This is a genomic window from Halobacillus sp. HZG1 (assembly GCF_035818575.1).
Lineage (GTDB): Bacteria > Bacillota > Bacilli > Bacillales > Halobacillaceae > Halobacillus > Halobacillus litoralis.
In genome coordinates this window covers 57,672-115,342 of record NZ_JAYLVQ010000062.1, presented here as the reverse complement: position 1 = coordinate 115,342, position 57,671 = coordinate 57,672, and the positions used below count along the sequence as shown (strand labels likewise).

At 44.6% G+C, this 57,671-nt stretch carries 53 protein-coding genes and 2 tRNA genes (1 of these 55 only partly in view); 39 read left to right on the top strand and 16 right to left on the bottom strand.

All coding sequences use genetic code 11. From position 1 onward, the window contains the following. The first annotated feature begins 39 nt into the window (after positions 1-39). The 4 genes from ychF (at position 40) to rpsR (ending at position 2,325) form a co-directional block, all read left to right on the top strand. Positions 40-1,137, top strand: a complete 1,098-nt coding sequence (gene ychF, locus VKA52_RS11270) for a redox-regulated ATPase YchF (RefSeq protein WP_089650709.1) — start codon at positions 40-42, stop codon at positions 1,135-1,137. Between the two features lie 138 nt (positions 1,138-1,275). Then, positions 1,276-1,569: a 30S ribosomal protein S6 gene (gene rpsF / locus VKA52_RS11265; protein WP_089650708.1), complete on the top strand. Its 294-nt coding sequence runs from the start codon at positions 1,276-1,278 to the stop codon at positions 1,567-1,569. A gap of 12 nt (positions 1,570-1,581) precedes the next feature. Further along, positions 1,582-2,076, top strand: a complete 495-nt coding sequence (gene ssb, locus VKA52_RS11260; protein WP_160910510.1) for a single-stranded DNA-binding protein — start codon at positions 1,582-1,584, stop codon at positions 2,074-2,076. A gap of 21 nt (positions 2,077-2,097) precedes the next feature. Next, entirely contained in the window at positions 2,098-2,325 is a 228-nt protein-coding gene (gene rpsR, locus VKA52_RS11255) for a 30S ribosomal protein S18 (RefSeq protein WP_115822996.1), read from the top strand. A 163-nt stretch (positions 2,326-2,488) separates the two neighbouring features. On the opposite strand, the gene VKA52_RS11250 is transcribed toward rpsR, so the two are convergent. Then, on the bottom strand, positions 2,489-2,926 hold the full coding sequence (locus VKA52_RS11250) for an Rrf2 family transcriptional regulator (protein ID WP_160910511.1): 438 nt from the start codon (positions 2,924-2,926) through the stop codon (positions 2,489-2,491). Positions 2,927-3,108: 182 nt separating this feature from the next. Between VKA52_RS11250 and hmpA the strand changes: the two genes are divergently transcribed. Further along, positions 3,109-4,329 carry an NO-inducible flavohemoprotein gene (gene hmpA / locus VKA52_RS11245; protein ID WP_326315726.1) on the top strand — a complete coding sequence of 407 codons (1,221 nt, stop codon included), beginning with the start codon at positions 3,109-3,111 and terminating at the stop codon, positions 4,327-4,329. 153 nt (positions 4,330-4,482) lie between these two features. Here hmpA and VKA52_RS11240 read toward each other — a convergent pair whose 3' ends face one another. After that, on the bottom strand, positions 4,483-5,118 hold the full coding sequence (locus VKA52_RS11240) for a YczE/YyaS/YitT family protein (protein WP_326315725.1): 636 nt from the start codon (positions 5,116-5,118) through the stop codon (positions 4,483-4,485). 114 nt (positions 5,119-5,232) lie between these two features. Further along, a complete protein-coding gene (locus VKA52_RS11235; protein ID WP_442788848.1) occupies positions 5,233-6,894 on the bottom strand; it encodes a peptide ABC transporter substrate-binding protein in 1,662 nt (553 codons plus the stop codon). A gap of 271 nt (positions 6,895-7,165) precedes the next feature. Between VKA52_RS11235 and VKA52_RS11230 the strand changes: the two genes are divergently transcribed. The 3 genes from VKA52_RS11230 (at position 7,166) to VKA52_RS11220 (ending at position 11,636) form a co-directional block, all read left to right on the top strand. Beyond that, positions 7,166-8,326 carry a pyridoxal-phosphate-dependent aminotransferase family protein gene (locus VKA52_RS11230; RefSeq protein WP_326315723.1) on the top strand — a complete coding sequence of 387 codons (1,161 nt, stop codon included), beginning with the start codon at positions 7,166-7,168 and terminating at the stop codon, positions 8,324-8,326. A gap of 2 nt (positions 8,327-8,328) precedes the next feature. After that, a complete protein-coding gene (serA, locus tag VKA52_RS11225) occupies positions 8,329-9,912 on the top strand; it encodes a phosphoglycerate dehydrogenase (protein WP_160910515.1) in 1,584 nt (527 codons plus the stop codon). 206 nt (positions 9,913-10,118) lie between these two features. Continuing rightward, positions 10,119-11,636: an AbgT family transporter gene (locus tag VKA52_RS11220; RefSeq protein WP_326315722.1), complete on the top strand. Its 1,518-nt coding sequence runs from the start codon at positions 10,119-10,121 to the stop codon at positions 11,634-11,636. Positions 11,637-11,686: 50 nt separating this feature from the next. Here the strand turns inward: VKA52_RS11220 and VKA52_RS11215 are convergent, their stop codons facing one another. Continuing rightward, positions 11,687-12,205 carry an NUDIX domain-containing protein gene (locus tag VKA52_RS11215; protein WP_326315721.1) on the bottom strand — a complete coding sequence of 173 codons (519 nt, stop codon included), beginning with the start codon at positions 12,203-12,205 and terminating at the stop codon, positions 11,687-11,689. Then, a complete protein-coding gene (locus tag VKA52_RS11210) occupies positions 12,198-13,013 on the bottom strand; it encodes a histidinol-phosphatase HisJ family protein (RefSeq protein ID WP_326315720.1) in 816 nt (271 codons plus the stop codon). Before VKA52_RS11210 ends, VKA52_RS11215 begins: the two co-directional genes overlap by 8 nt. A gap of 163 nt (positions 13,014-13,176) precedes the next feature. On the opposite strand from VKA52_RS11210, the gene VKA52_RS11205 reads away from it, so the two are divergent. The 4 genes from VKA52_RS11205 to dnaB all read left to right on the top strand — a co-directional run bounded on the left by VKA52_RS11205 (position 13,177) and on the right by dnaB (position 18,106). Further along, the gene (locus tag VKA52_RS11205; RefSeq protein WP_326315719.1) at positions 13,177-14,121 is read left to right on the top strand and encodes a YybS family protein; all 945 of its coding nucleotides are present in this window, start codon (positions 13,177-13,179) and stop codon (positions 14,119-14,121) included. Positions 14,122-14,154: 33 nt separating this feature from the next. Further along, positions 14,155-16,128 carry a DHH family phosphoesterase gene (locus VKA52_RS11200; protein ID WP_326315718.1) on the top strand — a complete coding sequence of 658 codons (1,974 nt, stop codon included), beginning with the start codon at positions 14,155-14,157 and terminating at the stop codon, positions 16,126-16,128. Then, a complete protein-coding gene (gene rplI, locus VKA52_RS11195; RefSeq protein ID WP_160910521.1) occupies positions 16,125-16,571 on the top strand; it encodes a 50S ribosomal protein L9 in 447 nt (148 codons plus the stop codon). Before VKA52_RS11200 ends, rplI begins: the two co-directional genes overlap by 4 nt. Before the next feature lie 173 nt (positions 16,572-16,744). Beyond that, entirely contained in the window at positions 16,745-18,106 is a 1,362-nt protein-coding gene (gene dnaB / locus VKA52_RS11190; protein WP_089650694.1) for a replicative DNA helicase, read from the top strand. Positions 18,107-18,231: 125 nt separating this feature from the next. On the opposite strand, the gene VKA52_RS11185 is transcribed toward dnaB, so the two are convergent. Together VKA52_RS11185 and VKA52_RS11180 are read right to left on the bottom strand one after the other, a co-directional pair. Continuing rightward, on the bottom strand, positions 18,232-19,089 hold the full coding sequence (locus VKA52_RS11185) for a Cof-type HAD-IIB family hydrolase (RefSeq protein ID WP_326315717.1): 858 nt from the start codon (positions 19,087-19,089) through the stop codon (positions 18,232-18,234). Then, positions 19,080-19,862, bottom strand: a complete 783-nt coding sequence (locus tag VKA52_RS11180; RefSeq protein ID WP_160910523.1) for a DeoR/GlpR family DNA-binding transcription regulator — start codon at positions 19,860-19,862, stop codon at positions 19,080-19,082. The genes VKA52_RS11185 and VKA52_RS11180 overlap by 10 nt, the downstream gene beginning before the upstream one ends. Before the next feature lie 363 nt (positions 19,863-20,225). Here VKA52_RS11180 and VKA52_RS11175 point away from each other — a divergent pair, with 363 nt between their 5' ends. After that, on the top strand, positions 20,226-21,515 hold the full coding sequence (locus tag VKA52_RS11175) for an adenylosuccinate synthase (RefSeq protein WP_160910524.1): 1,290 nt from the start codon (positions 20,226-20,228) through the stop codon (positions 21,513-21,515). A 118-nt stretch (positions 21,516-21,633) separates the two neighbouring features. Beyond that, positions 21,634-22,176 (top strand): TIGR00730 family Rossman fold protein, encoded by a 543-nt coding sequence (locus VKA52_RS11170; protein ID WP_326315716.1) that lies wholly within the window; start codon positions 21,634-21,636, stop codon positions 22,174-22,176. A 24-nt stretch (positions 22,177-22,200) separates the two neighbouring features. On the opposite strand, the gene VKA52_RS11165 is transcribed toward VKA52_RS11170, so the two are convergent. After that, complete coding sequence (locus VKA52_RS11165; protein ID WP_160910526.1) at positions 22,201-22,683, bottom strand: hypothetical protein; 483 nt, start codon at positions 22,681-22,683, stop codon at positions 22,201-22,203. A gap of 125 nt (positions 22,684-22,808) precedes the next feature. Here VKA52_RS11165 and VKA52_RS11160 point away from each other — a divergent pair. The 9 genes from VKA52_RS11160 to VKA52_RS11120 all read left to right on the top strand — a co-directional run bounded on the left by VKA52_RS11160 (position 22,809) and on the right by VKA52_RS11120 (position 32,295). After that, a tRNA-Asp gene (locus tag VKA52_RS11160) sits at positions 22,809-22,885 on the top strand. A 93-nt stretch (positions 22,886-22,978) separates the two neighbouring features. Further along, positions 22,979-23,051: transfer RNA gene (locus VKA52_RS11155), tRNA-Phe, on the top strand. Positions 23,052-23,777: 726 nt separating this feature from the next. Continuing rightward, positions 23,778-25,061, top strand: a complete 1,284-nt coding sequence (locus VKA52_RS11150) for a peptidoglycan DD-metalloendopeptidase family protein (RefSeq protein WP_326315715.1) — start codon at positions 23,778-23,780, stop codon at positions 25,059-25,061. 271 nt (positions 25,062-25,332) lie between these two features. Continuing rightward, on the top strand, positions 25,333-26,037 hold the full coding sequence (yycF, locus tag VKA52_RS11145) for a response regulator YycF (RefSeq protein ID WP_160910528.1): 705 nt from the start codon (positions 25,333-25,335) through the stop codon (positions 26,035-26,037). A 7-nt stretch (positions 26,038-26,044) separates the two neighbouring features. Continuing rightward, positions 26,045-27,883 (top strand): cell wall metabolism sensor histidine kinase WalK, encoded by a 1,839-nt coding sequence (gene walK, locus VKA52_RS11140; protein WP_160910529.1) that lies wholly within the window; start codon positions 26,045-26,047, stop codon positions 27,881-27,883. Continuing rightward, complete coding sequence (locus VKA52_RS11135) at positions 27,880-29,253, top strand: YycH family regulatory protein (protein ID WP_326315714.1); 1,374 nt, start codon at positions 27,880-27,882, stop codon at positions 29,251-29,253. Before walK ends, VKA52_RS11135 begins: the two co-directional genes overlap by 4 nt. A gap of 14 nt (positions 29,254-29,267) precedes the next feature. Continuing rightward, positions 29,268-30,182 (top strand): two-component system regulatory protein YycI, encoded by a 915-nt coding sequence (gene yycI, locus VKA52_RS11130; protein WP_160910531.1) that lies wholly within the window; start codon positions 29,268-29,270, stop codon positions 30,180-30,182. 14 nt (positions 30,183-30,196) lie between these two features. Continuing rightward, positions 30,197-30,991, top strand: coding sequence for an MBL fold metallo-hydrolase (locus tag VKA52_RS11125; protein ID WP_326315713.1), 795 nt, complete (start codon positions 30,197-30,199; stop codon positions 30,989-30,991). A 77-nt stretch (positions 30,992-31,068) separates the two neighbouring features. After that, positions 31,069-32,295, top strand: a complete 1,227-nt coding sequence (locus tag VKA52_RS11120) for a S1C family serine protease (RefSeq protein WP_326315712.1) — start codon at positions 31,069-31,071, stop codon at positions 32,293-32,295. Between the two features lie 407 nt (positions 32,296-32,702). On the opposite strand, the gene VKA52_RS11115 is transcribed toward VKA52_RS11120, so the two are convergent. Continuing rightward, entirely contained in the window at positions 32,703-33,410 is a 708-nt protein-coding gene (locus VKA52_RS11115; protein ID WP_326315711.1) for a DUF2306 domain-containing protein, read from the bottom strand. Between the two features lie 102 nt (positions 33,411-33,512). Beyond that, positions 33,513-34,853, bottom strand: coding sequence for an alanine/glycine:cation symporter family protein (locus VKA52_RS11110; RefSeq protein ID WP_326315710.1), 1,341 nt, complete (start codon positions 34,851-34,853; stop codon positions 33,513-33,515). Positions 34,854-35,036: 183 nt separating this feature from the next. Between VKA52_RS11110 and ltaE the strand changes: the two genes are divergently transcribed. Further along, positions 35,037-36,059 carry a low-specificity L-threonine aldolase gene (ltaE, locus tag VKA52_RS11105; protein WP_326315709.1) on the top strand — a complete coding sequence of 341 codons (1,023 nt, stop codon included), beginning with the start codon at positions 35,037-35,039 and terminating at the stop codon, positions 36,057-36,059. 263 nt (positions 36,060-36,322) lie between these two features. Here ltaE and VKA52_RS11100 read toward each other — a convergent pair whose 3' ends face one another. Next, positions 36,323-37,684 carry an FAD-dependent oxidoreductase gene (locus VKA52_RS11100; RefSeq protein WP_326315708.1) on the bottom strand — a complete coding sequence of 454 codons (1,362 nt, stop codon included), beginning with the start codon at positions 37,682-37,684 and terminating at the stop codon, positions 36,323-36,325. 294 nt (positions 37,685-37,978) lie between these two features. Between VKA52_RS11100 and VKA52_RS11095 the strand changes: the two genes are divergently transcribed. From VKA52_RS11095 to VKA52_RS11050, 10 genes are all read left to right on the top strand, one after another. Continuing rightward, positions 37,979-39,100, top strand: a complete 1,122-nt coding sequence (locus VKA52_RS11095) for an endonuclease (RefSeq protein WP_326315707.1) — start codon at positions 37,979-37,981, stop codon at positions 39,098-39,100. A 173-nt stretch (positions 39,101-39,273) separates the two neighbouring features. Next, positions 39,274-39,741 (top strand): NUDIX hydrolase, encoded by a 468-nt coding sequence (locus VKA52_RS11090; RefSeq protein WP_326315706.1) that lies wholly within the window; start codon positions 39,274-39,276, stop codon positions 39,739-39,741. Between the two features lie 65 nt (positions 39,742-39,806). Then, positions 39,807-41,081, top strand: coding sequence for a M48 family metallopeptidase (locus VKA52_RS11085; protein WP_326315705.1), 1,275 nt, complete (start codon positions 39,807-39,809; stop codon positions 41,079-41,081). 163 nt (positions 41,082-41,244) lie between these two features. Further along, entirely contained in the window at positions 41,245-42,609 is a 1,365-nt protein-coding gene (locus VKA52_RS11080) for a sigma-54 interaction domain-containing protein (protein ID WP_326315704.1), read from the top strand. A 204-nt stretch (positions 42,610-42,813) separates the two neighbouring features. After that, on the top strand, positions 42,814-43,509 hold the full coding sequence (locus VKA52_RS11075; protein WP_115823022.1) for a CoA transferase subunit A: 696 nt from the start codon (positions 42,814-42,816) through the stop codon (positions 43,507-43,509). Between the two features lie 18 nt (positions 43,510-43,527). Continuing rightward, positions 43,528-44,208: a 3-oxoacid CoA-transferase subunit B gene (locus VKA52_RS11070; protein ID WP_160910539.1), complete on the top strand. Its 681-nt coding sequence runs from the start codon at positions 43,528-43,530 to the stop codon at positions 44,206-44,208. A gap of 12 nt (positions 44,209-44,220) precedes the next feature. Continuing rightward, positions 44,221-44,997: a 3-hydroxybutyrate dehydrogenase gene (locus tag VKA52_RS11065; protein WP_326315703.1), complete on the top strand. Its 777-nt coding sequence runs from the start codon at positions 44,221-44,223 to the stop codon at positions 44,995-44,997. An 18-nt stretch (positions 44,998-45,015) separates the two neighbouring features. Beyond that, the gene (locus VKA52_RS11060) at positions 45,016-46,194 is read left to right on the top strand and encodes a thiolase family protein (protein ID WP_326315702.1); all 1,179 of its coding nucleotides are present in this window, start codon (positions 45,016-45,018) and stop codon (positions 46,192-46,194) included. 18 nt (positions 46,195-46,212) lie between these two features. Beyond that, on the top strand, positions 46,213-47,496 hold the full coding sequence (locus VKA52_RS11055) for a GntP family permease (RefSeq protein WP_326315701.1): 1,284 nt from the start codon (positions 46,213-46,215) through the stop codon (positions 47,494-47,496). A gap of 125 nt (positions 47,497-47,621) precedes the next feature. Further along, positions 47,622-48,845 carry a M28 family metallopeptidase gene (locus VKA52_RS11050; RefSeq protein ID WP_326315700.1) on the top strand — a complete coding sequence of 408 codons (1,224 nt, stop codon included), beginning with the start codon at positions 47,622-47,624 and terminating at the stop codon, positions 48,843-48,845. A 126-nt stretch (positions 48,846-48,971) separates the two neighbouring features. Here VKA52_RS11050 and VKA52_RS11045 read toward each other — a convergent pair whose 3' ends face one another. After that, positions 48,972-49,277, bottom strand: a complete 306-nt coding sequence (locus VKA52_RS11045) for a hypothetical protein (protein WP_326315699.1) — start codon at positions 49,275-49,277, stop codon at positions 48,972-48,974. A gap of 164 nt (positions 49,278-49,441) precedes the next feature. Between VKA52_RS11045 and rlmH the strand changes: the two genes are divergently transcribed. Next, positions 49,442-49,921, top strand: a complete 480-nt coding sequence (rlmH, locus tag VKA52_RS11040; protein WP_326315698.1) for a 23S rRNA (pseudouridine(1915)-N(3))-methyltransferase RlmH — start codon at positions 49,442-49,444, stop codon at positions 49,919-49,921. Positions 49,922-50,131: 210 nt separating this feature from the next. Here rlmH and VKA52_RS11035 read toward each other — a convergent pair whose 3' ends face one another. Further along, entirely contained in the window at positions 50,132-51,037 is a 906-nt protein-coding gene (locus tag VKA52_RS11035; RefSeq protein WP_326315697.1) for a Gfo/Idh/MocA family protein, read from the bottom strand. Between the two features lie 268 nt (positions 51,038-51,305). Here VKA52_RS11035 and VKA52_RS11030 point away from each other — a divergent pair, with 268 nt between their 5' ends. Both VKA52_RS11030 and VKA52_RS11025 read left to right on the top strand, forming a co-directional pair. Then, on the top strand, positions 51,306-52,241 hold the full coding sequence (locus VKA52_RS11030) for an aldo/keto reductase (RefSeq protein WP_326315696.1): 936 nt from the start codon (positions 51,306-51,308) through the stop codon (positions 52,239-52,241). Between the two features lie 215 nt (positions 52,242-52,456). After that, complete coding sequence (locus tag VKA52_RS11025) at positions 52,457-53,725, top strand: hypothetical protein (RefSeq protein ID WP_326315695.1); 1,269 nt, start codon at positions 52,457-52,459, stop codon at positions 53,723-53,725. Between the two features lie 40 nt (positions 53,726-53,765). Here VKA52_RS11025 and VKA52_RS11020 read toward each other — a convergent pair whose 3' ends face one another. Next, positions 53,766-54,839: a hypothetical protein gene (locus VKA52_RS11020; protein ID WP_326315694.1), complete on the bottom strand. Its 1,074-nt coding sequence runs from the start codon at positions 54,837-54,839 to the stop codon at positions 53,766-53,768. 363 nt (positions 54,840-55,202) lie between these two features. Here VKA52_RS11020 and VKA52_RS11015 point away from each other — a divergent pair, with 363 nt between their 5' ends. Both VKA52_RS11015 and VKA52_RS11010 read left to right on the top strand, forming a co-directional pair. Further along, positions 55,203-55,574 carry a CidA/LrgA family protein gene (locus VKA52_RS11015; protein WP_160910550.1) on the top strand — a complete coding sequence of 124 codons (372 nt, stop codon included), beginning with the start codon at positions 55,203-55,205 and terminating at the stop codon, positions 55,572-55,574. After that, complete coding sequence (locus tag VKA52_RS11010) at positions 55,567-56,256, top strand: LrgB family protein (RefSeq protein WP_326315693.1); 690 nt, start codon at positions 55,567-55,569, stop codon at positions 56,254-56,256. Before VKA52_RS11015 ends, VKA52_RS11010 begins: the two co-directional genes overlap by 8 nt. A gap of 41 nt (positions 56,257-56,297) precedes the next feature. Here the strand turns inward: VKA52_RS11010 and VKA52_RS11005 are convergent, their stop codons facing one another. Beyond that, a complete protein-coding gene (locus tag VKA52_RS11005) occupies positions 56,298-56,828 on the bottom strand; it encodes a hypothetical protein (protein ID WP_326315692.1) in 531 nt (176 codons plus the stop codon). 34 nt (positions 56,829-56,862) lie between these two features. Beyond that, positions 56,863-57,671, bottom strand: partial view of a serine hydrolase gene (locus tag VKA52_RS11000; RefSeq protein WP_326315691.1) — the 3' portion only. Its footprint extends 265 nt past the window's final position; the window shows 809 of its 1,074 coding nt (coding positions 266-1,074); its start codon lies off the right edge, out of view; it ends in the stop codon at positions 56,863-56,865.

The window sequence follows — 57,671 nt, the reverse complement described above, 5'->3', positions numbered from 1 at the left end:
CATGCATGTATGTAAATCCTTAAGGAGTGAAAGTCTCATATGGCACTAACAGCAGGAATCGTAGGTTTACCGAACGTAGGGAAATCTACGTTATTTAACGCAATTACACAAGCAGGCGCTTTGTCTGCCAACTACCCGTTCGCCACAATTGATCCGAACGTCGGGATCGTGGAAGTTCCGGATAGTCGTCTGGAGAAGCTGACCGAGCTTGTGAACCCTAAGAAAACTGTACCGACAGCTTTTGAATTCACAGATATTGCAGGAATCGTCAAAGGTGCGAGTAAAGGGGAAGGACTAGGAAACCAGTTCTTGTCTCACATTCGTCAAGTGGATGCGATTTGTCACGTGGTACGAGCGTTTGAAGATGAAAATATCACTCACGTATCCGGTCAGGTCGATCCAATTACCGATATTGAAACCATTAACCTTGAGCTGATTTTGGCGGACCTTGAAACCGTGTCGAAGCGCATGGATCGTGTCGCTAAAATGGCACGCCAAAAAGATAAAGAAGCAGTGGCGGAGTATGCAGTGCTTGAAAAACTGAAAGATGCATTGGAGGAAGAAACTCCAGCCCGTGCTGTCGAATTCAGCAGCGATCAAGAAAAGATCGTCAAAGGCCTTCATCTATTGACTTCAAAGCCTATCCTCTATGTGGCGAATGTAAGTGAAGATGAAATCGGGGAAGCAGACAACGATCGAGTGAAACAAATTCGCGAATTTGCAGCTAAAGAAAATGCGGAAGTCATCGTGGTTTGTGCAAAAATCGAGTCTGAAATCGCTGAGCTTGATAACGAAGAAAAAGAAGAGTTTCTTGAAGATCTTGGTATTGAAGAATCCGGTCTTGACCAACTGATCAAAGCCACCTATAACTTGCTTGGGCTGGCCACGTACTTTACGGCTGGTGAGCAGGAAGTCCGTGCTTGGACATTTAAAGAAGGCATGACCGCTCCACAGGCAGCCGGTATCATTCACACAGACTTCGAAAGAGGGTTCATCCGTGCGGAGACGGTTTCTTATGATGATCTCGTAGATGCAGGATCCATGGCTGTTGCCCGCGATCGTGGTCGTGTACGTTTAGAAGGTAAAGAGTATTTGGTGAAAGACGGCGACGTTATTCATTTCCGTTTCAACGTATAAGCGAGGATCCTTCCGTTAAAAGGTTGTAAATCTTGGACAACTTTGGTACAATACTAAATTGTGAGTAATTAAATGAAGATTACTCCTTGCTCCTTTGATAGAAAAGGAGCCGTCAAGTCCATAAGGAGGTGAAAACGGATGAGTAGAAAATACGAAATCATGTATATCATCCGCCCAGACATCGAGGAGGAAGCGAAAACATCTGTCAAAGATCGTTTCAGCAAAATCCTAACAGATAACGGAGCGGAGATTGAAGAAGTTAAAGAAGTTGGCAAGCGTCGTCTTGCTTACGAAATTAACGACTACCGTGATGGGATCTATGTAACAGTTGATTTCACAGGTACACGTGATGCAATCAACGAATTCGACCGTCAAGCGAAGTTCACGGATGATATTATCCGCCACATCGCTGTACGCGAAGATGACAAATAAGGAGTGGTTCTGATGTTAAATCGTGTCGTATTAGCCGGCAGATTGACGAAGGATCCTGATTTACGCTATACGCCAAACGGAGTAGCTGTCGCCAACTTTACAATCGCCGTAAACCGTCCTTTTTCCAACAACTCAGGAGATCGCGATGCCGATTTCATCAACTGTGTCGTTTGGAGACGAGCGGCTGAGAACCTGGCTAACTTTATGAGTAAAGGTAGTCTTGTCGGTGTTGACGGACGTCTACAGTCCCGCAGCTTCGATAACCAAGAAGGTAAGCGTGTATTTGTAACAGAAGTTGTTGCAGATAGCGTGCAGTTCCTAGAATCCAAAGGTGCTTCCCAAGGTGGCGGTAACCGTGGAGGTTCAGGATTCCAACCAAATCAGAATCAACAACCATCAGGAAACAACTTCGGTTCTAATAATAACAATAACCAACAACGAAATGACGACCCATTCGCAGATAATGGGGAGCCAATCGATATATCAGATGATGATTTACCATTCTAAATAAAAAGGAGTGAATGCTACATGGCACGTCGTGGACGCGGAAAACGTAAAAAGGTGTGTTTCTTCACAGCTAACGGAATCACACACATCGACTTTAAAGATGTAGATTTGCTAAAACGTTTCGTTTCTGACCGTGGGAAGATCCTTCCTCGCCGAGTAACAGGAACGTCTGCAAAATATCAGCGTAAATTGACGAAAGCGATCAAACGCGCTCGTACAATGGCCCTACTTCCTTACACTACAGAGTAAGAGTAGCGCAGCAAACCCCTTGATAACTCTAACGAGCTATCAAGGGGTTTTTTTGTTATTTTTATTTATGTATATGGCAGTCTTCCACAATCGGGAGCTATTTTTCCCTACTAAAAAACCCGGCTGCTTTTCCGAGATTGGAAAAGCAGCCGGGTTTATAGTTTTATTTGAGTCCCATTAAGGCTCTCAGCTCTTGTTTGTTCGTCAGCAGGTCTTCCAGTGTATATTTATCTAATACGTTTAGAAAGGCTCGTAAGGCTTCGTGGAGAACGCCTTTCAGCTTACAAGCCGGGGTGATGACGCAATAGTTAGTGGCACAGTCAAAGCATTCGAGTAGGTGGAAGTCATCTTCCATAGCACGGACAACGTTTCCTATGTTGATCTCTGCCGGTTCTTTTGCCAGACGGATGCCGCCCGACCGTCCCCGGAGGGTTTCGATCAGCTCTAATTTATTCAATTCGTGGATGATCTTCCCTAAATGGTTTTCGGAGATGTTGAAAACCTCTGAAATCTCTTTTTTATTTGCGAGCTCACCATTGCGTTTCGATGCGGTGAAAATCAGGACTCTCAAAGCGTAATCGGTGTATTTCTTGAGACGCATTTATATAAACCCTCATTCTTGTTTTTTTATTATCTTATCATAAACCGCTATGACTGTCTTACTTAGAGGAATGTTTTGTTTTCTGTCACAAAAGATGTATTTTGAATATTGCTTTTATAAGGGTGAGCTCTTTATAATAAAGGTGTATATAAAATACACCAATTAAAAAGGGGTTTTAAAGTATGTCTACAAAGGCGACTGAAATTCTCGACCAACAAACCATAAAGACGATTAAATCAACCGTGCCTGTATTAGCAGAACATGGGGAAGCGATTACGACTCACTTTTACAAACGGATGTTTGAAAATCATCCAGAGCTGAAGAACATATTCAATCAGACACACCAGCGGGCGGGAGATCAGCCAAAAGCACTTGCGAATACCGTCTACGCCGCAGCACAATACATTGATCAACTGGAAGTTATTTTGCCGCGTGTTAAACAAATTGCAGAAAAGCATCGTAGCTTAAATGTGAAACCTGAACATTACCCAATTGTAGGAGAATACTTATTAAAAGCCATCAAAGAGGTTCTTGGGGACGCGGCAACTGATGATATTATGGAAGCATGGGGGAAAGCTTACGGAGTCATCGCGGATGCTTTTATAGGAGTAGAGAAAGAATTGTACGAGGAAGCAGAACTGAAAAAAGGCGGCTGGACAGGATACCGCTTATTTGATGTAGTAGATAAGGTTAAAGAGAGTGATGAGATTACTTCTTTCTACCTGGAACCGAAGGATGGTAAGGCTCTAGCTGATTACAAACCTGGACAGTATTTAACCATCAGGGCAGAAATTACAGGGGAAACCTATACGCACCTAAGGCAGTACAGCCTTTCTGATGCCCCGGGAAAATCATATTACAGAATTAGTGTTAAAAAAGAGCAAGGACTCTTGGACCATCCTGATGGCAAGGTTTCTTCCTGGCTGCATGATGAAGTGAACCCTGGGGATTCAATCCCTGTCAGTGCCCCTGCAGGCGACTTTTGCTTGGATAACCATACGGAACGTCCGCTCGTTTTAATTAGTGGCGGTGTCGGTCTCACTCCTTTGATGAGCATGTGGAAATATGCAGAGAAGGTTCAGCCGGATCGTGAGGTTCGTTTTATCCACGCGGCTAGAAATGGACGCGTCCATGCATTTAAAGAGGAAATGGAAGAGTCAAAACCAGGGATGGCTCATCTCATATATGAAAAGCCCGAAGATCAAGATCGATTGAAAGGACTGCACACTTCAGAAGGCTATATCACACTTGATTGGCTGAAGACGGTTGCTCCTGAAGACGCAGAATTTTATTTCTGCGGACCGGAAGGATTCATGAAGGCTGTTTATGCCATGTTGAACCGCTGGGGCATTTCTCAAGATCGCATTCATTATGAATTTTTTGGACCTCAAGGCAAGTTATAAAAAAGAAGCGGAATCACCTCGTGATTCCGCTTCTTTTTACTATTGGACAGATGCTCTGCAGGGCAGTATCTATGAGGTGAGCAAATCACTCTGGAATTTGGATGGTTCCTCTTCAACCAGACGATTTATTTCTAGCCCCCTACCCTTTTTTGTTTATGAACAGGAAGGGGCTATGGGTTGCAGGTGCCGATCGAATCTGTTGATTTGCGCCATGAACCCTTGGATGATTGGACCACTAAACAGGGTAATTAATACCGTCCCTATGCCGATCGCTCCACTGAAGAAGAAGGCGAGAATCACAAGAAGAATGCTGATGAGCGCTCGCGAGATGGAAACGTTCCAGCCGGTGAGTTTACTGACTACGAGCATCATACGGTCGAATGGATTCGGGGCGAAATCAGCCTGAAGATTAAGCGCAATACCGAAACCTGCAATGCCCATTCCAAGTACAAGACAGAGCAATTGCGTCCAGAATACGTCTGGATGGATGGTATCACGTACGGTAAAGACCCAAAAATCAATGCCGATTCCTGTTAAAAGAGACGTCGCCAGGGCAAGAAGCTCGGGGCGTCTTTTCTCAGCGATGGCATTAAATACGATCATGCTGAAACCGACAACGATCTCCCAGCTTCCGATCGTCAAACCGAAAGTCCGGTGCAGACCGACAAGAAGAGCATCAAATGGAGACGTCCCCAGAGCAGACTGGATTGTTAAGGCGATGCCAAGCGTCATGATGAGAATGCCTACTGTATAATACATCGTCCTCAAATAGATGCGCTTCATGTCCATCCACCCCTTTCTTTTTTCATATCTTAAGAGACTATATCGTGAATAGAGGGTGGATTTCAAGACTATGAATGTAAAAAAACGGCAGGGATATTCCCTGCCGTTTTGTATAATCGTTTATTCTTCTACATAAGCCCATTTGAATTCGAATTCTGGACCTGTTGCTGTTGTGAAGACACCTTTGATGGATGGACGGAAAAGCTGGGCTTTTGCATCCTGATAGATTGGTGCTACTGCTTGATCTTCTTCGAGTAGTAGCTTTTCAGCTTCTAAGAATGTTTCAAAACGTTTTTCAGGCTCTTGAGCATACTCGCCGTTTGCCTTCTCAATCAACGCATCATATTCTTCACTGGAGTAGCCCATATTGTTGTTCTGACCATCTGTAAGGTACATGTTCAGGTATGTGTTCGGATCCACATAGTCTGGTCCCCATGTAGCAGCTTCCATCTCGAATTCGCCTTCGTTGTCACGACGAACACGTTCTTTAAATGGTACTTCCATCAATTTGATGGTTACACCTTCAAGGTTTTCTTCCAGTTGGTTCTTGTAGTAAGCAAGGACGTCCTTGGAAGTTCCTGTATCATCACCCAGCAGTTCGATTTCAACAGTATCGGTACCCAGTGCTTCCAGGCCTTTCTGCCAGTGTTCTTTTGCTTTCTCTACATTATATTCAACCAATGGACCTTGAGCTTCACGGAAGTCCTGGTCACTGTTAGGCATTGAAACGAAGTTGGATGGAACATAGCCTTCCGCCGGTACAGATCCATCGTTCAAAATGACGTCAACGAGGGACTGACGGTCGATTGCATAGGAAATGGCTTTACGAACGTCTACATTTGCAAGAGCTTCATTATTTTCCTGGTTGAACTTGAAGAAGTATAAGTATGGTTTTTCCGCCACGTTGAAAGCATCGCTCGTGCGGTACTGGTCAACGAATTCAGCGTTCAGTTCAGTCTGATCGATTTCACCAGTGTCATAAAGGTTGACCCCTGTAGAAACTTCTTTAATGACTTTTGCATTGATCGTTTCTAATTGTACGGTGTCTGCATCCCAATACGTATCACTTTTCTCAACGGTCCAGCCTTCGCCGTGGTTCCACTCTGTCATTTGGAATGGCCCGTTAGAAATTGTATATTCAGCTTCTGTAGCAAATTTGTCGCCCTGTTCTTCTACATATTTCTGATTCAAAGGCATGAAGGTAATGAATACCGTCATGGACTTGAAGTATGGAACAGGTTTTTCAAGTTCAACGACAAGAGTTTTATCATCTTCTGCAGTGGCACCCAAATCTTCGAGTTCTGCTTCACCATCACTGATGGCTTGGGCATTTTTGATGATGCCTCCAAGGAAGTAAGGGCCGTATTCAGAGCCAACCTCTGGATCTACCGCTCTTCTCCATGCATATACGAAGTCGTCTGCTGTGACAGGGTCACCGTTGGACCATTCCGCATCACGCAATTTAAAAGTCCATGTAAGTCCATCTTCACTTACTTCGGAGCTTTCTGCCATTCCATCTACAAGCTGACTGTTCTCATCCAGGCGGTAGAGCCCTTCATAAGTTTCTCCAGCCCACTGGAAACCGACCGAATCGGTGATTAAAGATGGATCCATGCTAGGGATCTCACTTTTCGCTGTTACGGTAATCTCTTGATCTCCGGAAGCTTCTCCTTCTTCTGACTGTTCCGTTGTTTCGTCTGAGTTTTCTTCACCTGTGTCTGTTGATGTTTCGCTGTCTCCCCCGCTGCAAGCTGCAAGGAAAAGTGCGAACATCAGTGCCATTAACACTAATAGATGCTTTCTCAAAGTGTATTCCCCCTATTTTTAATTTTCTAAAAATAATTACTTTTTGAATTATACAGATAAAAAAGAAAAAAATCAAAGTCCTTTATTCGATAAAAATAAGAAAAAAACGTCGATAAACGGAATATTCTAATTTAATTGACAATGGTTCTTTCTTTGATAGGATTAGAGAATATCATTGCTTTTCTAAAGCATAAAAGGATCTAAGGAGAAAAGTGAATCGCGGAATATAGAGGAGGTTGAAGGAAGTATGAAACGTGAATGGGATTTGCTGCACACCCCGGGTCCAACGCCGATTCCACCGAGTGTAGAACGAAGCATGAATCAGCCGATGATCGGACACCGTGGTGGGAAAGCCAAGGATTTGATTCATCATATTGCTCCAAGACTCAAGCCGGTGTTCGGTACTTCGGGTGAGGTATTGATCGTTACAGGAAGTGGTACGTCCTCTTTGGAAGCTTCTGTTGTAAATACAACAAAGCCCGGCGATAAAGTAATCGTCGTCGTAGCCGGAGCATTCGGAGATCGATTTGCACAGATTTGTGAGACGTATGAATTAAATGTGGTACGCATAGAGGTGCCATGGGGAAAAGCTGTAGAAGTTTCCCAAGTGGAAGAAACGCTTCAGAACCACCCGGATACGAAAGATGTGTTCCTGACACACTGTGAAACATCGACCGGAGTCATGCATCCGGTGGAAAAGGTCGCTGAGCGTGTAAAAAACATCAGTTCAGCTCTCGTCATCGTCGATGGGGTTTCTTCTATTGGAGGTTCCGAAGTGAAGATGGATCAGTCTGGAATCGATATCTTAGTTTCAGGTTCACAAAAAGCGATGATGCTTCCTGCGGGGCTCGCTTTTATAGCCGTTGGTCATGAGGCTTGGTCTGTCATTGAAGAAAATCCGCGCCCTCGTTTTTACTTAGATTTACGGAAATACCGTCAACAGCTTGAAGGAGGACAAACGCCTTTCACCCCTGCTCTTTCTCTTCTTTTCGGACTCCAGCAGGTCCTTGAATTGTTGGAAGAGGAAGGCTTAGATCGGGTTTTTGAACGGCACCAAACGATGAAGGAAATGACCCGGAACGCATGTCGTGCCTTGAACCTTCCTTTGTTGGTCTCTGATGAGGATGCTTCATCGACCGTAACATCCATCCGACCAGAATCCTTTGAGGCGGAACAACTTCGAAAAGTGGCGAATGAAGAGTTCGGACTTATTTTAGCTGGCGGTCAAAAGCATATGAAGGGTGAAATTTTCAGGATTGGACACATGGGATACTCCCGTCCTGCCAATGTTCTTCAATATATAGGTATTCTGGAAATTGTCTTGAAACGTTTAGGTCATGAATTCGAACCGGGAGCGGGTGTCGCAGCTGCGCAAGCCGCCTACCTGGATCGTACAAGGGAGGAATAAAGATGCATCGTGTATTGATTAGTGATCCATTGAGTGAAGATGGAATCAGACCTCTATTAGAGGCGGAAGATATCGAAACTGTTATGAATCCGAACTTATCCCATGAGCAACTGTTGGAGGAAATAGGATCGGCAGAAGCGCTTATCGTAAGAAGTCAGACACAAGTGACGAGAGAAGTGATTGAACACGCTCCTCACTTGAAGATCATCGGCCGTGCAGGTGTAGGGGTCGATAACATCGATCTCGATGCAGCAACGGAAAACGGCGTCATTGTCGTAAATGCTCCAGATGGGAATACGATTTCGACAGCCGAACACACGATGGCGATGCTCATGTCGTTAGCGCGGAACATTCCACAAGCCTATCATCAACTGCAACAAAAGCGGTGGGAACGTAAAAAATTCGTTGGAGTGGAGTTGAAAGATAAAGTACTCGGCATTGTCGGGTTCGGCCGGATCGGTCGCGAAGTTGCCCAGCGTGCGAAAGGTCACCGCATGAAAGTGGTTGCCTTCGATCCATTCTTGAATGAAGAAAAAGCAGAAAAAGCAGGAGTTACGCACGGGACTTTAGAGGAAGTGCTCAAACAGGCAGACTTCCTGACTGTTCACACCCCTTTGATTGAAAAGACGAAGCATCTAATCAACGAAGAGGCTATTTCCATGATGAAGACAGGCGCGCGTATTTTAAATTGCGCCCGTGGAGGAATTGTAGAAGAAAATGCACTATTTGAAGCGGTCCAATCAGGAAAAATTGCGGGGGCCGCGCTTGATGTCTTTGAAGAGGAGCCTGCGACAGAGCATCCGTTGTTATCCTTGCCGGAAGTAATTGCCACCCCGCACCTCGGGGCAAGTACGATTGAAGCTCAGGAAAATGTCGCAACAGATGTCAGTTTTGATGTACTGGAACTATTACGAGGGGGAACGGTGAAAAATCCGGTTAATCTCCCTTCTGTTTCCTCAGAAATGATGGAGAAGCTCTCCCCTTACTTCAAGCTTTCGGAACGTTTGGGCGTCTTTTTATCAAAAGTGGCAGAAGGTACGCTTGAACGTGTGAATGTCTATTATAGTGGCGAGTTGCTCGAGGTTGATACAATGCCTCTGACACGGATTGCTGTCAAAGGGATCTTGAAACGCCATATTGGTGAGCGTGTAAATGATGTCAATGCGTTCAAGACAGCTTCAGATAAAGGGATTACGGTGAATGAGCAGAAGTCGACCCAAACGAAAGGCTTCACGAACTTAATTACCGTAGAGATCGAAACCGATCAGGAAAAGCGCAGCCTCGCGGGTACGCTGTTGAACGGTTTAGGTGCACGGATTGTGCAGTTCGATCAGTATTCCATCGACGTAGTTCCGGAGGGGCATCTTGTTGTCATTCGCCACACCGACCAGCCAGGCGCGATTGGCCGCGTGGGAAGTCTACTTGCTGAACATGCGATCAACATCGCAACGATGCAGGTGGGGCGTACGAACGAAGGTGGAGAAGCTGTAATGGTGCTTACGGTAGATCGACCGGTAGATGGAGACTGTAATGAAAAGCTTGCTCAAATTGCAGATATTAAGCAAGTGCAGTGTTTGACGATTTAATAGAATTCAAATAGGCTCCGCTCATATAGAGATATGCCGCAATCAATAAAAAGACAAACTTCGACAAGTTTGTCTTTTTATTATGAAAGGAAAGCGGTTACATTTTATACTTTTGTAAAACCTGGAACAAAAGCTTTGACTTTGAGACTTTCTCTTGTTAAATTTAATTCCGACTTAATTCATCGACTTTGTAGGGAGGGGATATAATGAAGGAAAACAGAACAGAGATTTCATCTGGTCGCAGGTTTTTATTTCGTATTTTAGATGGCATCGAATGGCTGGGGAACAAGCTTCCATCACCATTGTTGCTGTTTGCTATATTAGCATTTATTGTTGTTATTATTTCTGGGGTATTTGCGGGTGTATCTGTTACGAACCCAACGACAGGGGAAGCTGTAGAGGTGAAGAACCTGTTCAGTCTGAGCGGGCTGGATTATATATTTAACAGTGCCGTCCAAAACTTTATTGGGTTTCCACCGCTTGGAGCAGTCCTTGTAACCATGCTCGGTATTGGACTGGCTGAACAGACAGGCTTGATTAATGCTTCTTTAAAGGGAATTGTCTTTTCCTTTCCTCAAAAATTATTGACGGCGGCTTTAGTTTTTGCCGGGGTCATGTCCAGTGTGGCGGTTAATGCTGGTTATGTGGTACTTCCCCCACTTGGAGCCGTTCTTTTCTTAGGACTTGGGCGACATCCACTGGCTGGACTTGCTGCCGCCTTTGCGGGTGTTTCAGGTGGTTTTGGTGCCAACCTTGCGCTCACCTCTACGGATGCCATTCTTCAGGAGTTAACTGCTGAAGCTACCCGTACGATTGACCCTGCGTATGCAGAAACGATTACGGTCACGATGAACTACTTTTTCGCCGCCGTTTCAGTTGTTCTCATCACGTTTATTGGGACGCTCGTGACTGAGAAAATCGTGGAACCGCGACTTGGTAAGTATGAAGGGGATCAGGAGGGGGAAATCGATGCGCTGACCGCTCTTGAGAAAAAAGGAATGCGTCTTGCGGGGATTGGATTTCTAATTACGTTTGCCCTCATGGCATACTTGTCTTTCGGTCCTTTACGTGGGGACGGCGCTTATATTGAATCGCCATTCTTCAGCGCTTTGGTCTTCGTCATCTTCCTATTATTCCTTGTCCCAGGCTTAATTTACGGGATGGTTACGAAAGAAATTACAAATGACAAAGACCTTACTAAACTGCTCGGAAAAACAATGGCAAGCATGAGTGGTTATATTGCTCTTGCGTTTACGGCAGGTCAGTTCATTGCGTATTTCCGTGAAACGAATTTAGGAACGGTCATCGCTTTTCGTGGTGCCGACTTCTTGAACTCTACAGGATTTGATGGCATTGGACTTATCTTAACGTTCATTGGACTGACGATGGTCGTCAACTTCTTCATTGGAAGTTCTTCAGCTAAATGGACGATCTTAGCTCCTGTGTTCGTTCCCATCATGATGAACCTGGGCTATTCTCCGGAGTTTACAACATTGCTTTATCGAATCGCAGACTCTGTGACAAACATGATCACACCGCTGCTTCTATACTTCCCGGTCATTATCGCGTTCGCTCAGCGCTACGATAAGAAACTGGGGATTGGAACACTCATTTCCATGATGATTCCTTATTCCGTCGCCTTCTTACTCGGCTGGCTGCTGCTATTGCTCGTGTGGGTACTTTTAGGAATCCCTGTAGGACCCGGTGCACCGATCCTATACTAATAAAAAAGCTCAACGTCAAACAGACGTTGAGCTTTTTAGGTTAACCTTTATTAAAAAAATTGTGTGGACTTCAGTAATTGATTCAAGACGTAATTCTCCCGCTGAATCCATAAATTTCTCTTCGTGTAATCCATTACTTTTTCGTTGTGGGCAATGGCTTCCTCCGTGCGAATCCACACGGGTGTAAATCCTTGGTCTTCTTCGTAGGAGTCCAGGTTTTGCTCGCCCTTTTCCCCCGGCCATTCACAAATATAATAATGGGAGGTCATTTCGAAAACAGCTTCTGGCTCATACACGTCCCAGTGGCTCTCCACAACCGCACCGACATATTGCTTCACCTGGCAGTTTTTGAAACCAGTTTCTTCTTGGATTTCTCTTATGAGGGCTTCTTCGTCTCTCTCTCCATCATCGACGCCACCACCCGGCAGCTTGTAGTCTCCAAGATTGGACTTCACCATTAGGATTTTTCCTTCGTTCAAAATCATACCTCGGACGGCAAGTCGCCTGTTTGTTTTGTGATCCTCTTTTTCTTCGAGGCCGAATCGTTTTTCAAAACGGAGATCACCCAATGGGGTGCACCTGGCGTTTTCGGTTGGAGAAGGTATGCACTTCTTTGTATCCGACTGATTTTGCCAGATCAATGGCTTCCTCATAACGGTATCCGATATGGTCCGGTTTGTGAGCATCTGAGCAGAGAACGATTCCAACACCCTCATTTTTACATATTTGCAGAAGCGTCGGATCGGGGTAGAGTTCTCCAACGGGCTTCCGCAAGCCTGCTGTACTGATTTCTATGCAGGTATCTGTTTTTGCGAGAGCTTTTGCTGCGCGTTTGTATTGTTCTTGCAAAAAATCTTCATCATCCGGGCGGTATCCGAAAACTTTGATGACATCGATATGACCGACAAAATCAAAAAGTCCGGACTCAGCGAGGGTGACGACACGGTCAAAGTATTGCTGGTACACGTCTTTTATATCCCGTTTTTCGTACTCATCCCGGTAAATCGCAAGGTCGATGCCCCATTCATCGATCCAGTGGACCGAACCGATCACGTAATCGAAAGGATGGGACGATATAAAGGCTTCCATCTCTTTTTCTTTTCCTGGCATGTAATCCATTTCAATGCCCATTTTGATTGGAAGTTCTGCTTTGTATGCTTCATCAAACATCTTTTGGTAGGTTTCAAAGTTCAGCGTACGACGGTTCTCCACCCATGGATTAGAAAGAATGTCGCGTGTTTCCTGAAAGAAATACGCATGTTCAGATATGCCTAATTCTTCGATTCCTTCTTTTTTTGCTTTTGTTATGTAGGTTCGTAGATAGTCGACATCAAGGTTTCCGGTTTCCGCCATATGGACGTGGTAATCGGTGCGCATGTGCGTCCCTCCTCTATCGAATTTTATTCATCATAACAAACATTAGAAAAAATCACCAAGAAGAAGCGGATGGAAGCAATTGATACGAGAAGTGTGAGGGGGTGATATGTTAAAATAGGGAGGTTAAGACAAGCGCGATAGAAATAGAGGTGCTTTATCAATCATGAATGACACAAAGAGGTTGACGGAAGGGGCTTTAATGACCGGCCTATATCTGCTATTGTTATTGGTAATCATTTTTGTGCCGGTTATAGGACCATTACTATTATTGATCCTGCCTGTTCCATTTATTTATTATAGTTACCGTCATGGTGGAAAAGCGGGGGGCCTTATGTTTGTGGCCGCGACCCTTTTCACACTGTTATTTGCTCCCGTATTTACCGTTTTCACCTTACTTGCCGGAATTGGCGGGCTTTTCCTGGGAATCGCTTTGCACCACAAACGTTCACCCTATGAAGCTCTTGCCATTGGCTCTGTGGGGTTTGTCATCGGTCTTCTCGGAATTCTCCTAGTCACACAGCTCTTCCTTGGCGTCAATTTAATGGAAGAACTGAAAAGTGGGATGAGCCAGGGATACGGTACTTTCGAAAGGATTTTCTCGGGACTTCTCGATGGAGAAGAGGTTGAGACGGATTTGGCTGAAATCGGGCAATTGATTGAGTTCATCCCGGATATTGTCCCAAGTATATTGGCGATGAGTGGTGTGATGATGGCTTTTGTCAGCCAATGGACGACATATAAGTTGATCAACCGCATTGAAAATCAGTCCATGGGATTCACAGATTTCAAGAATTTCAAGCTGCCGACATCCATCTTATGGTATTACTTTGTTGCGATGATCTTGAATTATGTCACGATGGATGGAAATGATTTGATTTATTTAGCTGCCGTGAATGTATTCATACTGACGGGAGCACTGATTGTCCTTCAGGGATTCTCCTTCGTCTTTTTCTACGCATGGAAGAAAAAGTGGTCAAAAGCTATACCGATTCTTGTGGTTGTATTTTCTATACTTCTTCCGCAAATCGTCATGTACCTTGTGAGAATAATCGGTATAATTGATATAGGATTTCCAATGAGGGACCGTGTGGAAGAAAAGAAAGAATGATCGCTCTCAAGAAGATGGTAGGAGCTGAATGCAATGCCGAATTTTTTTAAAAAACCAACGATGAGCGGACACTTGTGGATCATATACTTGATCTCTCTCATTCTGCTTGGCTTCATCTGGTACTATCAATGGATGCTTGGACTGATGATGACGCTGTTTTTAGCTGCGTCCATTTTTTACAGTGTCCGTACTGAACAGAACATGATCAATGAGACAGAAGAATATATATCGACTTTATCCTACAGGGTGAAAAAAGTCGGCGAAGAAGCCTTGTTGGAAATGCCCATCGGAATTGTTCTTTATAGTGAAAATTATATGATTGAGTGGGCAAACCCTTACATGAACAAGTTCACAGACGAGGATACCATTGTTGGAGAATCGTTAAAACGACTTTCCGATCACCTGATTCCCTGTGTGAAAGATGAGGAAGATGAAGTTTGGATCACCATTGCCGGTTATAAATTCCAGACAATCATCAAAAGGGACGAACGTCTGCTTTACTTGTTCGACCGGACGCAACAGACGGAGATCCACAACCGTTATGAAAATGAGCAGACGGTTCTTTCTATTATTTTTCTTGATAATTATGAAGAAATCACCCAGGGGATGGATGATACGGCAAAAAGCCATATCAACTCACAGGTGACTTCAATTTTGAATAAGTGGGCTGGAGACTATGGCATTTACTTGAAGCGAACGTCGCAAGAGCGTTTCATAGCGGTCATGAATCAGAAAATCCTGTACACTTTGGAAAAAGCGAAGTTTGAAATTCTCGATGATGTACGTGAATTGATTACAGACCAGAACGTTCCGTTAACGTTAAGTTTCGGTATTGGTGTCGGCCCGGTCAGCCTTCCCGAACTGGGAGAACTGGCTCAATCAAGTCTTGATCTTGCCCTGGGCCGAGGTGGGGACCAGGTGGCCATCAAAGATGATTCAGGAAAAGTCCGTTTCTATGGCGGAAAAACGAATCCGATGGAAAAACGGACACGGGTGCGCGCGCGAGTCATTTCCCACGCTATGAAAGAACTCGTACAGGCAAGTGAAAAGGTTCTGATCATGGGACACAAATCTCCGGATATGGATTCTGTCGGCGCATCGATCGGTATTTTGAAAATTGCCCAGGCGAACGACAAGAAAGCCGCGATTGTCCTCGATCCGGATGATATCGACACCGGCGTTCAACGCATGGTCGAGGAAATCGAGAAAGACGAAGAGCTCTGGCATTATTTCATTCCGCCTGAGGATGCTTTAGAGATGGTAACGAATGAGACATTGCTTGTCGTTGTGGATACGCACAAGCCATCCATGGTCATCGAGGAGAAGCTTCTATCCAAAACGGAGCATGTCGTCGTGATCGATCACCACAGACGTGCAGAGGAATTCATTGCCGATCCTACCCTTGTTTATATGGAACCATACGCTTCATCAACGGCAGAGCTTGTCACCGAGCTGCTTGAATACCAGCCGAAAAAACTGAAATTGTCGATGCTCGAATCTACTGCCCTGCTCGCAGGTATCATCGTCGATACGAAGAGCTTCACGCTTCGTACAGGCTCACGTACGTTCGATGCTGCTTCGTATTTGAGGTCAAAAGGTGCGGATACCGTACAAGTCCAGAAGTTTATGAAAGAAGACTTGGATGTCTATATTCGTAGAAGTAAGCTGATTGAACGGGCTTCTGTTTACAGAGATGGAATTGCGATCTCCACCGGGGACCGTGGAGAAACTTACGGACCTGTCATCATTGCACAGGCAGCAGATACTTTACTGACCATGAGCGGCATCGTTTCTTCCTTTGTCATATCTGAACGGAAGGATGGACGGATCGGCATCAGTGCCCGTTCTCTCGGAGATATTAACGTTCAGGTCATTATGGAAAAGATGAACGGCGGCGGGCATTTGACGAACGCAGCTACGCAGCTTGAAGATACAACGATTGAAGATGCAAAAGCATTGTTGCAAGATATTATTGATGAGTATTTTGAAGGGGGAGACACAGAATGAAAGTAATTTTCAAAGCGGATGTTAAAGGAAAAGGCAAAAAAGGCGAAATTAAAGAAGTGAACGATGGATATGCACGCAACTACCTTCTGAAGAACAATTTGGCGGTAGAAGCGACGAAGGGGAATGTCCAGGCGCAAAAAGCCAAAGATGCCAAAGTCGAGCAGCAAGCACAGGAAGAAGTCGAAGAAGCGAAGCGGTTAAAAGAGACGCTGGCGGACCTCGAAGTGAAGCTTGTGGCGAAATCCGGAGATAATGGACGCCTATTTGGTTCCATTACTAGCAAACAAATTGCTGAGCAACTGAAGAAATCCCACAATATTAAAATCGATAAACGTAAAATCGAGCTTGATGATCCGATCCGGACATTGGGCTATACGAACGTCCCTGTAAAACTTCATCCAGAAGTAACAGGTACGATCAAAGTCCATGTCGAGGAAAAGTAAGTCCTGAACGATCAAGCGCCCAATCCATTTTATTGGGCGCTTCTGTTTTGTATTTCTGGCTCCCATCCCTCTTTTTCATAACGAGAAGGAAGGATGTATAAAATAACCGTACAACGCTTGGTTGTTTGTAACGGACGGGCCATCCGTGCTTTAGATTCAGAGGAGGAACAACAGTGAGTGAAATGTGGAACGATCGTACCCCGCCCCATAATATAGAAGCAGAACAGGCGGTACTCGGGGCGGTCTTTTTAGAACCTGAAGCGATGTCGACAGCGGCTGAGTATCTTCTTCCTGAAGATTTCTATCGGGCGAGTCACCAGCGAATATTCGAAGTGATGCTTTCTCTTTCAGATAAAGGGGAGCCCATCGATCTCGTAACCGTAACGGCAGCTCTTTCTAACAACCAGGTGCTGGAGGAGGTCGGAGGGGTTTCTTATTTAACGGATATTGCAAACTCCGTCCCGACAGCTGCGAATATCCAGTACTACACGAGCATTGTGAGTGAAAAATCGACCCTTAGAAGTTTGATCCGTACGGCTACGAATATCGTAACAACGGGCTATTCAGAAGAAGAGGACTTAGAGGATGTATTAAATGCCGCAGAAAAAGACATTCTCGAGGTTTCCCAAAGGAAAAATTCCAGTGCTTTCAAAAGCATTAAAGATGTACTGATTGACGTTTATGACAACATTGAGCAGTTGCACCACAATGATGGAAGTACGACTGGAATTCCGACAGGGTACCGTGACCTTGATCATATCACCTCTGGTTTCCAACGGAATGATTTGATTATCATTGCCGCCCGTCCGTCCATGGGTAAGACCGCGTTTGCTCTGAATATTGCTCAGAACGTAGCGGTCCATACCGATGAGAATGTTGCGATCTTCAGTTTGGAGATGGGGGCCGATCAGCTCGTTTCCCGTATGATTTGTGCGGAAGGAAACATTGATGCCCAGCGTCTCCGTACAGGACAGATGGAAACAGAGGATTGGAACAAACTGACGATGGCGATGGGGAGTTTATCGAATGCCGGGATTTATATTGACGATACACCAGGGATCCGGGTCAGTGAAATCCGTTCCAAGTGCCGTCGCCTCAAACAGGAACACGGACTTGGCATGATTTTGATCGACTACTTACAGTTGATCCAGGGTAGCGCCAACTCCAAGGAAAACCGACAACAGGAAGTATCAGAAATTTCCCGTTCCTTAAAAGGGTTGGCTCGTGAACTTAATGTTCCTTTGATTGCTTTGTCCCAGCTCTCCCGTGGAGTTGAATCAAGACAGGATAAACGACCGATGATGTCTGACTTGCGTGAATCTGGTTCCATTGAGCAGGATGCCGATATTGTTGGGTTCCTTTATCGTGATGATTATTACGATCAGGAATCCGAAAACCAGAACATTATTGAAATCATCCTTGCCAAACAACGTAACGGTCCAGTGGGGACGGTCTCACTCGCCTTTGTGAAAGAATACAACAAGTTCGTCGACTTGGACCACCGGTATTCCGATGCCGATGTACCGCCCGCTTAAAGAAGGAAGACGCCCGAGACTTGAAGTCTCGGGCGTCTTTTTTTATAAGCAGCTTCTCAAAGAAGCCATCTATATCATCTCTCTCATCACGCCTCCCGAAAAGTCACGCTGAGAAATGGATGATCCTATAGGGTTAAGAAATAGTCAATGGCATGGGCGACACCATTTTCGTCATTCGTTTTCGTATTGAAGTGGCAGGCCTCTTTCACTTCATCCTTCGCGTTGCCCATTGCGGCGCTGTATCCTGCCACATTGATCATAGATAAATCATTCAAGCTGTCTCCAATGACCGCTGTCCTTTTTATCGATCGGTTCAGTTCTTCTGCCAATTTCATGACGGCATTTCCTTTGGAAGCAAGCCTGTGTTCCAGTTCGAAGTTATGGTTGGCAGAACTTACAAGGGTCAGGTCAGGATACTCAATGAATCGATCCCATCCTTTTTGGAGTTTTCCCTTTTCAAAGGAGAAGGCCAGAATGTTGTGCACATTCCTTTTGCTATCTACAATTTCTTTGTAAGAATCTACATGTAAAAAACCGGACTGACTAAATTGTTTTTCAGCTGCCTTTTCAAGGCTTGTCAGATCCGCTTTTGGATTAGCACTACGAATCCGATCAAGCTCAATGCTCATAAGCTCTCTGCCATTTTGAGGGGTTAAGATCGCTTCATCATCAATCGCTTCATAGTAGAACGCTTCTTCTTCCAGCCACCCTAAAATTTCGGTGACGTCTTCCTTCTCCATCGGTATGGATGAAAAAAGTGTACCATCGGGACGATGAATGGTCGCTCCATTGGCCGCAATCACCCATGTTTGAAGATCAAGGCTGGAGAACAGGTTTCGGACATCGAATGCTGCCCTTCCTGTTGCGATGACCACCTCTACGCCCTCTTCCTTGGCACGGCGTATCGCCTGAATATTATCTGGACTGATTTTATTCTCGGAATTTAACAGTGTCCCGTCTAAGTCAATGGCAATCATGTCCATAAGTCAGATCCCTCCTCACCTGTAACAATCAGGTCTACATGATGCTCTTGTAGTCTTTGCTGAAATTCTTCATCAGGAAGCTGGTCTGTAATGATGACATCTACGTCTTCAAGTTCTGCGAAAGTAAAGAACTCGGTCACTCCAAATTTCGTATGGTCTGCAAGAACGATGACTTGTTCTGCCTGTTTAATCATGTTCCGTTTGACCATCCCATCTTCTTCGTGGGCAATCGAGAGTCCTGAATCAGAGATTCCTACCACTCCGATAAACGCCTGATCCACATGGTAACTTTTTAAACGTTCAATGACGGAAGCTCCATAAAGGAATTGGTGCTCCTTTTGGAGAAAACCACCAAGCAACTGAATGGACACGCTTTCAACGTTCGATAAAATTTCTGCCTGGTGAATCGAATTTGTAATGACTGTGATGTCCATCGGGCGTATTTGATTCGCACATGCCTGAACGGTCGTGGATGTATCCAGAATGATTTTGTCTCCTGGCCGAATGAAAGATACAGCCTTACTACCGATCTGCTGCTTTTCAAAGGATACGGTCTTTAATCGGTGAGAATAATCCTGGATGGTTGTATGTGTGCGTGGCAGAATGGCTCCCCCGCGTGTACGAACGATCGCTTTTCGTTCCTCTAACTTTACTAAATCCCGTCTTGCTGTGTCTCTGGATATATCAAACATCTCACACATTTGATCAATGGAAATCCTACGATTTTCTTTTAAAAATTGTAGGACTCCAATCAGACGTTCTTCCTGATACATCGAATTCTCCTTCCAATGTTGCTCTTATAAGTGATTATAAGTAAAATATTAATTGAAATCAATTAAAAACAAGTTGTTTTAAGTATTAATGTAAATATTAGTTAATCTTGTGCTTTTGTGATAAAAATAAGGTATTCATTGTCAAAGAAACTTTCCCATAAAGGTTGGATTCGCTTGAACTCTCCCCGAACATCCTATGACAAGAAAGCAGATTATATCGAGAGTTATGAAGTTATGGTTTATAATCGAACAATAATTATGTAATTATAATTTAATGTTCGGTTTTAGCGTTGACTTGCGAGGTGTGAATTGGTAAACTGACGATGGATAACATATTTAACAAATTTTTGGCGGAGGTGCCTTATGTCTTCTGTAGTTGTAGTCGGAACCCAGTGGGGGGACGAAGGAAAAGGCAAGATTACTGATTTTTTATCACAAAATGCCGAAGTTGTCGCTCGTTATCAGGGCGGAAATAATGCGGGTCATACCATAAAATTTGATGGAGTCACATATAAGCTTCACTTGATTCCTTCAGGGATCTTTTTTGAAGATAAAACGTGCGTGCTTGGAAACGGAATGGTGATTGATCCGAAAGCGCTGCTTGAAGAATTAAAATACTTACATGACAAAGGCGTATCGACAGATAATCTGCGCATCAGCAACCGTGCTCATGTCATTCTGCCGTATCACTTGAAATTAGATACGCTGCAAGAGGAAGACAAGGGTGCGAATAAAATCGGAACGACCAAAAAAGGAATTGGTCCTGCTTATATGGACAAGGCGGCTCGTACCGGAATCCGTATTGCTGATTTACTTGATAAAGAAAGCTTCCGTGAGAAGCTCGAACAGAACCTTACTGAGAAGAATCGTCTTTTTGAAAAAGTATATGAAACAGAACCATTTACGGTGGAAGAAATTCTCGATGAATACTATGAATATGGGCAAAAGATTGCTTCCTATGTTTGCGATACGTCTGTCGTATTGAATGATGAATTGGACGATGGCCGTCGTGTTCTTTTTGAAGGGGCCCAGGGAGTTATGCTTGATATTGATCAGGGAACGTATCCATTTGTTACTTCTTCTAACCCAATTGCAGGTGGCGTAACGATCGGTTCTGGTGTAGGACCATCGAAAATTAAACACGTTGTTGGTGTTTCGAAAGCTTACACAACACGTGTGGGAGATGGACCTTTCCCGACTGAGCTTGAGAACGAAGTCGGAGATCAAATCCGCGAAGTAGGACGCGAATATGGTACGACGACAGGACGTCCTCGCCGTGTGGGCTGGTTTGATAGTGTGGTTGTCCGTCATGCACGTCGAGTAAGTGGAATTACAGACCTTTCCTTGAATTCCATTGATGTACTGACAGGAATCGAAACACTGAAAATCTGTACGGCATACAAATACAAAGGGGAAATCATGGAAGAGTTCCCGGCAAGTTTGAAAGTCCTTGCCGAATGCGAGCCTGTTTACGAAGAAATGCCAGGCTGGACGGAAGACATCACAGGCGCTAAAACGCTGAGTGACCTTCCTGAGAACGCACGTCATTACATTGAGCGTGTATCTCAGCTGACAGGGATCCCGTTGTCTATTTTCTCTGTTGGCCCTGACCGTGCACAGACAAACGTTGTTCGTAGTGTATATAGTGAATAATAGGAAAGCCTGGCTTACAAAGCCGGGCTTTTTTTAGAAAAGTCAGCAGGTATGAGAATCGGATAAGCGTTTGTTAGGGTAAACTTTACATAGATGAACAAGACGAGGAGTGTTTCACGTGAAACGTATTTGTGTTTTCGCTGGGTCCAGCGTAGGGAATGACCCGGTTTTTATAAAGAAAACGGAAGATTTGGGAGAAAGTCTGGCCGCTAAGGACATTGAACTGGTCTATGGCGGTGCTAAAAGTGGTTTAATGGGTGTCTTAGCTGATCAGGTTCTGAATAGCGGGGGGAAAGTGACGGGCATTATGCCAAGTCACCTTTTTGAGAAGGAAATCGTCCACCCCAACCTAACAGAAATGATTGAGGTAGGAACTATGCATGAAAGAAAAGCCAAGATGAGCGAACTGGCTGACGGATTCATCGCTCTCCCCGGAGGTTTTGGGACGTTTGAAGAACTTTTTGAAACGGTCAGCTGGGCTCAAATCGGCCTTCATTCAAAACCGCTCGCCCTATACAACATTGCGGAATACTACGCTCCGCTCGTTCAGCTCATTGAACACGCAATAAAAGCAGGATTTGTACCTGAAGATAACCGTGAACTTTTTATTGACTCCAACAATCCTTCTTCTTTATTGAATGAAATGGAGCGGAAAAAATAAAAGACGTGCCTGCAGGCGCGTCTTTTATACTTGGATCGTTTTAAAGAAAATCAGCCCAAAAAAGCGATACGTCAATTTAATACTTTCAATCGAGGACTCTTCGGTAATGCTCAAACCGTAGATCGTCGTTGGTGAGGTATCAGGTGACGCAGCCATTGCTTTAGAGGCTAGTGGCGAAGTGTCAGGGGCGAGAGGAATGGTTTCATATTCATTGATGGCATACGCATCTTCTACAAGCGCGTATGTATCGGTAATCATAAAACCTTTTTCAGAATCACTGATCTGCATCTTGATATTAGTAGGTTTTTGATTGTTATTGATGGAAACATCAGTAATCTGAATGCTTCCAAGTAAGCTCTTGTTACCAAGTGCGACAATGACAGTCTGCTTATCTTCTGTTGTACCGATTGACCCATGAGTAAGCGGTGGGTTCAGCTTTAAAAAACCAATAATGGAGACAAATAAAAGGATAAGGACGAGAATAATGTAACGAAAAACCTTTTTCAAACAAACCCTCCTTTCTTTTTGGTGAACAGAATTCAGAGAGAAAATATATGTTTCTAGTAAAATTACTATTGCTTACGTCTATTCTGTATGGTACGATAGTTATCGTTGCGGTGAACAAGCCGTTTGGTCCGGTAGTTCAGTTGGTTAGAATGCCTGCCTGTCACGCAGGAGGTCGCGGGTTCGAGTCCCGTCCGGACCGCCATTTTCATTATACCATTTGAGGTAGTCGAATACACACGTAATGTGATGGCCTCATTAGGTTTTAATGTCGAATGGTAATAAATAAATTGATTATGGCTCGGTAGCTCAGTCGGTAGAGCAACGGACTGAAAATCCGTGTGTCGGCGGTTCGATTCCGTCCCGAGCCACTCCTTAAAAAGCTTACGGAAATATTCCGTAAGCTTTTTTTTTATGAATTATTATTCAATTTCTTAGAATTCCTTATTTAACTATCTGGCAGGATTGTGGGAGAGTCAGTTTCGAGATGTTTTTTGAGTGGATGGGGGCTGCGGGGAATAACTCGCTTTCCACGGGAGCGCGGTGAGCCTCCTCGGACTGCGTCCTGCGGGGTCTCACCAAGCACTCTTTTCCCGCAGGAGTCTCGCCATTCCCCTCCGCCCACTAATCAAAGAAGATACTCGAAACTTCTACTTAAAAAATCAGCTTGTATGGTTAAGGGAAGTGGATAATTAAAACACCTCCAAAGTACGAAAAGCCTAGTTCAGAGCGTGTCATCCCTTTACTTTTAAATAAGGTTCCAATTCTCAAGTCGTTTCGAGACACTTATAAGGTAAAGGGGCGTAGGGAAACGGTGAGACTCCTATAGGAAGATGGAGCAAGACGAACCTTTTCCCGGAGCCCCTAGAATCACACAAACCTCTCGAAACTTAGTCTTCAAGAAAAGGGTGCTTATATGGAATATAGGGAACTTATTATAATGAACAGTTTAATATGAAAAAATGACTACTATTTCGTAATTTTGGTAAGAATATTATACCTTTTTTACATATTTGAATATCTATTTCTTATAAATCCTCCATGTGATAGATTAATCTAGGGAAAGTTTAGACAGGAGCATCAGGAGGATCAATATCATGTGGAAGAAACTAGCTGTCACAGCAATCTCTGTCGTAAGTGTCGGCGTAGGGACGGTCTACGCTGAAAGTTCACTTCCGACGGTTTATCACGTTTATATAGATGAACAACATGTGGGTATGGTAGAAAATCAAGCAGAGATCAAAGCGGAATTACGAGAACGTATGGAAGAGGCGGAAAAAGACCATAAAGGATTGGATCTTTCTTATATGGAAGAGGTCTCATTCAAGGAACAGAAAGTGTTTTCTGTGAATGATGAATCTTCAAAAGTCATGGATTCGCTTCAGAATGAATTAACGTTTGCCGTAGACATTGTGCGTCTTAACATCGATGGAAAGCCCGTTGCTCATCTTCCGAATGAAGAAAAAGCGGAACAAGTCATAGAATCGGTGAAAGAGGAATATGTCGGTGACGGTGAACTAGCCAAGTTGGAAAATGGAACGCCTGAACTGCCGGACATTGGTGAAACGAAGGTTATGGATGTCGGTTTATCGCTTCCCGTTACAATGGAAGAAGATCAGGTCGCGCTCTCTCAGGTCCATACAGTCGATGAAGCTGTGTCCCGGGTGGAAGAAGGTCGTATTTATCCGAGTAATCATTCTGAAGCGACATCGTTTATTGGGATGATGGCTAAATCAAAGAAACCGCTCGTGGATGTAGTATTTACAAAGAAGGAACGTAAGGAAGAAGTGATTCCCCATAAAGTTCAAATGAAAAAGTCGGATGAACTCTATAAAGGGGAATCTGAAGTGAAGCAAGAAGGGGAAGAAGGCAAAAGAGAGCTATTGATTGAGCGAACGTACCGTAATGGGGAAGAATTAAAAGAAGAGGTAGTGGAAAAAGAAGTCGTCAAAGAACCGGTAAAGAAAATTGTACTTCAAGGGACAAAGAGAGTTCCCTCTAAAGGTACCGGTGATTTTTCCTGGCCTGCTGTTGGTGGTCAAATTACCAGTAAGCAAGGCGAGCGCTGGGGACGCTACCATAAAGGGATTGACATTGCCGGGGTGTCCGATAAAACGATTAAAGCTGCTGATTATGGAAAAGTGATTGAAGCTGGATATCGAAAAAGCTTTGGAAATAAAGTAGTTATTGATCATGGGAATGGATATGAGACGATTTACGCTCACCTCTCATCCATCGACGTTAAAAAAGGACAGTCCGTTAAAAAAGGTGAAAAGATCGGAGTGATGGGAACGACGGGACGTTCTACAGGTGTACACCTTCATTTTGAAATTCACAAAGAAGGGTCGCTTGAAAATCCACTTTCCCACGTCTCCCGCTGACTCTAACCGCTATGATTGAATCATAGCGGTTTTTTCTATATAAAACCGACCGTGTAGTGAACGACTTTTTTCATTCCCCATGCATTAATTTTCAAAACTATTGACGTTGGGCTGGAGTAAGATTTAGTAAGAGGTTTAAGAAATAGGCATGATAAAAGTATAGGTGAAAGGGCTGATTTCGAGTGAGGTTTATGGTGAAATAAGACATTTTTCATTAAATAAGTTAAAATAAGAGAAAGAAAAGATGTCGAGGAAAGGGATGTGACGCAATATGGCACAGAAAATTTTAGTGGTCGATGACGAAAAACCCATTGCGGATATATTGAAATTTAACTTAGAAAAAGAAGGTTATGAAGTTGTTTGTGCATATGACGGGGATGAGGCGATTGCAAAAGCAGATGCAGAAGAACCGGAATTGATTCTTCTTGATATTATGCTGCCGAACAAAGACGGTAATGAAGTCTGCCGCGAAGTGAGGAAGCGTCATAATATGCCGATCATTATGTTGACGGCAAAAGATGCAGAGATAGATAAAGTACTCGGACTGGAAATGGGAGCAGATGACTATGTGACCAAGCCTTTCAGTAACCGTGAATTGATTGCCCGCGTAAAGGCGAACCTGCGTCGTCAACAGCAGGAGCCTGAAGACAGCGCGCAGCAGACGAAGGATATTGAAATCGGTCGTCTTGCGATTCACCCGGATGCGTACACGGTGACTCGTGACGGAAATCATATTGAATTGACTCATCGTGAATTTGAACTTCTTCACTATCTTGCTCGCCATATCGGTCAAGTCATGACTCGTGAACATTTGCTTGAAACCGTTTGGGGTTATGATTATTATGGGGACGTTCGTACTGTCGACGTAACGGTAAGACGTTTGCGTGAAAAAATTGAAGAGAATCCTAGTAACCCAATGTGGATTGTTACCCGTCGTGGGGTTGGGTATTATTTGAGAAACCCAGAACAGGAGTAACGCCTTTATGAAAGAAGTAGGCTTCTTTCAGTCTGTGAGGCTGAAGCTGATTCTCGTATACATTTTGTTATTGTTATTAGGCATTCAAGTCATTGGTGTCTATTTTGTCGATCGATTGGAAGAGCAGTTGGAAACCAACTTTACGAATTCAGTGGAAGGGCAGCTGAATTCTTTAACCTACAGCTTGCAAAATGCTTTTAATACAGAGCGGGGAGAAGATTCGCTGCCTTTAAATTATGACCTTCAAGGTCTTATTAATGACTTCAGTGATGATAATACAGATATTGGGAAGTTGATGGTTGTCGACAATAACCAAAAGGTACTTGCAGCCACAACGACGAGCGACCAGTCTCCTATTGGTAAGAAAGTTACGGACCCTGCCATTACTAAGGTCTTCCTGTTTGGGGAGGCCACTGAGCCAAAACCGTGGCGAGAGGAAGGAACCAACAACCGTCTGTTCCGCGGAACGAATCCAATTACGGACGAGTCCGGAGATGAAATTGTTGGGGCTCTTTATTATGAAGTTTATATGAATGATATCTATGACCAACTTGGGGAAATCATCAGCATTTTCGCCAAAGGGACGGTCTTAGCTATTACGGTTACGGCTTTGCTCGGGATTTTGGTGGCGAGGACCATCACGAAACCTCTGACAGAAATGAAACGTCAGGCACAAGTCATGGCGACAGGGGACTTCTCGCAGAAGGTCGATGTCAAAGGAAACGACGAAATTGGACAGTTAGGCCATACATTCAATGATCTGAATGATAAATTGAAGCTGGCTACTGCGACCACAGAGGGCGAGCGCCGGAAGCTGAGCTCTGTACTCTCCAATATGTCGGACGGGGTCATTGCGACAGACCGTCTTGGTGCGATTACACTAATGAATGCACCGGCGTCTAAATTAATTGGACAGACGTTCGAGGAAGTCCAGGGTCAATCCCTTGTGGATGTTCTTGACTTGAATGATCAGGTTGAAGATATATCTGAAGTGGAAGAAGCGGGGTCCATGATCATTGATTTAAGCAGTGACGATAACCACCTGCTTCTTAAAGCAAACTTTTCTGCGGTTGAAGATGAAAACCATGACATGAATGGTTTTATCACCGTCATCAGTGATGTGACCGAACAACAACGTGTGGAAAAAGAAAGAAGAGAGTTTGTTTCAAATGTGTCGCACGAACTACGTACTCCGTTGACGACGATGAGGAGTTATATAGAGGCATTGAACGACGGGGCTTGGCAGGATCCGGATATCGCCCCAAGGTTCCTTGATGTGACCCAAAATGAGACGGACCGTATGATTCGTTTGGTGAACGATCTTCTGCAATTGACCAAGATGGATCATAAAGAAACAAGTCTGATGAAAGAGCGTGTGGAGTTTGTGAGTTTCTTCGACCATATCATTGATCGTTTTGAAATGAACAAAAATGAAAAAGTAGAGCTTGTTCGCAACTTGTCGAATAAGAACATGTATGTATGGATGGACAAGGATAAGATTACTCAAGTACTGGATAACATCATCTCTAACGCCATCAAATACTCCCCGGAAGGTGGGAGTATACGGTTTAATGCCCATTCTACGAAGAAACAGCTGCGGGTAAGCATTACCGATGAAGGGATCGGCATGCCTCCGGACACCGTTGATAAAATCTTTGACCGCTTTTATCGTGTCGATAAATCCCGTGCGAGAGAAATGGGAGGAACCGGACTGGGTCTTGCTATTGCCCGGGAAATGATTGAAGCTCATCATGGAAAAATATGGGCGGAAAGCCGTGAAGGTAAGGGCACGACTGTCCACTTTACTCTGCCGCTCATGAATCAGAAGCGGAGGGGACAGTCATGAAAAAAGAAACCATGAAGTCCGTCATTATGGTGATCCTCATTGCCTTCAGCTTAGTATTGACGGTAGCTCTTTGGACGTATCAGCCCGTGAATGAAACGTTGGAAGAAGATGTGTTCATTGAAGATACGAAATTAGAAGAAATAGGATCAGAGCGAGCAGTTCCAAATCTGGTTCCTCCTGATAAAGTCGTTTTTCATGAGCAAAATTCATATTTTACATTTAAAGATAATATTGATCGCACCGCTTTTTACCAAAAACAGATGCAGCAGTGGAATTTATCTAATCTGGATACAAGTCCTAGAACGATAGATGTCGACAACCATAGCGATATTGTGGAAATCATTTTTCCTGCCCATCTGCCAATCCAGGTAATCAGTGATATCTTTCAAGTGAATGAGAGTATTCCACTGGAGGGGCTGCAGGCCAACTTCAATCGGATATTTTTGTTACGGCATTCCCAGGAGGGGAGTGCTGTTTCTCCAGCTTCTTACGATTTATGGTTTGTCAATAGTGACTCTGAAGGGAGTGAAGTCACTCTTCAGGCCGATATCAGTGCGGCTTCTGGAGAACGGGCCATGCAGGAAATCGATAATAAAGATGAATTGGTGGAGATAGCCCGGGTGGCCGATGTCCTCCAGATCGCCCCGGAGGATGGAACGAATGCTTCACACATTTACGTACCGAAAAACCCGGTGAGTATATCGGAATATGTACTTCAGACAGGAGCGGTCAATGTAAAACCGATCCAAAATGATATTTTCCCTTCTAATACACGGGTCTTCAAATCCCGGACAAATAGTGGAGAGAATATCACTAAAACATTCCAGCGGCGGCTGACACAGTATGACAAGAGAATGGAATATGACTTGACGATCCCTAACTCAGCAAACCAGAAGAACTTGACGGAATATGAATTGTTTGTACAAAGCATGGAGGATATCAATAGTCATTTGGGGTGGACGGATGACTATCGACTGAACACGATCTTAAGTGGTCGTGATGAAGTCCGCTACCGTCTCTACTTTAATGACCGCCCTGTTTTGGAGAATATCGATACTTATAATTTGGCGAGCATTCAGTTAAGTTATCAACAAGGGCAGATTCAGGAATATGACCGCCCGCTTGTTCAGTACAGCAGCATTAACGAAAGCGAGACGAAACTTTTATCAGGAGTGGAAGTCCTATCAAATATTCGACAAGCTGGGGAATTGGAACCGTCCAGAATCAGGGACTTGGAGATTATGTACACGCTTGAAGAACAAAGGAGCGAGTTGGTGTACAGTTTGATTCCTGAGTGGTATATGTTGACAAACAGTGGTTGGACGAAAGTGTACCCGGAAGAAAGGTCCCAAAATGAAGAGGTTTCGTGACGAGGAGGTAAAACATGCAGTGGGGGCAAATTAAAACATTGTTCATCATCAGCTTCTTAATCCTCGACCTTTTCCTGCTGCAGCAATTGTTAGGGAAGCAAGCGGAGGATGAAGTGGGGCAGATTTCCACCGTTGCTGAAAGCATTGAAACCGAACTGGAAGCGAACGACATTTCCATTAAGGATGATGCGATCCCGGAGGAATTGCCAGAAGCTACTCCGATTGAATCGGAAAGTACGCATACGCTTCCCGATGACGTGATGAGTATGATTGAAGGTATGGATGAGAGCGATAAGGAGATCGAGCTAAAAGAAGACAATCAAGTATTGCAAGTCACTTTTGATGAGCCCATCGAAGTGACGGAAGATACAATCCAGGGCGTGGTCATGGACGTTGTACCGTTTGCTTCCCGGTATTCCTATTGGGGCTGGAATGAAGAAGAGGGTGCGGCTCTCTTTTTCCAGGCAAAAGACAATAAAACGATTTATTTTAATAATAACGGATATTTGTTGTTGAATATCGTAGATGGTGAACTCACGGGATATGTCGCAACCCTGCTATCCTTTGAAAATGGTGGATACTCAGGTGCTTCTGGTGAAACGGAAGTTACCATCGAACCATTAAGTGCCATTCGTATCCTCTTGAATAACGGGCTGATTGAGCCGGGTGATGAAATTACATCGATGGATATCGGTTATCATACGAGTTACAGTTTACCTGCTGGTGAGGAAAATGAGACTCAAGTGTTCGCATCCACATGGAAAGTGACGGTCAATGGGGATCGCAACCACTTTCTCTACACTTTTGACGGAACAATCATCGAATATATCAATGAAGAATCCTTCATCTCAGATGTCAAAGATGAGCATGGCTTAATAAGTACGGAAGCAGAGCAAACGGCAGCCAATGAAAATAGAGAAAACAATTAAATGGAGTGTATGGAATGAGCATGAGATTTAGTGTACTTGCTTCGGGCAGTACGGGGAACGCATTCTACATTGAATCGGGAGACGAGAGAATATTAGTTGATGCTGGCTTGAGTGGTAAGAAAATGGAAGGGTTGCTTGATCAAGTCAATATCGATCCGCAATCCTTATCGCGAATCCTTGTTACTCACGAGCATAGTGATCACATTAAAGGTCTAGGCATTATGGCCAGGCGCTACAACCTTCCTATCTACGCTAACGAAAAAACCTGGAATGCGATGGAAGGGCAAATCGGCAAACTTTCCATTGATCAGAAATTCCATTTTTCCATGGAGGAGACGAAGACATTCGGAGGTCTGGATGTAGAGTCCTTTGCCGTTTCGCATGACGCGGCAGACCCTATGTTTTATACGTTCCATAAGGATGGAAAGAAAATTGCACTTGTCACCGATCTCGGCTATGTTTCCGAACGGATTAAAAAGACGGTGGAAGGTGCTGACGCGTACATTTTTGAATCAAACCATGATGTGAGCATGCTTCGAATGGGGCGCTACCCATGGAATATAAAACGACGGATATTAGGGGACTCCGGTCACGTTTCCAATGAGGATTGTGCCCTGGCCCTCACCGATATCATCACAGACCAGACAAAAAGAATCTATCTTGCGCATTTGAGTCTGGATAATAATATGAAAGATCTTGCCCATATGTCTGTAAAAAATGTTTTGGAAGAGCGTGGAATTGAAGTGGGAAGCCACATTGAATTACATGATACAGACCCACAGGAAGCCACACCAATCTTTGAGGTTTAAAAGGTTTTAAATTGTAAAGAATAAGGAAACAGTACCTTAGAAATCTGAGAGCGTGAGAAAGGTAAGGTGAAAGAGACGTGGGTTATTATGATGATCATTCCCCTACACGTCAGCAGAAACAGCAGCGCAGGCGGTGGGTAATGCCGACAATTGTCGGAGGTATTTTAGGAGCCGTTCTTGTCTTATTGGCTTTGCCAGCTTTGGTTCAAACAGACTTGCTTCCTTATGATATGACGATTCCTGAGGATGAAAGTGGACTTGTTGAAGACAATCAGGGCCTGACAGGTGGTACGACTAAGAACGTCAAGCTTGATGTAAATACCCAAATCACTGATGTGGTTGATAAAGTGACTCCCTCCGTCGTAGGAGTCGTTAATTTACAGACACGTCAAGACTTTTGGCAGCAGGAAGGCGATTCGGCACAACAGGCAGGGGTAGGGTCAGGCGTGATTTATAAAAAAGAAGACGGCACGGCTTATGTGGTGACGAATAATCACGTGATTGAAGGGGCGAGTGAAATTGAAGTCGTCCTTTCCGATGAAACAAGGGTCAAAGCCCAATTAATCGGGGGAGATCTATTTACCGATCTGGCTGTTTTGAAAATGCCGGCTGATCAAGTTGAACAAGTTGCTGAGCTGGGGACTTCAGAAAACTTGAAAGTCGGTGAACCGGCAATCGCTATCGGAAACCCACTTGGTCTCAGTTTCGCAGGATCGGTTACTCAAGGAATTATTAGTGGTAAGGAAAGAGCAATCCCTCAAGACTTTAATGGAGATGGAATGGAAGACTGGCAGGCGGAAGTTATTCAGACAGATGCAGCCATAAACCCTGGAAACAGTGGTGGGGCACTCATTAACATTGATGGCCAATTGATTGGAATTAACTCAATGAAGATTGCTCAGTCTTCCGTTGAAGGCATCGGTTTTGCGATTCCTATTGATTCAGCAAAGCCAATCATTGATGAATTGGAACAATTTGGCCAAGTAAACCGTCCGTACATTGGAATTGAAGCCTATGGGCTGAATGAGGTACCGACGTCTGAATGGGACAATACGTTGAATCTTCCTGATGATGTAGACGGTGGATTGTACATCCGCAGCATCCGTCAAATGTCTCCAGCTGCTAAAGCAGGTCTTGAGCCATTGGATGTCATCACCGCTCTTGATGGAGAACCTGTACGTGACATTATCGATTTACGTAAGTATCTGTACAATGAAAAGGATCCTGACGATGAGATGAAAATCACGTATTATAGAGATGGCGAGAAGGCGACAACCACTTTGAAGCTTGGATCCCAAGAGTAATTCACATAAAAAGAGTATCCATAATTGGGTACTCTTTTTCACGGTCAAAATTCGATATTATTCTACGAAATTCGCTCTGATGTTATCCACAGGGTGTGAATAGTATTCTGGATAAGTGTCATATATGGTAGTAGAAAATATGTTCGCCACCATATAGAAACCTCCGTTGTGAATATGTGGATAATTTCAGTGGATAACCTGTTTATATTCAGGGGAAAGCTGTGAATATCAGAAAATTTACAAGGTTTGTGCATAAGTCTGTGGACAATTGTGGGTAACTATTTTCGTTAGTCTGTATTTTCCACATGTGTATAAAGGTAAACGGAGATTTCCCATTAAATCTTATGCTTTTCCTTTATTTAATCCCATCAAAAATTGTCTAATGGTAACGATAATCGAGAATTGTTTTAAGCACTTTGTTTTTTCACTTTCTTAATCTTAAATTTTTTACGGTAATGCCAATTGAATAGGTAAATGAGTGGCGTTAAAAGGGCAGTGGGCAGGAACCACAACCAGATGTTTATGTTTGATATATTCAACAAACGAGGAGCACCGAATACGGTGAAGGCCGTAAGAGTGGCTATTGAACAGCCGATTAAATTTCCGTAATGCTCAAAATACCAGTGCATTTTATGTTGGGGAGGGGTTAGCCAGTAATACAATTGGCCTCCGCCAAGAATGATCCCTAAAATAGGGAAGTATTGAAGCAAGGGAAATTCGTACATCCACCCGAACACCATGGTAATCACTGACATGAAGATCAGCAGACTTGAAATTCCTAGATCGTACAGATTGCGGTGTTTTTCTGTCCGACGTTTAAAGCGCAGGACGCGTATGCCCATCCATGCTGTCGCCGCACTTAATGTGGCAATGAAAAGCAGGAAAAATGAAAAAGCTCGAGCCTCTGGTGCGGTATAATCGAAAAAGATACGATAAATTCCCATATATAAAGCTGTTGCTGCTACCATGTACATCGCCGTGACATAAAACCAGCCGACTTTCCTGTGAATATTTCCTCCTTTTTTTGTTACAAGAGGGATCCAAAAGATCGTGAGCGCGCTGAATCCAGCGATGATATGAATAGTAAGTATGATTGAGAATAATAACATAGCCATTGCTCCTTCCTTAACCTCCTTCTACATATACGCTTTCCGGAAACTTATCTCCTCCTCTTATACTAGATATTTACAAAAAAAGACCGGCTGACGCCGGTCTTTTTAATCAAGTTGATCCTGTTTCCATGTTTTCTTGATGATTTTCGTTAAAGCGAGGATTGCAATTAAGTTCGGCAGTACCATAAGCGCATTGAATGTGTCAGCCATCTGCCAGACAAAATCCACTTGGACAAGCGAACCGGCCACGATGAACATCAACACAATAGCGCGGTAGAAAGGGACTCCTTTTTCACCGAACAAAAATTTCACGTTCACTTCTCCAAAATAAGCCCAGCCGAGAATTGTCGTGAACGCAAAGAATAAGAGACAGATGGCGATGAATGGAATGCCGAATTCCCCAAGTCCCCGTGCAAATCCTTCCTGAGTAATCGCACTTCCCTGCAAATCTGTTTGATGGGCATCTGTAGTCAAAATAACCATCGCTGTCAGGGTACAAATGATGACGGTATCGATGAAAACGCCAACCATGGCGACGAGTCCTTGATGGGAAGGGCGCTTCACGTTTGCAATCGCGTGCGCATGAGGGGTCGATCCCATGCCGGCTTCATTTGAAAAGAGCCCGCGTGCAATGCCGTAGCGAATCGCTTCTTTAATGGTCGCACCGAGAACACCTCCACCGGCTGCCTCAGGGCTGATCGCGGCTTGGACAATGAGCTGCAGTGTCGGAAGCACCTGGTCCCAGAAGTTCACCATAATCATGAGACTTCCAATGATATAGAGCAAGGCCATGATCGGTACGACATTTCCAGCGAAGGAAGAGATGCGGGTAATGCCTCCGAATAAAATGAGTCCGATGAAAAAGGCGACGGAAATTCCAAGACCAAGATTCAGCGTTGTGGAACTTGAACCCATCGCTTCGTTCATTGCAGTAGTGATTGCGTTGGACTGCACCATATTACCGACAAACCCAAGGGCGATGATGATAGCAACGGCAAAGAAACCCGCAAGCCACTTGCTGCCAAGCCCGTCCCGGATGTAATACGCGGGTCCACCGTGGACTTGATCTCCTTTTTTTACTTTATAAAGCTGAGCCAGGACGGCTTCTGCAAAAATCGTGGCCATCCCGAAGAAGGAGCTGATCCACATCCAGAAAATCGCCCCGGGCCCGCCGGCTGCGATGGCGGTCGCGACACCAGCCAGATTCCCTGTTCCGACCTGTGCAGAAATCGAAGTCGCTAGCGCCTTGAAGGAGTGGATGCCTTCAGTTTTTTCTTTTTTGAAAAGGGGAGCGAAGGTCTGCTTGAATCCTTGACCAAGAAATCGTACCTGGATGAAGCGCAGCTGGAATGTGAGCCAGACACCCGTTCCGAGCAGGAAGATCAGCATGACTGGTCCCCATAAAAAGCTATTAATATCTATGAATACGTTGGTTAGTTGTTCCATGAGCTAGATCCTTTCTTTCTTTAACATATGACTATGAAAAAGAGTATCTCACTTGCAAGCGTTTTAGGACAAGAGAAAATGTTAGTTAGGAATTCGACAAAGATATTTAAGTATCAACCGCTACCGCTAATGCTTTCCAAACACTGAGGAAGTTACGTACAATAGATAAAAGGAGGGGTAGTTATGATTGATTTGCGAAGTGATACCGTAACCAAGCCGACGATGGCCATGCGTCAGGCCGCTTTTGAAGCAGAGGTTGGGGATGATGTGTACGAAGAAGATCCAACGGTGAAAATACTTGAAGACAAGGCAGCGGAAATGCTCGGTAAAGAGGCAGCTTTGTTTGTGACCAGTGGAACTCAGGGCAATCAGATTGCTGTATTGACTCACTGCAGACCTGGGGATGAAGTGCTCTTGGAAGCAAACGCCCATCTTTTTCTATATGAAGGGGCTTCGATGTCGGCATTGGCCGGCGTTCAGCCGCGGACGATTCAAGGAACGTGCGGGGTTATGGACCCTGAAGATGTGAAAGCGGCAATTAGGCCGGACGACATTCATTTCCCGGAAACAAGCTTGATCTGCCTCGAGAATACGCACAACAAAGCAGGTGGGGTTGTCGTTCCACTCGAGAATATGCGTGCGATTTATGAAGTGGCTAGAGTAAAAGGAATTCCCGTCCATCTTGATGGGGCGCGATTGTTCAATGCTTCGGTCGCCTCAGGTATCTCTTTACGCCGGTATGCGGACCAAACTGATACGGTACAGGTGTGTTTGTCGAAAGGGTTAGGTGCACCGGTCGGATCAGTCATTGCCGGTTCCTATGATTTTATTCAAAAGGCGCGAAAATGGAGGAAGCGTCTCGGCGGCGGATTGCGCCAAGTCGGAATGGTTGCTGCACCTGCGTATGTGGCTCTGACCGAGATGGTCGACCGTTTAGCAGAGGATCATGCTCATGCGAGGCAGCTGGCGAACGGACTTCAGCATGTGAAAGGCCTGGCGATTGAAAAAGTGGAAACGAATATCGTGCTCGTTCATGTCGGTGGACTGGGGGAGACCGCCCAATCCTTTTTACATAAGCTGAAGGATGACGGTATTTCAGCCGTTCCTTTCGGGCCAGCTACAATTAGGTTCGTCACGAATTATGATGTAAGCGCTAAAGACATCGACCGGGTGATTGATGTGGTCATTTCCCGATATCAGTACTAGGAGTATCTTTTCATGAATAGGGTATAGTTAGGCAACAACCCTAGGAGGTGGCTTTCATAGCGGACATCCGAGCAAATCAGGTCAGGCGAGGGTCGTCGGTCAATGATGAAAAATTTGCTGAGATGTTGTACAAGGATTCATTTGTAGATGGCATTCCGCTGGATGAGCTAGGCAAGGATTTGAGAAGAATGAAACGATATAGAAAAGAATTGGATAAGCGAAAATAGTAAAACCCCCATGGAAGCATCCATGGGGGTCATTTATTAGACAAGTGCAGGCAGTCGTCCAGGCTTCTGGGACTGTGCTTCAAGACCTGCTTTGTTCAGGAAGTTCCACGGCTGATTAAAGTGTGGCTGGAAGAAGAAATCAGTGTACGCCAGTTCATCGATCGTCATCCCTGTTTGGATGCACACGCTCATCGTGTTGATGGATTGTGTTACGTCTGCTTTGGAAATGACTTGGGCACCGAGAATACGACGGGTATCCGGGTTGATCGTCACTTTCAGCATCACTTTTTCTGCTGACGGCATAAATGCTGGACGGTGAGTATCCTCAATTGTGATGCTTTTCACATGAATGTCTAAAAGTTGAGCAGATGTTTCCGTAAGTCCAGTTGAAGCCATGTTGAGATCGAAAATGTGTAGGCCGGATGTGCCTTGTGTTCCGACGTGCTTCATCATCGGCTCAAATAAATTGCGGGCGACTAAGGTTCCCATACGGACAGCATTTGTGGCAAGTGGAATATACATATGTCCGCCTGTAGGATTGTAAGGAACGGCACAACAGTCGCCGGCAGCGAAAATATCAGGGTCATTTGTTTGCATATATTCATTGACTCTAATCGCTCCGTTATCGAGCATGTCCACTTTTCCTTTTAAAAGATCCGTGTTTGGACGGAAGCCTACGCAAAGGATAACAAGGTCTGTCTCGTACGTTCCGTTGTTTGTTGTGACGCTGGATACAGACCCGTTCGTTCCGTCAAAACGCTGCACCGTTTCGTTCATAGCGAGCTCAATGCCACGTGCGTTGAAATCATCTTCGACCATCGTGGTGAACTCTTCATCTAAATATTTGTTTAAAATTCGATCGGCACCATCAATGAGGGTCACATCTTTTCCTGCTTTTTCAAAAGCTTCAACAAGTTCTACACCGATATAACCGGCTCCGACGACGGTAACCTTCTGGGCGTCTTTCGCACGCTCGATGATGGTGTTTGCCTGGTGATAGTTTTTCGCAAGCAAGATGTTATCTAGATTGATGCCTTCGATGGGAGGTGTGACAGGCCAGGACCCTGTAGTCATGACGAGCTTATCGTACGTGTCGTAAACTTTTTCACCTGTAACAAGGTTTGTAGCTTCCATTGTTCTTCTGACGGTATCGATATGTTCCACGTCATGCTGAATCCTCATCGTTACACCAAGCTTTTGCAGCTCTTCTGGTGAAGAGTAAAACAACCCTTGTGGATCATCGACGACACCACCGACGTATAAAGCTAAACCGCAAGATAAAAAGGATACATTGTCATTTCGTTCATAAACCGTAATGTCTGCTTCAGGATATAGTTTCGCCATATTTGTAACCGCAGCCGTACCTGCGTGAGTGCTTCCAATAACAACAATTTTCATGGTAAATCCTCCTTGAAAATGCATGTGAATTATTTCACATGTTGGATATGTTCTTAATTATAAAACGGTTGAATATGAAAAACAACCCTTTTGATCAATATTTCACATAACAATTTCACTTTTCCTTCGCCTTTTTTGCTATACATTTTTTGGGAGACCAGGTCATACATATTCTGGTAATTTCTGTAGGCTGTGTTAAGAGTCTGTGAGGTTTGTATTAATTTTGTGGTGAGCTGAAGGAAATGGTGATCCGACATGGAAGAGATAGGCGACGGTCTAATTTCTATATAGGGAGTGATTGAATTGAAGAGGAAGTTCGTTTTCTTTTTTAGTCTTGTCTTTATTTTATCTGTCCATGGTGTTCAGGCTGCTGGAACGATAACCGTAGGCGATTCTTTGTCCACCCCGAATGGAACCGATGTAGTGGTGGAAGGGTATATTGTAGGGGTACCTGTGGGCATTGACACGGTTGAACAGAGCAGTTTCACAAGTAATTATGCTTTGGCGGTAGCGGATGATGCTTCGGAAACTCAGGTGGACGACATGATTTTTGTAAAGTTGAATTCAGAATATCGCAGTGAATATGGACTGCAGAACAACCCTGGGTTGATGGGAACAAAAATCAGATTAGATGGGACCAGGGATGATTATTTTACTCACCAGGGGATTGAATATGTAAGTTCGATCTCTAAAGTTTCAAGTGATGGTGACGGAGGGGACGGTGGTGGTACATACACAGGGAGCTACTACCAAGGGGTCGAAGGTTTGACAGGCTATGCACTCAAGCAATCGCTGCATAAGATCATTGACGACCATACCGAGCTTTCATATTCCAACGTCTGGGATGCACTGCGTCATACAGATGAGGATCCATCAAACCCGAATAATGTACGGCTTTTATACTCTGGAAAGTCCTATAGCAAGTATGACAACGGAGGATATGTTGATGACTGGAACCGTGAGCATGTGTGGGCGAAGTCCCATGGGGATTTCGGGACATCGACGGGAGCGGGTACGGATATCCACCACCTCCGACCGACCGATGTTACCGTCAATTCCGCTCGTGGAAATCTGGATTTTGATGAAGGAGGATCCGCTTTTTATGAAGCGCCGGGCACGTACTATGACGGAGATTCATGGGAGCCCCGTGACGCAGTAAAAGGGGACGTCGCACGAATGATTTTCTATATGGCCGTCCGTTATGAAGGGGGCCAGGGGGAATTGGATTTGGAGATTGCTGATTATGTAGGAACGAGCGGGCCGTACTTAGGAAAACTTTCTATGTTGAAGGAATGGCATGCAGAGGATCCTGTCGATGACTTTGAACGCAACCGAAATGAAGTAATCTTTCATGATTATCAAGGAAACCGTAATCCTTTCATCGATCACCCAGCATACGTTGAACAGATATGGTAAAAGAAGCAAGAAGCGAACCGGACCGTCTTATGGTCCGGTTTTTTACAAGGTTTAAATTACCATTATCTGTATGAACTGGTACAACAATATTTGGGATCTTTATGAACCGGTGCAGGAGTTTGGTTTTTGGGTGTAGTAGTTTAATAGGATATGAGATTTTTAGGAGGGATTGGATGGCAAGGGATGTTCGGTTCAAGGTGGACGGTCAGCGGTTCAATTATCGGGCGGCTGGCATTTTGATTGAGAAAGGTCATGTGCTTTTACATAAACAGGTGAATGATTCATACTGGGCGCTTCCAGGCGGAGGTATAGAACTGGGGGAAGCATCTGAAGATACGATTGTGCGGGAGATGAAAGAGGAGCTTGGCTATGTTGTGGAAGTGGATCGGACGGTATGGATGGCGGAGACGTTTTTCGAACACCTCGGGGATGATATGCATGAGGTGGCTTTCTATTACTTATTAACCACCGAACTACCGAACTTCAGAGAAGGGCCTTTCCATGGACTTGAAGGGGAGCAGCTGATCTATCAATGGATCCCTTTAGAAGATATGGAGAAAATTGAAGTACGACCGCCTTTTCTCCGAAAAGCATTAACCAATGTTCCATGTGAAACATCGCATCTCGTTGTGAAAAGATAAGAGAGTTCTAGTCATTCACACAGGCTCGTACAATGGTACGAGTCCTATTTTTCGGAGGTGGGGAAGTGAAGAAAAAGTTCATCACTTGGACACTCGCGTTGTATGTCATCTATGGTCTTTTATTAGGCCTTTATTTCTTCCAGTGGACAGATGTCGGTGTGCCGCCAGCCTATGAAGGAACGGCTGCAGATCCCGCGACTTTCATGACGGAAAAAGAGCTTGAGTTGAGTCAGGAGTATTCGCGGTATCAGAATTTCTTATCCTTTCTCGGAGAGCCGCTCGAGTGGATGATCTATCTTGGTGTGATGATTTTTGGTGCCACCGTCGTTTTTAAGAATTTCGGAAAGCAGATCTCCCGTTTTCGCATCATCCAAATACCGATCTTCGTTTTACTGCTGCAAACGTTGACGACGATTCTTTTATTTCCGCTGGATTATGCGAGACGATGGCTGTCTGTAGAATATGGCATTTCGACTCAAAGCTTTTCAAGCTGGATGCGCGATGAGCTGATCGGGTTTTGGATCGGATTCATTATCATGGCCCTGCTTATCACGGTCCTTTATCTTCTTATGAAAAAGTTTGAAAAGCGTTGGTGGTTAATCGCCTGGGTGCTCATGATCCCGTTTTTATTTTTTATGATGTACTTACAGCCGGTTGTTATTGATCCGCTTTACAACGATTTCACCGAGCTTCAAGACAAACAGCTGGAAGAGAAAATCCTTGTACTTGCGGATGAAGCAGACGTTCCGGCTGATCGGGTGTATGAAGTGAATATGTCTGAAAAGACCAATAGCATGAATGCTTATGTGAATGGCATCGGATCGAATTTGCGCATCGTTCTATGGGATACAACGCTGAACCGCCTTGAAGAAAATGAAGTGCTGTTTATTATGGCGCACGAAATCGGCCATTACGTCATGAACCACTTGTATTGGAATTTAGCGGGTGTCATTATCGCTACGTTTTTCGGACTCTTCTTCACCTATCATTTGTTACGGTACGCGACGCGCAGGTGGGGAGAGCGTCTTGGATTCACAAAGGTTTCGGACATTGCAAGTTTGCCAATGTTCTTCCTTATCTTGACGATGCTTTCATTCCTATCCAGTCCTGTGGAGCTTGCCATATCAAGGAACGCTGAAACAGATGCCGACAAGTACGCAATTGAAATGACCCGGGACCCGGGTGCGGCAATCGGCTCGTTCCAGGAGCTCACCGTGAACGGGTTGAGTGATGTTCATCCACCTGCGCTCGTTAAATATTTACGGTACGGACACCCGACCATGATGGAGCGCATCCATATGCTTGAATCCTATCAGGGGATTGATGTGAAAGAAGAATAACAGACTTACAATATCTGCCACACCAGGTCATCCAGAATTTGGATGACCTGGTGTGGCAGTTTTTAGGTTGTATCTAGTATGTGCGGGGGTATTCTGGTAGAATTTTAGTAAATGAGTTTGTAAACGTTATCATATTAAATAGGAAGAAAGAGGAGGGTATGGGATGCTTTCTATGCTTGAGGATTACCGGAATCAAGTGCTTGAAACGTTGTTTGGGAATGTGGAACATTGTATTGTCGTCGTCAATCGAGAGGGCTGCATTTCTTACATGAATGAAAGCTACTGTCGGTTCATTGATGTGGATCAAACGACGGTAAAGGGAAAGCATGTGACGGACGTCATTGAAAATACGCGCATGCACATTGTGGCAGCTACAGGGCAAGAAGAAATGGCCGACCTTCAGCAGATCCGTGGCGATTACATGATTGCCCATCGCATTCCTCTCTGGGAAAACGGTGAGGTGATTGGTGCTCTCGGCATGGTCCTATTCCGTGACACGGATGAGTGGAAAATCATGAATACGCACATTAAGGATCTCCTCCTTGAGCTTGAAACGTACCGTAATCAAATGCAGCAGCAAAACGGTGCCAAGTACTCCCTGCATGACATCATTACGAGCTCCCCGGACGTACTGCGGTTAAAGGAAAAAATACGCAAAACGGCTCACAGCGATGTTTCTGTTCTTTTACGAGGGGAAAGCGGGACAGGGAAGGAACTGTTCGCTCACAGTATTCATCACCTCAGCGAGCGGAGCACAAAGCCTTTTGTGAAGGTGAACTGTGCGGCTATTCCTGAGGATCTCATCGAAGCGGAGCTGTTTGGCTATCAGGATGGGGCGTTTACCGGGGCGAAAAAAGGTGGAAAGCCCGGGAAATTCCAGCTCGCTCATGGTGGGACGCTTTTTCTTGATGAAATTGGGGATATGCCACTAAGAGCGCAGGTGAAAATCTTGCGCGCTCTCCAGGAAGGGGAAATTGAAGCGGTAGGAGCCGTTCATCCGCAGGAAGTGGATGTCCGTATCATTGCTGCGACCAACCAGTCGCTCGAGGAAATGATTCAGGAACAGCGCTTTCGTGAGGACCTCTTTTACCGGATCAATGTCGTCCAGATTGATATTCCTCCTCTTCGCACGAGGCGTGGCGACATTAAAATCCTCTCTAAATATTTATTGCAGAAAATATCCGATCGTACGGGCAAACGTGTGGAAGAGTTTTCGAAAGCCGTTGAAGACGTCTTTTACAAATACCATTGGCCGGGCAATGTCCGTGAGCTTGAAAACGTCATCGAATCAGCGGTGCACATGACCGATGGGGAGACTGTTCAATATGAGGACCTTCCTTCTCATCTTCAAAAAGAATCTGCTCCCGCTCAGGAAGCGGAAACGTTGAAACAAATCGTCGAGCAGACTGAAAAGCATGCAATCCAAAAGGTGTTAAAAGAAGCCGATGGTGATAAGGGCTTGGCTGCGAAGCGTCTGGGTATCGGAAAGTCATCGCTTTACGACAAAGTAAAAAAATACAATCTCTAACCATTCCAGAATTCGGGAATCTATTCCGAAATTCCGGAATGGTTCTTTTTATGCGTTTATGTAAGGGCTTTCATTATTTAGTGACCTTGAATTCCGGAAATCCGGAAAAGATCGTTCACAAAAGATTCAAAATCCTTGGTGCATCAATACCGTGAAGTTGGCATGAAACTTGCATGTAAAAGGGTGAAGGGAGTGTGAAGACTCATGAAACAAATTTATTCATCATTTCATGAAGCTGTGAAAGACATAAAGGATCATTCAACAATTATGGTAGGAGGATTCGGTCTCGTCGGAATACCGGAGAACTTGATTCTTGCCCTCGTCGAATCCAACGTGAAGCATTTAACGGTCATCTCCAACAACTGTGGTGTCGATGATTGGGGACTCGGACTACTTTTGAAAAATAAACAGATTGATAAAATGATAGGATCGTACGTCGGGGAAAACAAGGAATTTGAGCGTCAGGTTCTCGCAGGAGAGCTTGAAGTCGAACTTACGCCTCAAGGAACGTTAGCTGAGAAAATCCGTGCAGGTGGAGCTGGTATCCCAGCCTTTTACACACCAGCAGGAGTCGGTACTCCGATTGCGGAAGGCAAAGAGGTACGCACATTCAATGGTAAGGAATACCTTTTACAAGAAGGATTGACGGCAGATTTCAGTCTTGTCCGTGCATTCAGAGGAGACCGTCACGGAAATCTCGTGTACAACAAAACGGCTCGCAACTTCAACCCGATGATGGCGGCAGCTGGTGCTGTGACGATTGCAGAAGTCGAAGAACTCGTCGAGCCGGGTGAACTGGAAGCTGATGCGATTCATACGCCGGGTATTTATGTGCAAGGGCTGATCGAAGGCCAGCAGGAGAAGCGCATTGAACGTTATACAGTAAAGGCAGAAGCATAAATAGGAGGTAGATGAACAATGGCAGTACAAAAAGACAAAGCGGCAATCCGCGAAATGATTGCCAGACGAGCAGAGCAGGAAATTGAAAGCGGTTACTACGTAAACCTGGGGATCGGCATGCCGACAATGGTCGCGAACTACATCCAGCCGGATAAAGAAGTCGTGCTTCAGTCAGAAAACGGGCTCCTGGGCATCGGCCGCTCGCCTTATGAGCATGAAGTTGACCCGGATTTAATTAATGCCGGAAAAGAAACGGTAACGGCGTCTGTGGGTGCCGCATACTGCGATAGTGCGGAATCGTTTGCCATGATCCGTGGTGAGCACCTCGATTTAGCCATTTTAGGTGGTATGGAAGTTGCAGAAAATGGTGACCTCGCCAACTGGATGATTCCAGGAAAAATGATTAAAGGCATGGGTGGTGCGATGGATATCGTACACGGATCGAAAAAGGTCGTCATCATCATGGACCATGTCAATAAACATGGCGATCCGAAGATTTTAAAAGAATGTAAACTGCCACTGACAGGAAAAGGCGTCGTCGATCGTATCATCACGGACCGTGCGGTTATGGACGTGACGGACAAAGGATTGATGCTCGTGGAAATTGCTGAAGGATGGACCGTGGACGAAATCAAAGATCAGACAGAAGCGAATCTCATCATCAGTGATGAACTTTTAAAAATGCCATCCAGCAAATAAGGAGGAACACCCATGGTTGAGAATAAAGTGGTATTCATTACAGGTGCAGCGAGCGGAATTGGCTATGAAATCGGAACTGAATTCGCCCGCAACGGCGCGAAAGTAGCACTCAGCGATATTAACGAAGAAAAAGTAAAAGAAGCAGCAGATCGTCTCAATCAAGAGGGTCTGCAGGCAATCGGACTGGTCTGTGACGTGACGAAGGAAGAACAGATCCAAAGTGCGATTGACGAAACGGTAGAAAAATTCGGCCGTCTTGATGTGCTCGTCAACAATGCCGGGTTGCAGCACGTCGCATCGATTGAAGACTTCCCAACAGAAAAATTCGAATTGATTACTAAAATTATGTTAGTTGCCCCGTTCATGGCGACCAAACACGCTTTCCCGGTTATGAAAAAGCAAGGATTCGGCCGCATCATCAACATGGCGTCCATTAATGGGCTGATCGGATTTGCTGGAAAAGCCGCATACAATAGTGCAAAACATGGCGTCATCGGTCTTACAAAGGTGACGGCTCTTGAGGGAGCGGAAGACGGAATCACGGTGAATGCCGTCTGCCCAGGTTATGTAGACACACCACTGGTTCGAAATCAGCTGCAGGATCTCGCTGAAAACCGGGGCGTATCTCTAGAAAAAGCGCTGGAAGAAGTTATTTATCCGCTTGTTCCTCAAAAACGTCTATTGTCTGTTCAGGAAATTGCAGATTACACATTGTTTCTTGCAAGCGACAAGGCCAAAGGGGTCACAGGGCAGGCAGTCGTCATCGATGGCGGTTATACGGCTCAATAAACGAAAGGGGATTTTCACATGAAACCAGTCTATATCTTAGAAGGGGCACGCACTCCGTTCGGCACGTTCGGTGGTTCCCTGAAAGACGTCGATCCGACCGATTTAGGTGTCACGGCAAGTAAAGAAGCCTTGAAAAGAAGCGGCATTTCTGCTGAACATATTGATCTAACCATCATGGGAAATGTCATCCACTCTTCTCAAAACGCGCCTTACTTAGCGCGCCACATTTCCTTGAAAACAGGCGTACCACATACAAGCCCGGCTCTTGCAGTCAACCGGTTGTGTGGATCCGGCATGCAATCCGTCATCTCGGCTGCACAGTCGATTCAGCTTGGCGAGGGGGAAACGGCTTTAGCTGGTGGTGTGGAAAGCATGAGTCTTGCCCCACATGCCATGCGAGGCAGTCGTTTTGGAACGAAGCTCGGTACACCAAAAGTTGATGACATGCTATGGGCTGCATTGACGGATGAATACATCGGAGCCGGTATGGGTGTGACCGGTGAAAACCTTGCCGAGAAATATGAAATTTCACGAGAACAGCAGGATGAGTATGCCACACGCAGTCACAAGCTTGCTGCAGAAGCCCGTTCAACAGGGAAATTTGCAGATGAAATCGTTCCTGTGGAGATTAAGACACGTAAAGGTACTAAAGTAGTCGACCAAGATGAGCATATCCGTGAAGATACGAACCCTGAATCTTTATCCAAGCTGAAGCCTGCCTTTAAAAAGGACGGCACGGTGACAGGTGGAAACGCAAGTGGCATCAATGATGGCGCAGGTGCGGTTGTTTTAGCAAGCGGAAATTACGTGAGCGATCATAATGTTCAGCCGATAGCCAAGATCCTTTCCTGGTCCGTTGCAGGCGTTGAACCTGAATATATGGGCATCGGTCCTGCACCAGCGATTCGTCAAGCTTTGGAAAAGGCGCAGCTCTCGCTTGATGAGATGGACCTTGTTGAAGTGAACGAAGCGTTCGCATCTCAATATCTTGCTGTTGAGAAGGAACTCGGCCTCGACCGTGACAAAGTGAACGTCAACGGAGGAGCCATCGCCCTTGGTCATCCAATCGGCGTAAGCGGCACACGTGTCCTGTACACGATGATCAAGGAACTTAAACGAAGAGGTGGACGTTACGGCGTCGCATCGTTATGCATCGGCGGCGGTCAAGGCATCGCCATGGTCGTCGAGACTCAATAAACCTAAGGAGGAAAAACCATGCTCGGAATTTTTCTCGGACTTGCCGTATTGATGGCCCTCGCCTATTTGGGCTGGTCAATCATCTGGGTGGCGCCCATCGCAGCTGGTGTCGTCGCCCTCACCGGCGGTCTCGATCTACTCGAAGCTTATAAAGATACATATATGGGCGGATTTGTCGCCTTCGCGAAAGACTGGTTCCCGGTCTTCATGCTCGGTGCCATTTTTGGAAAACTGATGGAAGACACAGGGATGGCTCGTTCTGTTGCGGTCGCTCTTACAAAATTGATTGGTACCCAGCGTGCGATTTTAGGGGTACTCGTATCTGCTGCTGTTCTAACGTATGGCGGGGTCAGCCTGTTCGTTGTTGTTTTCGCTGTTTATCCATTGGCCCTATCGCTGTTCCGTGAAGCGAATATCAGTCGTAAACTAATTCCCGCTACGGTCGCTTTAGGTGCGTTCACATTCACGATGACAGCCTTGCCGGGTTCCCCTCAAATCCAAAACCTGATCCCGATGGAATATTTCCAGACGGATGCCATGGCCGCACCTGTCATGGGGATCATTGCTGCCATCATCATGGGTGGTGGAGGTTATTTTTACCTGAGATGGCGTGAGAAGAAACTCGTCGCTCAAGGAGAAGTATTCACCGAACCGAAAGAAAAGAAAGAAGAGGAAGGACCCGATCAAACGCCGAATTTCTTCCTGTCCCTTTTGCCCTTATTAACGGTTCTTCTTACATTGAATCTATTAGAATGGGACGTTGTCACGGCTTTGATTTCAGGAATCGTGCTCATCATGCTTTTGAATGTGACGATGTACAAGAAGTTCATCCCTTCCATGAACAGTGGAGCAGGCGGATCGGTTATTGCCATCATTAACACGAGTGCCGCGGTCGGTTTCGGTACAGTCGTACGCGAAGTCCCCGGCTTCGCCAACCTGACACAACTGCTGATGGGCATCAAAGGAAATCCACTGATCTCTGAAGCAATTGCGGTTAACGTGCTCGCTGGTGCAACCGGTTCCGCATCAGGCGGTATGGGGATCGCCTTGGAAGCGTTAGGATCCAAATACTATGAAATCGCGATGAATACAGGGATCAGCCCGGAAGCCTTCCACCGTGTTGCTTCCTTATCCTCCGGCGGTCTCGATGCACTTCCTCACAACGGAGCGGTTTTGACACTGTTTGCGATTACGGGAATGACGCATAAAGACAGCTATAAGGATATCTTTGTTGTGGCTGTATTGATTCCGGTAATTTCTGTGGCTTTTGTCATCTTGTTGAACACGATTGGCATTCTATAATAAAACAAACAGCAGGACATCCTATGATGGGTGTCCTGTTTTGTTTTATTTTATGTTAGAAATATAGAGGGATTTCCTCTATAAAGAAGTAATAGTAATAGAATTGCTTATTTAAGGAGGATTTCATGTCAACTTTTCAAGAAGGAGTTATGGATCACTTTATTATGCTATCCGAGAAGATTGGATGTCGCCCTGTAGGATCAAAAGCGAACGATGCAGCAGCTGATTATATCGAGAAAATTTTCCGAAATGCAGGGTTGGTAGTAGAAAAACAGGAGTTTGAGGTGCCCGCTTGGCATCTGAATGAAACAAATCTTGAGTTTAATGGTGAAACTCTTGAGGCCAAGGGGAATAATTTTTCAGAAGCCTGTGAGGTTAGTGGAGAGATTGTGCCTTTTTGTACACTTGAAGAGCTTGAGTCTTCATCCTATTTGGGGGGGAACATTGCTTTTTTATATGGAGAGTTATCGAAAGAAAATTATGTTCCCAAAGGCTTTACTATATATAACCCTGATCATCATCAGAAGACTCTGAAACTCCTTGAAGAGAAAAACCCTTCAGCAATTATTTTCGTACGCATGGAAAAGGGTGAAAACCTGCCCATTATTAATGACTGGGACTTTTCTATCCCGTCTTTAACGATATCACCAGAGGTCGGATTGAAAATAATGAATGACTATCAACGCTCATCAGCTACTTGTAAGATCCATAGTAAAAGAAATAAGGGATGGACGAAAAATATTATTGGGAGAAAGCAGGGACAAGGGAAAGAGAAGATCATTCTTGCCGCTCACTATGATACCGTATTTGAAACGAATGGGGCCTACGACAATGCTTCAGGGATTGCTATTTTACTTTCCCTGGTGGAAGAAATTTCAAGGAGAAAAGATTGGAAAGTGGGTTTTGAATTTATTGCTTTCAGCTCTGAAGAATACCTTGGTCTTGGGGACGAATATTATTTAAGGGAACATAAAGGAAGTTTGGAAGATGCTATTCTTGCTTTGAACTTCGATGGGGTTGGACAAACTCTCGGAACAAACAATATTACGCTCATGGGCGGTTCGGATGAACTGGAGATTTATTTAAGGAATATAAAAAGGGAGTTCCCTGCGGTACAATGGACCCTTCCGTGGTATGAAAGCAATCATTATACATTTTTCTCGAATGGTGTGCCAAGTATTCCATTTAGCAGCAGTGGTGTTCGTGACTTAATACATACCAAAGACGATACCATTCAATGGATGAACGAAAGTAAATTAAATGAGGTTCGTGTATTTGCTTTAGAAATAATAGAAGGTCTTCAAGGGAAATCAAACGTTTGGACAAGGAAAAAACAAGCTTCTATATAATTTGAACTATAGACAAACAAGAAAGACCAAATTCTAAAGAATTTGGTCTTTCACTCTTGTTGAACCTTCATCTGTATTCAAACCTAAACGAATCGATTCCTTTTAGAGGACTTGGGTTAGGCTTTTCTATTTCTTTCTGTTGAACGTCTTATCTTTGATCGATTTAAACGCTTTTGAAGAATTGTCCACCGTTTTGCCAATGACATCTGAGCCTTTCTCAGAGGCTTTCTTAACGATATTACCGGAAGAATCCACTGTCTTTCCGATCAAACCGCCTTCACCCGTAATTGATTTAATGATTTTTCCGGAAGCGTCGACCGTATTATGAATGAAGTCATTGGCTTCTTTGGATACCCCTTTTACAAATCCATCATCTTTCTTCTGTTCCTGCTCATTTTCCCTAGAGTCGTTGTTCTTTTTGAAGTCACTCATGCTTTCATCTCCTCTTTAGGAATTAATGGCTTACCTTTCATGTCTATGTGGTTAAGGGAGGCTTATGAGTAAATTCCATATTATGTATGACCTAGTACACCTAATTATGGAAATCCACTTCGTGGTACACTAGATACAAATGAAGCGATACGGGGGAATACAGCATGAAAATTACGATTGTCAGTGTTGGGAAGTTGAAAGAGAAATATTTAAAGCAGGGGATTGCGGAATATGTGAAACGACTCGGCCCCTACGCAAAAGTAGATGTCGTTGAGGTCCCGGACGAAAAAGCGCCGGAAAATCTGAGTGATGCGCAAATGGTTGAAGTGAAGCAAAAAGAAGGGGAGCGCATTCTTTCGAAGATTTCACAGGATACATACGTCATCACACTGGAAATCGAAGGCAAGCAGCTGACCTCTGAAAAGCTTGCGAAAAAAATGGACGAACTTGCTACTTACGGGAAGAGTAAAGTGGCGTTTGTGATCGGTGGTTCGCTTGGCTTAAGTGATGAGGTGCTGAAGCGGAGTGATTTTGGGTTGTCGTTTTCAAATATGACGTTCCCCCATCAGTTGATGCGGTTGATGCTTGTAGAGCAGGTATATCGCGCTTTTAAGATTATACGAAACGAACCGTATCACAAGTAAATGATTTTTCTACATTCGCACAATAGAGCGAGGGAGCCATACTTTTAGATCAATCTTTACAGCCATGTAGGTTACCAGAGTATACAGTTGAAAGGTCAGGGCGGCTCGTCGGTTTGGTTACTCTAATGATATTGCAATTGCGGTTAACATGCCCCCTACTATACAAGAGAACAAAAACGGACGCCTGAAGCGCGTCCGTTTTTGTGTGTCTTATTTCGATTCTATCTTTTCTACAATCTGTTCACAGATCTCATGGGTGGTAAGCGAGTCTTGAATCGACGGATCAGGCGTCCGGGTGTTGGCGATACAGTCGATGAAATGGTCGGTAATCTGGTAAAAGCCACGTTTATATAATGTCGGGTCCCAACCGCCGAATTGAGAGATATTTATTTCTTTGTCGTGATAGTGGACCGTTTCCACCAGGTCCTTGATGACATATTTGTGCTCTCCAGCGGAATATTCAATAATTTCTTCTGTAACGCCGCCATTCCTGTTCATAACGCCCATCGCTGTGCACCCTTCCCCGATCAACTGAATGATCAGGTGGTCCATCATATCGCCGTTTTTGAGTGCCTGAACGTTTACATCCTTCACTTCGGTATCCATCAAAAAGCGGAGCGTATCTACCACATGGATGAAATCTTCTACGACAAAACGCTGGACATAATCAGGCAGCCGGAACCGGTTTTTATGCATGAGGACCAGACTCGGTTTCCCTTTTTCTTTCAAAGCTTTCACTGGAGGAATGAAACGCCGGTTGAAACCTACCATCGCTATGGCCTTGTTTTCTTCTGCGAGCTGGACGACTCTTTGGGTTTCATGAAAATGCATTGAAATCGGCTTGTCTATGTAGGTGTTGATGCCATGCGACAGCAGCTTTTCTGCTATTTCGAAATGTGCCTCAGTCGCCGCACTGACAATAGCGCCATCGATATCCTTCTCTATCAGCTCCTCGACGGTCTGGACTTTTTCGGAAATCCGATATTTAGCGGACAGCTTGTCCAACGTTTCTTTATTTCGTGTGCAGAGCACAAGTTCCACGCCTTCTTTTTTCGAAAGAACAGGCAGGTAGGCTTTCTTCGCGATGTCTCCTAAACCAACAATCCCTATTTTCATAGTTATCACCCCTGATAGTAATTGTTTTCAGCGTAACATGGAATGGCAATTAGCTCTTGTCTTTTGCTTTTGTCGTGTTGACTGGCTGCGATTCTGCTTTACAATTTTTAGCTATGATAAACTAACATTATCCTTACAAAAGGAGAAGAATCCATGAATTTTTCATTTGTAACCGTAGAAAATACTTGAAGCAAGGTGGGGCCATGCGTGGACTCTCTTACGCTTCATGTCCGATGATATATAAATGTAGTCAAAGGGGGAAATGAAAGTGAGAAAACGCGACTTAGGTAATACAGGCATACAAGTGTCAGAGGTGGGATTCGGGGCATGGCAGTTAGGTAACGAAAAAGATTGGGGAGAGATGACCGACAAGAAAGCGCTTCAATTAGTAAGCGAAGTGTTGGATTACGGTTGTCATTTCTTTGATACCGCGCCTAACTATGGTGAAGGAAAGAGCGAAGAAATCCTTGGTAAAGCTCTTAAGGGAAAACGAGATCAGGTGGTCATTAGCAGTAAATGCGGCCATCACCCTTTTGGTGACCATGACTTTGAACCTGATAGATTGATGCAGTCCGTGGAAGAGAGTTTACGAAGGTTGAATACGGATTATTTGGATAGTCTCCTTCTTCACAATCCTCCTTTCACAAGCCTTCACGGGGACAGTCCTCAATTTCAAATGCTCGAAAAACTAAAACAACAGGGCAAGATCAGAGCGTATGGGGCTTCTGTCGATACTGGAAAAGAGATGGAGGAACTACTAAACAATACGAACAGCCAGGTCATTGAGGTCATGTTCAATATCTTTCACCAAGACCCCATTGATGCGATACAAGTAGCGTATAACCAAGGTGTTGGGGTGATTGCGAAGGTTCCATTAGATTCTGGATGGCTCACCGGGAAATATGATGCCAATAGTAGATTTACCGGAATTAGAAGCAGATGGAGTGCAGACCAAATTGAAAGACGTGGAAGGTTAGTGGAACAGGTTCGTCGTATTGTTGGAAATGATGCATCCATGGTGAAAATAGCACTGCAATTTATTCTTTCTTATCCAGGAGTATCTACCGTAATACCTGGGGCTAAGGATTCTCAACAGTTAAAACAAAATATTACAGCATCAGAAGCTATGTTATCGCAAAAGGTCAAAGAACAGTTGGAAAATTTATTTGTGAAAGATATAGAGAAATCACAGGTGGGGTGGTAGAAGGTTGGCGTTCTGCTGTGTTGCCATGCATTCGCTTGTCTTTGCAACACCACAGCTTTTCTTTTCTGCCATTTACTACATAGATTTAGCCCATCCAGCCTTTGCATGATACCCTTTACCCTCCGTTCGATTTTTACCGTCTATAAAAGTGAGAGAAAGGCTTTTACATGCAACCTCCATACTCACATATATTGAGTAATAAGAGGTGATACCTTATGAGAAAAGACATGGTGAGTATCTTCAAACGCTTCCTGCCTCCCACAGCCACCATGGTACATTTTGCAACACCTGAATCTAAGTCTGCCTTAATAATTACCGACCTTGAAGGGGATGGTGTTACAGAAATCGCAGGCATTTACTACTGGCGAGGAGAAAACTACCTGATGATCCTGAAGCAGGGGCCAGGAGGATGGTATATCGCTGATACTAAAAAAGGTAAAGGGTATGGGGTCAAGTACTTAGGGGTGGTTCCATTAAAAAACAGAAACGAATACAACATCCTTGTAGGTTGGCAAGTAGGATCGATCTGGTCGGACCTCAGCGTTTATGAATGGGGAAATGATGGAGTCACAGATTTAATTGAGGGCAATCAATACTTCAGTATGATCGATGTGGAAGACATGGAGGGCAAACAAGGAAGGGATGGACTCTACGAGGTCGCTTTGTGGAAACACGATACCGGCTTGGCCTATAATGTAGAGGTTTTTCGTTGGGGGCATGATGGGTTTGAGAGGGCGGAAGACGTTTACCCCGCTTATTTTAAAAAGGTGGAACGCTATTACAGCTCACTTTTAAGAGAATATAATTCTTCTACTTATTGGTACTATATAGCGGATGCACAAATAAAAACAGGTCGTAAACGGGAAGCTTACAAGTCTATTACCCATGCTTTAGATTTTGAATATCCTTACCCATCCAGAGATAAATTATTAAATTTAAGAAGAGATCTTTGTGATGTTGAACCGTTCTCCAATCAAAAGGGGATTGATTTTTCTTCGCTCACTTATGTTTGTTCACAAACAGAAAGAGACCTTAAATTAGAAGCAGCGGTTGAAAAGGAATATAATGTAAAACTATCTGAAGAAAACATCAGGTATTATTATAATAGAATCGACTTGAATAACGATGGGAACAAAGAGGTTTTTGTATTTTTAGTTGGTTCATTTGTCTGTGGAACGGGTGGATGCAGTGCTGTGATTTTCAAAGAAATGGAAGGTGAATATCAAGTATTGTCTCGCTTCTCCCTCGTAAGAAACCCTGTCATTGTGTCCAATACGACAACCAATGGGTACCGGGATTTGATCATGTATGTGGCTGGAGGAGGAATCGAAGACTTCTTCGCTCACATCAAGTTCGATGGTCAAACCTATCCTCTGAACCCCTCTGTCCAGCCGATAGTCGCTTCTGGAACGAAAGTGGAAGGGGAGGCCATTGTGGCAGACGATTTGGCGAAGAGCAAAGGGATCCAGATCAATGAAACATAAAAAAAGTGCCTGCTCGTCATTAAGCGAACAGGCACTTTTTTTATTGATAATTCACAACCGCTGGACTTGGGTCGAGCTTCACCACTTCTTCTGGTGTCAATACCGGCTTATCTTTATCATAGAAAATTTTAAAACCACCATACTGGGAAGGCTTGTCGCGCACATATTTTTTATACAGCGCCATTTTATCAATGGATGCTCCCCAGCCGTCAAAATTAAGCGCCACTTCTACATTGTCAGTGGGCTGAATGGCATCTTTATTCGTGAGTACATGTTCCGTGAACTGGTGGACAAGGACAAATTTATCAGGGAGATGATTTTTCTCCGTCAGATTCGAAAGGTATTCCACAGCTTTTTGGATCTCTGTTCCATCCACCTGTCCGAGATCCTCTCCTGGTACTTCCCCTTCAGCGACTTGAAATTCTGTGTCGATCGCCAGGTGAACATTCGGGTGCTTGAGCCACTTCTCGATGCTCTTAACCTGATTCATCACTGTATCGGTACCAAGCTGGATATCGAGAATGACGAGTGCATCATGTTTCTTTGCGAGGTTTACATACTCCTCGATCTTTTCATCGGGGAGCTTACTTACATATGTACCCTCAGGACCAGGATCGCGTTGAGCCATTGTCGTAATCAGTTCAATGGTTGGGATGGCCGACCGTGCAGGATCAGCATTCGAATAGGCTTGAGCCTGTTCCTTGAGCTGTTTCATGAGTTCCTCCGGCTCCATCGTACCGAGAATTCCCATGTTTTCGGATTGAGGAGTTCCATAATACGTGACGAGTCTGTGGTCTTTTAATGGTCCCTCAGACTTATCCTCCGCTCCCTTGGCTAGCGTTTCACCTGCAGGTACAGAACGGGATGGATCGCCTCCGAGAACCGCCTCCTCATCCGGCATATTCTTAAGTGCTTCTTCGGACAAGCTATCTTTGAGTGGGACGGCATCTTCAGATGGCTTTAATGGTTGATAAGGAGGCTCCGGGGCCTTCTTTTGTTCGGGTGTTGCTTCTTTTTTAGGAGCTTCTTCTGCCTCTTCTGAAGTCTGTTCGGCACAGGCTCCAAGAAGAACAATAAGAAGGGCTGCAAGCAGCAGTTGTGTGAATGTTTTCATGGTGTTCTCCACTTCCTTTATACAGAAAAGATTGGTTTTAAAGGTACAATATAGAAGAATACTAACATATAGTTCATGATCTAAGACACATGTCATGAGAATGAAAAAGAAATATAAAAAAAGATTCTTGCATTTTGGTTGAGCATTGAGATGAGGTCGAGTGATTAAGATAGAGGGTATGGTTTTAAAGTTTGTCCAAAATGATAAAATGAGTCAGTACGTGACAGACAGGGCAATATTTTATAGCAGCAGTCGCTCCCTGATCACGTAACAGCCAGGGAGCAGGATTTTTGTATGCTTATCATATTCCTATATAATAAAGAAAGTAAACGTCCAACTCACAACTAGAAAGAAGGATCACACGTGTCAAAAGCAGTCACTATTATTCTGCAAATCACAGGCTTATATATCATTTATCTTTTCGGTACATTCATACAAAAGACGTTTAACCTGTTCATTCCAGGCAGTGTCATCGGCCTGGTTTTCCTTTTCGCCCTTTTATCATTAAAAATAGTCCCCGAACATTGGGTTAATCAGGGCGTTGGTTTTATGATCAAACATCTCCCGTTCTTTTTCATTCCGGCAACGGTGGGAGTGATGAGCTATGCGTATGTTTTTGAAGGGAAAGGGGTTCTCTTAATACTCATTGGTCTCTTGAGTACGGCGATGGTGATGGGCATCTCAGGTTTCGTTGCTCAATGGATGGCGAGAAGGAGGGAGGCTGCCCATGAATAGTCTTCTTCCGGCTGTGGTTATCATCTTCCTGACGATTTTAATTTATCAAGGGGCATTGTTCGTTTATCGAAAGTTTCGCCGCATCTACACGGCACCGATTATCTTATCGACGGTGACCATCATCGTTCTATTGCTGTTGTTCGGTTTTTCTTATGATACGTATATGCTTGGCGGTAAGTGGATCGATTATTTGCTTGGACCGGCAGTCGTTGCGCTTGCTTTCCCGCTTTATCAGTACCGTGACCTTTTGAAGAGGATGCTCCTGCCGATTTTAGCAGGGACTTCCGTAGGTGCTTTTATTGGTGTAACCTCCGGCCTGCTACTCAGCAAATGGTCGGGGTTCAGTGAGTTGATTATCCATTCAATCGTTCCGAAATCGGTTACGACACCAGTGGCGATGTCAATTGCAGAATCAAGCGGTGGTGTCATGCCGCTCGCGGCTGTCTTTGTCATGATTGCGGGCATCGGCGGGGTACTGATCCATCCTGTGGTGATGCACTACGCCCGATTGACCCATCCTCTTGGAAAAGGGGTTGGGATGGGAAGCGCGTCTCATGCGATTGGAACGGCAACTTCCATGGAGCGGGATCCGCTTGAAGGCTCTGTTAGTACGATTGCGATGGTGTTGAGTGCTGTCATCGTTTCGGTCCTTGCTCCGGGTTTAACTTTACTGCTCATGTGAAAAAGTGTCTGCCTCTAATGTTCGGAGCGCAGACACTTTATTTATTTTTTCGGCCAAATGAAATGGCTGACTGCAATGAGAAAGTCGACACCGAGGACAACTGTCCAAAGCTTCAGTGCAAGGGAGAGTGCTTCTGTGCGTGAAGCATCGCCAATAAGAAAGATCATGATTACTAGAAAAATGGCTCCGATTATATAGGCAAAAACATGTTGCAGCCAACTTTTAAAGTAGTGCTTCGCATGGGGGATGCCGGAAAGTTTCTCTGGGGCTGGCCCTTCTTTTGTGATGTAATATCGGAAACGAACATCCGCCCATTCAATCATGCTTTTACCGAAGGCCACCGATACACCAATATAGACGGCGGCAACCGCATGGGCGATTGTAGCCTCAGCCCCGTTCCATAGGTGTACACTTGTTGTTACAAGTAAAATCAAATCAATGAGTGGGGTTAGTGCGAGTAAGAATAGTCCTGTTTTTTTCTTTTTGAGAATGTAACGAGTCGTCAGTCCGGCGACAATCACAACCCAAAAGCCGATTTCACATGCAACAATCATCCAGGTAATTATGTCCAATGGTTTTCCTCCCAGATATGTTTAATGTACTTTTTTAAGCACTAATCTTCTCTCTAAACTTTTGACTTGTTAAAACGTTTAGCAGAAAGGAGTTGAAATTTCTTTGCAGTCTTCTGGAAATTAGGATGTTCAGGTTATTGGCTAAGAAGACGACTTCTGTCTGATTCCCTTCTTTATCAGTTGTATAGGAAGCATGTGTGAAAACAAATAAGGTCGAGCCTCCTTTTAAACCCCCGCGGTCGATCCAGTTTCTGTTTGCCTTATGTATGTACAAACCATAACCCAGAATCTCTTCAATGCAATCTTGCATCCGTTTATCAAACGTTTTCCTTTGATTGATGATCTGCATAAGGGTCAAATAGTCATGGGCTGATGCTGAGGGTAGCCGGTCGGACCATATTTTCTGAAAATCTATATCCAATTTCAATTCATTCATGTATCTTCTTTGTTCGTTCGCGGTTATATGATCATGAATTTCTAAAGCGCAATCCAAATATTCCTCTCTCGACATGCTTTCAAGTCTTTTTAAAAGGACCGTTTTATCTGTGAGCTTCTCGCTGGTTTCGATAAAGGACGGAATATACAGAGAGGAGACTACAGGGAAAATGGGTGTATGACTGTTCAACTGAAGAGATGCAGGTATTTGGTTGATAGCATCCAAACCAAGGTAATGGATTAGGAATTCTGTGTTGGCGTTTGAGCTGTATGCAATCATCCCAATGGCCACTTCTTTTAAGGTGTACTGGTCTTTGTCGGCAAAGTCCCGAACCCACTTCATGTGGGCACCACCATCTGTCCCTTCCACATAGAACTTTAAGAGCTCCTCTTTAGCAATTGTTGCAT

Excerpts from the sequence above, each read along its gene's own strand:
- ychF (WP_089650709.1), top strand. The coding sequence starts at position 40 with ATGGCACTAACAGCAGGAATCGTAGGTTTACCGAACGTAGGGAAATCT.
- rpsF (WP_089650708.1), top strand. The coding sequence starts at position 1,276 with ATGAGTAGAAAATACGAAATCATGTATATCATCCGCCCAGACATCGAG.
- ssb (WP_160910510.1), top strand. The coding sequence starts at position 1,582 with ATGTTAAATCGTGTCGTATTAGCCGGCAGATTGACGAAGGATCCTGAT.
- rpsR (WP_115822996.1), top strand. The coding sequence starts at position 2,098 with ATGGCACGTCGTGGACGCGGAAAACGTAAAAAGGTGTGTTTCTTCACA.
- VKA52_RS11250 (WP_160910511.1), bottom strand. The coding sequence starts at position 2,926 with ATGCGTCTCAAGAAATACACCGATTACGCTTTGAGAGTCCTGATTTTC.
- hmpA (WP_326315726.1), top strand. The coding sequence starts at position 3,109 with ATGTCTACAAAGGCGACTGAAATTCTCGACCAACAAACCATAAAGACG.
- VKA52_RS11240 (WP_326315725.1), bottom strand. The coding sequence starts at position 5,118 with ATGGACATGAAGCGCATCTATTTGAGGACGATGTATTATACAGTAGGC.
- VKA52_RS11235 (WP_442788848.1), bottom strand. The coding sequence starts at position 6,894 with ATGGCACTGATGTTCGCACTTTTCCTTGCAGCTTGCAGCGGGGGAGAC.
- VKA52_RS11230 (WP_326315723.1), top strand. The coding sequence starts at position 7,166 with ATGAAACGTGAATGGGATTTGCTGCACACCCCGGGTCCAACGCCGATT.
- serA (WP_160910515.1), top strand. The coding sequence starts at position 8,329 with ATGCATCGTGTATTGATTAGTGATCCATTGAGTGAAGATGGAATCAGA.
- VKA52_RS11220 (WP_326315722.1), top strand. The coding sequence starts at position 10,119 with ATGAAGGAAAACAGAACAGAGATTTCATCTGGTCGCAGGTTTTTATTT.
- VKA52_RS11210 (WP_326315720.1), bottom strand. The coding sequence starts at position 13,013 with ATGCGCACCGATTACCACGTCCATATGGCGGAAACCGGAAACCTTGAT.
- VKA52_RS11205 (WP_326315719.1), top strand. The coding sequence starts at position 13,177 with ATGAATGACACAAAGAGGTTGACGGAAGGGGCTTTAATGACCGGCCTA.
- VKA52_RS11200 (WP_326315718.1), top strand. The coding sequence starts at position 14,155 with ATGCCGAATTTTTTTAAAAAACCAACGATGAGCGGACACTTGTGGATC.
- rplI (WP_160910521.1), top strand. The coding sequence starts at position 16,125 with ATGAAAGTAATTTTCAAAGCGGATGTTAAAGGAAAAGGCAAAAAAGGC.
- VKA52_RS11185 (WP_326315717.1), bottom strand. The coding sequence starts at position 19,089 with ATGGACATGATTGCCATTGACTTAGACGGGACACTGTTAAATTCCGAG.
- VKA52_RS11180 (WP_160910523.1), bottom strand. The coding sequence starts at position 19,862 with ATGTATCAGGAAGAACGTCTGATTGGAGTCCTACAATTTTTAAAAGAA.
- VKA52_RS11175 (WP_160910524.1), top strand. The coding sequence starts at position 20,226 with ATGTCTTCTGTAGTTGTAGTCGGAACCCAGTGGGGGGACGAAGGAAAA.
- VKA52_RS11150 (WP_326315715.1), top strand. The coding sequence starts at position 23,778 with ATGTGGAAGAAACTAGCTGTCACAGCAATCTCTGTCGTAAGTGTCGGC.
- yycF (WP_160910528.1), top strand. The coding sequence starts at position 25,333 with ATGGCACAGAAAATTTTAGTGGTCGATGACGAAAAACCCATTGCGGAT.
- walK (WP_160910529.1), top strand. The coding sequence starts at position 26,045 with ATGAAAGAAGTAGGCTTCTTTCAGTCTGTGAGGCTGAAGCTGATTCTC.
- VKA52_RS11135 (WP_326315714.1), top strand. The coding sequence starts at position 27,880 with ATGAAAAAAGAAACCATGAAGTCCGTCATTATGGTGATCCTCATTGCC.
- yycI (WP_160910531.1), top strand. The coding sequence starts at position 29,268 with ATGCAGTGGGGGCAAATTAAAACATTGTTCATCATCAGCTTCTTAATC.
- VKA52_RS11125 (WP_326315713.1), top strand. The coding sequence starts at position 30,197 with ATGAGCATGAGATTTAGTGTACTTGCTTCGGGCAGTACGGGGAACGCA.
- VKA52_RS11115 (WP_326315711.1), bottom strand. The coding sequence starts at position 33,410 with ATGGCTATGTTATTATTCTCAATCATACTTACTATTCATATCATCGCT.
- VKA52_RS11110 (WP_326315710.1), bottom strand. The coding sequence starts at position 34,853 with ATGGAACAACTAACCAACGTATTCATAGATATTAATAGCTTTTTATGG.
- ltaE (WP_326315709.1), top strand. The coding sequence starts at position 35,037 with ATGATTGATTTGCGAAGTGATACCGTAACCAAGCCGACGATGGCCATG.
- VKA52_RS11100 (WP_326315708.1), bottom strand. The coding sequence starts at position 37,684 with ATGAAAATTGTTGTTATTGGAAGCACTCACGCAGGTACGGCTGCGGTT.
- VKA52_RS11090 (WP_326315706.1), top strand. The coding sequence starts at position 39,274 with ATGGCAAGGGATGTTCGGTTCAAGGTGGACGGTCAGCGGTTCAATTAT.
- VKA52_RS11080 (WP_326315704.1), top strand. The coding sequence starts at position 41,245 with ATGCTTTCTATGCTTGAGGATTACCGGAATCAAGTGCTTGAAACGTTG.
- VKA52_RS11075 (WP_115823022.1), top strand. The coding sequence starts at position 42,814 with ATGAAACAAATTTATTCATCATTTCATGAAGCTGTGAAAGACATAAAG.
- VKA52_RS11070 (WP_160910539.1), top strand. The coding sequence starts at position 43,528 with ATGGCAGTACAAAAAGACAAAGCGGCAATCCGCGAAATGATTGCCAGA.
- VKA52_RS11065 (WP_326315703.1), top strand. The coding sequence starts at position 44,221 with ATGGTTGAGAATAAAGTGGTATTCATTACAGGTGCAGCGAGCGGAATT.
- VKA52_RS11060 (WP_326315702.1), top strand. The coding sequence starts at position 45,016 with ATGAAACCAGTCTATATCTTAGAAGGGGCACGCACTCCGTTCGGCACG.
- VKA52_RS11055 (WP_326315701.1), top strand. The coding sequence starts at position 46,213 with ATGCTCGGAATTTTTCTCGGACTTGCCGTATTGATGGCCCTCGCCTAT.
- VKA52_RS11050 (WP_326315700.1), top strand. The coding sequence starts at position 47,622 with ATGTCAACTTTTCAAGAAGGAGTTATGGATCACTTTATTATGCTATCC.
- VKA52_RS11045 (WP_326315699.1), bottom strand. The coding sequence starts at position 49,277 with ATGAGTGACTTCAAAAAGAACAACGACTCTAGGGAAAATGAGCAGGAA.
- rlmH (WP_326315698.1), top strand. The coding sequence starts at position 49,442 with ATGAAAATTACGATTGTCAGTGTTGGGAAGTTGAAAGAGAAATATTTA.
- VKA52_RS11035 (WP_326315697.1), bottom strand. The coding sequence starts at position 51,037 with ATGAAAATAGGGATTGTTGGTTTAGGAGACATCGCGAAGAAAGCCTAC.
- VKA52_RS11025 (WP_326315695.1), top strand. The coding sequence starts at position 52,457 with ATGAGAAAAGACATGGTGAGTATCTTCAAACGCTTCCTGCCTCCCACA.
- VKA52_RS11020 (WP_326315694.1), bottom strand. The coding sequence starts at position 54,839 with ATGAAAACATTCACACAACTGCTGCTTGCAGCCCTTCTTATTGTTCTT.
- VKA52_RS11010 (WP_326315693.1), top strand. The coding sequence starts at position 55,567 with ATGAATAGTCTTCTTCCGGCTGTGGTTATCATCTTCCTGACGATTTTA.